Source organism: Shumkonia mesophila, assembly GCF_026163695.1.
In the GTDB taxonomy this organism is placed as follows: Bacteria; Pseudomonadota; Alphaproteobacteria; order Rhodospirillales; family Shumkoniaceae; genus Shumkonia; species Shumkonia mesophila.
The window spans coordinates 1-55,084 of record NZ_JAOTID010000008.1; the positions used below are offsets into that span (position 1 = coordinate 1).

The following is a 55,084-nucleotide window of genomic DNA, read 5'->3' on the forward strand; positions in this document are numbered from 1 at the left end:
GCTGATCCCCCGCAGGATCGCGATCAGCGGCATCTTCTCCAAACACGCATTCAAGGTCGGGCCTTGCGACATTCTCAGACTCCTGGTTGCAACGGTTTCCTGCATAAGGCTGTTTTTGTAACCGCGAGCGCCGCCGGTTTCCCAACGGGCCCGTCCCATCGGGCCCGCCTCGATCAAAGTCGGTTTGGAACGGCTTGGCCGGCGACGGAAAGCGCATCACCTCTCTTGCGGCGGCATGTTCGAACGACCTTTTGGAGGAGGACTACCACTCGGCTACGGAGCCGTCCGCGTGACGCCAGACCGGATTGCGCCAGCGGTGCCCTTCTTCCGAACGCTCGCGAACGTACGCCTCGTTGATCTCGATGCCGAGTCCTGGCCCCTTCGGCAAGGTAACGAAACCGTCGCGATACTCGAAAACCGACGGATCGCTGAGATAGTCGAGAACGTCATTGGTTCTGTTGTAGTGGATGCCGAGGCTCTGTTCCTGGATGAAAGCGTTGTGGCAGGTGGCATCCACCTGCAGGCATGCCGCCAGCGCGATCGGCCCCAGGGGACAGTGGGGTGCGAGGGCCACGTCGTAGGCTTCGGCCATCGACGCGATCTTCTTGCATTCCGTGATGCCCCCAGCGTGCGAGAGGTCCGGCTGAATGATGTCGGCGGCACGCTTCTCGAACAGATGCTTGAAGTCCCACCGCGAGAACATGCGCTCGCCCGTGGCAATGGGGACGTTTGAGTGCCGGGTCAGATCACCGAGAACATCCATATGCTCGGACAGAACCGGCTCCTCGATAAACAAGGGCCGAAACGGCTCCAATTCCCGGATCAGGACTTTGGCCATAGGCTTGTGGACCCGGCCATGGAAGTCGATCGCGATGTCCATGTCCATGCCCAGCGCGTCACGGATGGCCCCGACACGCGCCACCACGTCATCGATTTTGCGTGAGGAATCGACGATTTGCAGTTCTTCGGTACCATTCATCTTGATCGCGGTGAACCCATGTGCCGCCGCGTCCTTGGCGGCGTTTGCCACGTCATCGGGGCGATCTCCGCCGATCCAGGAATAGATCCGCATCCGGTCCCGACAGGCGCCGCCCATCAATTCATGGACGGGACAACCAAAGACCTTGCCCTTGATGTCCCACAGGGCTTGGTCGATTCCCGAAATGGCGCTCATCATCACCGGGCCACCGCGATAAAACCCGCCCCGGTACATAATCTGCCAATGATCCTCGATCCTCGCAGGGTCCTGCCCGAGGAGATAGTCGGACAGTTCGCCGACGGCAGCGCGGACCGTTTCCGCCCGACCTTCAAGGACCGGTTCACCCCATCCCCAAACCCCCTCGTCCGTTTCGATCTTGAGAAACAACCAACGCGGCGGAACAATCCAGGTTTTCAGTGCCGTGATCTTCATGATTTTTTCGCTCAGGCCATCATAATCCCGCCGGTCACATCGATGACCTGGCCGGTGATGTAGGACGAGCAAGCGTTCGAGGCCAAAAACAGATAGACCGGCGCCACCTCCTTCGCCGTTCCCGGACGCCCCAGCGGAATGGCGGCGGACATCGCCTGCTTGCGTTCGATCGGAGTTTTGGAATGGAAATCGGTATCGATGAAGCCCGGAGAAACCGCGTTCACGCGAATGCCGTAGGCGGCGAATTCACGCGCCATATTTCGAGTGATGCTATGGGTCCACGCCTTCGCCGCGCCGTAAAGTCCGGCGCCAATCCCGCCGCCATCGCGGCCAGCGACCGATCCCGTGTTGATGATCGCCCCACCATTCTTTTTCATATGGGGAACCGCAGAGCGTGTCATGGCGAGGATCGAGCGGACATTGACATCCAACACCTCGTCATAGAGTTCGTCCGTGGCGTCGACGATGTTCGAGCGCCGCACCATGGCTCCGGCGTTGTTGATCAGGACGTCGATGCCGCCCATTTCCGCGACAAACGCCGTCACGAGGGCCTCGCACGCACCGGGCGTACGCAGGTCCGCGACAAACGCCTTCGCTTCCCCTCCCGCCTTGCGGAGATCGTTGGCGAGGGCTTCACCCTTTCCGGCGGAACCGCTTCCGACGATCCCAACACGGGCGCCACTCCCGGCAAACGCGCGCGCAACTTCGGCCCCGATACCGCGGCTCGATCCCGTTACCAAGACCCGCTTTCCGCGCAGATCATCAAACATGCTGGTTCTCCAATATCTTTATATGTCTGATCTAAGAAAGATTATTGTGGCTATGATGTATGATCATATTGGCATAAACAAGCGCAAAAATATGATTAACTATGTTGACTTTTATGCCATATGTATGATTTTTTAGCAAATCGCATTAGGTGATGTCTCTGCCGACCTCGGAAGAGCGGATTGCCGTTGCGGTGCAGGGACAAGCATTCACGATCTGAACAGACAGACGAGGAAAACCATGCGTATTCATAAATTATTCCCCCCCTTGATGGCGGCCATGGTGGCTGTCGTCGTCGCAACCGCCCCGGCGAGCGCCGAAAAGACGGTTATCCGGATTTCCCACGCGGCAGCCAACGATGTCGGAACCGATCAGCAGATGATGGCGTGGATTTTCGCGAACTACGTCAATACCTACTCGGATTCGCTTGACGCGCGCATCTTCCCCAACAACCAGCTTGGCGAGTCGCGCGCGGTCATCGAAGCCATGCAACTCGGTTCCGGTTCAAGCCTGCATATCGGCGGCATGGCCGAGTTCGCCAACTTCTGCAAGAAGTGCGGGGTCCTTGGACTGCCGTTGATCTGGAAGAACTACGAGCACATCCACAAGACGCTCGACGGCGAGGTCGGCGACGTGCTCAAGGGTGAAATGGAAAAGGTCGGCTTCAAGGTGTTGGCCTACGGAGATAGCTGGGGTTATCGAAACGTCGTAACGGCGAAGAAGCAGGTCACGAAGGCCGAAGACCTCAAGGGACTGAAGATCCGCACAATTCCGACTCCCATCTTTGTCGGGGCCATAAATGCGATGGGCGCGAGTGCGGCGCCGATGAATTTCGGTGAGATTTACACCTCTCTTCAGACCGGCGTCCTCGACGGCTTCGAACACACCGCCGCCACCGTGATGACCAATAAATTCTATGAGATTGCCAAGTATGTCGCCCTGACTCGTCATCTGTTCGATCCGACAGTGATGGCGTTCTCCCGCGCCAGGTGGGAAGAACTGGACGACAAACAGAAGGAGACCGTTCTCAAAGCCGCCAAGGTTGCTTCCGATGTCGTTCGCGCTCTCGCGCCAATCCGCGAAGCCGAGTCCCTTGCTCAGTTAACCGAAAAGGGCATGACCGTCTCGGAAATCGATATGGCCCCCATCCGCAAGAATGCCCGAGCCGCTCAACAGGAGTTGGCGGAAAAAATTGGCGCGGCGGATCTGCTGCAAAAAATTCTCGCTGAATAAGCCAAGATTGACCGATGAGGAAGAGGCGCGCCTGCCTCTTCCTCATCTCTCAGCGCAGAGATGTTGGATCCGGAGCGATCGCCATGCTCTCCAGGCTCTTCAGGTACATCGACCGTGTCATTGAGCTCGCCATTTCCGGCATGTTTATGGCCATTCTCGTGGTTGGCGGGCTGCAGATTTTTTATCGGTTCGTCTTGAACAATCCTTTGACCTGGAGCGAGGAGTTCCAGAAGTTTGGCCATATTTGGATCGTCTTCTTGGCCATCCCCGTGGCGTACAATCGCGGTTCCCACATTTTCATGAACGTCATCAGAGACCGCCTGCCGGGGTCTCTGCAATTCGCCATCGGCTTGATCGTCGATCTGATGTGGGTGGTGTTGGCCGGATCGCTGGGCTTTCTGACGGAAAGAATCATGAAGGTGGCCCGATTCCAGGTCAGTCCCGCGCTCGAAATCCCGATGAATTACGTATACGTGGGCCTCGTCATTGGCGGTTCCTACATGCTCTTCGTCGCATTGCGCAAATGCGCGGGCCATTTCGGCTGGCGCGAAGTCCCTGAAAAGGACGCATGACATGGCATTGCTCAGCCTGTTCGCGGCGTTGCTGGCACTGATCCTGATCGGCGTTCCCGTCATCCTGTCCCTCGGGGCGGTCGGTTTGGCGGGCATGCTGATGGATCCGGAAATCAATCCGGCGCTCTTCCCGCAGAAAATGTTCGGGATCCTCGACTCTTTTTCGTTGCTTGCGCTTCCCTATTTTATCCTGGCCGGCGTACTGATGTCCGAGGGCGGGATTAGCCGGCAGTTGGTCCGCTTCGCCGAGACCTTGGTGGGTCACCTGCGTGGTGGCCTCGGTCATGCTTCGGTTGTCTCCAGCATGGTGTTCGCGGGTGTTTCCGGGTCGTCCACGGCGGACGCATCCGCCATCAGTTCGATCATCATCCCAACCATGAAGGGGGCGGGATATAGACCCGGATTCGCCGCCGGCCTTATCGCGTGCGCGGGCACGATCGGTGCGATCATCCCCCCAAGCATGGTCATGGTTGTTTATGGCTCCATGGCTCAGGTTTCGATTGGCGGGCTGTTCCTGGGCGGGATTATTCCGGGCGTCCTTGTCGGGTTGGCATTGATGCTGACGATAAAGATCCACACGTTCATTCCGGCCTTTACCGAACTACGCGTCACGACGGGCCGTTTCCGGCTAAGTGAAGTGTTCCGCGCGACCGCGGAAGTGTGGCCGGCCTTGCTGGCGCCGTTGATCATCGTTGGCGGCATTCTTTCTGGGATGTTCACGGCGACCGAGGCGGGTATTGTTGCTTGCTTCTATGCCTTTCTCGTCAGCAAATTTGTTTACAAGCGATTAAATCTTCGCGACCTTCCCAAAATACTTCTCGATGCGGCCGTTACCACGGCGATGGTGTCCGGAATCATAGGCGTTGCCGGAGGATTTGGATGGTTGCTGACTTATATGCAATTCAACGAACTGGCTCTTGCCGCCTTGACTGCGGCGGCTTCCGGCAAGACGGGCATTTTGTTTCTTTTGGCGATAACGATGCTGGTGCTGACGATGTTCGTCGAGGCGACCGCCATCCTGATCATTTTTGTCCCGGTGGCCGTCTATATTGGCAATATGTTCAGTGTCGATCCCTTCCAAATGGGACTTATCATGGTGATGTCCAACCAGATCGGTTCGACGACACCGCCGGTCGCCGTGCTCCTCTTTGTTACAACCAGCATTGCGGAAACCACCTTCGATCAGACCGTGAAGTATGTTTGGCCTTTCATATTGGCTGAGATCGCCATATTGGTTGTGGTGATTTTATTCCAGCCGATCTCTTCGGCAATTCCGCACTTTTTCCTTGGTTAGCGGATGATACGGCAAAGTGATCTTCCAAGATCCCATAGTAAAAAGGACGTGATTTCCGCAATGGCCCGATCTCCTCTTCCCATCCACGTTGGCTCGCGTACGTTTGCCGAGGAAAAGAAACAGCGTTCTCAATCCCTTCACACCCGTATTGCCGAGGATCTTGGTCTTCGGATTATGGGCGGGAAAATAAAACCTGGGGAGATTCTTCCCCGCGAGGCCGAACTTTGTGAGGAGTTGGGGGTCAGTCGAACGGTGCTTCGCGAGGCGATAAAGACCCTGTCGGCAAAAGGCATGATAACGGCCAAGTCCAAGGTTGGAACCGTCGTCAACGACCGGCATCAATGGAACTTTTTCGACCCCGACCTTTTGGTCTGGTTGCTATCGACGGAAAACATCTCCGAATTCTTGGGCAAGCTGTTCGAATTGCGAAGGGCAATAGAGCCCGTGGCGGCGTCCCTGGCGGCACAGAACGCGACCTTCGAGAACTTCAACGATCTTCATCAAGCATTCGAGGAAATGTGTGCCGCGACCGAAGATCTCGAATGGTGGGTACATGCAGACCTGCGATTTCATCAGGCCATCTATTTTTCCACCGGCAGCGAGTTTTATTGGCCGATCGGGCAACTTCTTCGCCCCGCGTTCGAAGCCAGTTTCCGGATATCCAGTTCTGCCGAGCACCATCAACACTGTTTGGCCGAGCATCGTGAAATACGCGATGCAATCCTGGCCCGGGATCCGTCGCGCGCCAGCGCCGCCGTCATAACCCTCTTGGCCGTCAGTGATTATGACGTTGCTCGGGCCTTGGGTCAGAACGGATCGCAAAGTGGTGCACGAAAGGCCATATAGCGGATCAATTGCAATATCCTTCCTTTCTCACTCGAAAACCCTCACTGCCTGATGGAGTTCCTTTCATGGAATCGTTCCGGTCCCCGCGCGTAATGCCGCCAGTTGGCGCCATCGACACGCACATCCATATTGTTGGTGACTATGACGCCTATCCTCTGGCTCCGACGGCAGCAATCAAACCCAAAGTGGCGACGGTGTCTGATTACCGAACTGTGATCGGCAACAACCTGGGGGTCCGTCGCGCGGTTGTCGTGCAGGCTTCAATCTATGGTTTCGACAACACATGCGTTTTGGACGCTGTCGCTGAATTGGGTGACAATGGTTGGGGCGTCGCTGTCGTTCCGACGGACATCAGCGAGCGTGACCTCAAAACCCTGCATGAACGCCGCATCCGTGGGGTCCGTTTCCACATGCTTCCCGGCGGCATGTATTCGTGGGATGACGTCAGTACTCTTTGTGCCAAGATTGCCCCGCTGGGATGGTTTGCGCAAATTCAATTCGACGGCCGGACTTTTGCCGACCATGCCGCCTTGCTGGGTCGATTGAAACTTCCTGTCGTTATTGATCATCAGGGCAAGTTCCTCGAGCCTGTTCTCGCCGACCACAAGGCGGTGTTGGAAATGGCCCGATTCCTGGAGCGGGAAAACGGCTGGCTGAAAATCGCGGGAGCGTACGAGACATCCCTTGCCGGTGCGCCGTTTTATGAGGACGTTCGCCGATCGGCGCAAGTTCTCCTGGAGGCGGCGCCAGATCGAACGATTTGGGCCAGCAATTGGCCTCATTTTGCCAAGGATAAGGCACCTTCGGACAACGTCATCCTCCTCGATCTTCTTCTTGACTGGGTTAAGGAGGATGTTACCGCATATGAGCGGATTCTCGCCGACAATCCTCGTCGCCTGCTTCAACGACGATAAGCTCGAAGATGTGTTTGTGAATATGCATCCAACAGCTTTGGGTGCCGATTGACAATATCGTCGATCCGCGGAGAAAACTCAGTTGGGCACCACTCGTCAGCCACCGTTGTCCCGCATCGCTATTGCAGCGACGTCGCGCGAAATACTCACGAATTCGCGGATGAACGGCGAAGGATTGTGCGCCGGCCAGGCGATGGCCAGATCGACGACCTTCGGCAACTCGGGAAGCGGGCGATAGACGACCCTGGAATAGGGCAGTTGGGAAACCCACGCCGGAATGACCCCCACGCCGACGCCGGCCGCCACCATGGCGACGATCGCGATGGCGTGACTGACCTCTTGGACGATCCTCGGGCTGAACCCGGCGCGCCGGCAATGCTGGAACATCACGTTCTGGAAGCTGACGCCGACGACCGACGTGTACACCAGGAACGGCTCGTCACGCAGATCCGCCAATTTCAGCTTCGGCTTTGCGGCGAGCGGATTGTCCTCGGCCAGAACCGCGACGAACCCTTCCGACGCCAGCTTGACGACAGAGAACCCCCCCGGATTGCGCGGGGGACGCACAAAGCCTACGTGGATCTTGTCTTGCTCCATCGCCTCGATCTGTTCCTCGGTCGTCATGATGCGGATGTCGATCGACACATTCGGATAGCGGCGCAGGAACTGCCGGACGGCCTCGGGGAGGAACTGGTGGCCGCTCAGGTACATGGCGCCGATGACCAGCCGCCCGGTGTTCTTGCCTATGGCGTTCTGCACCTCCATGAGGCCGTCGTCGATGTTGGCCAGGGCCGCCTGGGCACGGACCAGGAAGGTCTTGCCGGCGGCGGTCAGGCTGACGCTCCGCGTGGTCCGATCGAACAGTCGGACACCGATCATATCCTCCAGATGACGAATCTGCTGGCTGAGGGGGGCTTGGCAGATGCCGAGACGCTCGGCCGCGCGTCCGAAGTGCAACTCGCCGGCCACCCGCACGAAATAGCGAAGATGGCGCAATTCGATCGGGCTCTTTACATCCATCCGATATGAATAACAGGAATAAATATATTGGACAACAACGATACAAAAGCCTCAATGTCGGCGTTGTGCATAGCGAAGCGGCATTCGTCGAAAATCGTCGCCGACTGCCCAGCACAACAGCATTTTTCGTCGTCGGCGTGGCGAAGCGGCGTCTGAACAGCAAAGACGCGGGGAGGGCACCAGCGATGACCGAGGGCTCGGGACAGCAACCCTGGGAATGGCCCGAAAGCCATTGGCGCCAATTGGTGGCGCAGATACGTGCCGGGACCCCTCTCCGCCCCAAGCAATGGAAAGATGGGGCGCGCTGTGCCATTACCCTCTCGTTCGACTCCGATCACGAAACCAGCGAATTGCGCGACGGCGGCACCTCCATCGGCCGGCTGTCGGCCGGCGAGCGGGCCAGCCGCGTCGGCGTTCCCCGGATCCTCTCTATTCTCGCCAAATATGGTGTGAGGGCGACGTTTTTCGTTCCGGCGGTGGTTGCGCTCCTCCACGAGGACGAGCAGCGCCGCATCATCGCCGAGGGTCATGAGATCGGCATCCACGGATGGATTCACGAACGCAATTCGCTGCTGCCTTTCGAGGTCGAGCGCGACCTTATGCTCCGTTCCGCGGATACCCTTGAACAGGTGACCGGGGTTCGTCCAGTGGGCTTGCGCACGCCCTCGTGGGATTTCAGCCCGTCCACGCTGCGGATCGAGCAGGAAATGGGCCTCACCTACGATTCGTCGCTGATGGCCGACGAGGACTGTTACGAACTTCTTGCCGAAGAGAAACCTACGGGCATCGTCGAGGTGCCGGTCGAGTGGGTGCGCGACGACGCCGTGTATTTTGCCATGCATCGACAGCAGTCGCTGCGCCCCTATACGCCGCCGGCCGACGTGTTCGATGTTTTCCGCCGGGAGTTTGAAGTCGCCTACGAGGAGGGGGGGCTCTTCCAGTTGACCATGCATCCGCACATGACCGGCTACCGGTCGCGGATCTGGATCCTCGAAGAAATCATCCGCCTCGCGCGATCGAAGGGCGACGTCTGGTTCGCCCCGCATTGCGAAATCGCCCGGTGGGTCCATCCGACACGCCGCGTTGATGCCGGACCAATAGAAAACACGTCACCCGGAAGGGTGGCCAGCCGATAGGGAGTCAACCATGAATCGATCATGGAATTTCAATCGTCGATCGGTATTGAAGGGTTTGGGAACATCTGGCGCTTTAGTCGCCTTCGCGAATGTCATGAACCCGACGCTCGCCTTCGCTAGGCAGTCGGGCGTGCTTCATGTCGGCCTGGACGGACGCGACATGGGCACGCTGCATCCCCATGTGGCAACCGCCGCCCAGGATACCGCTGTCATCAGTTCCATTTTTAACGGCTTGGTCCGCTACGTGCCGGGTAAGGTCAGTGTCGAGGCCATCGAGCCGGACCTCGCCGAGAGCTGGACGGTTTCGGGCGATTTCAAGCAGTACTCGTTCAAGCTGCGTCACGGCGTGAGGTGGCACAAAGGCTACGGCGAATGCACATCGGAGGACGTGAAGTTTTCCCTATTGAATGTGCGGGACAGCGTCCAGTCCACATTCCGTCCCATCTTTTCGAACATCGAACGTATTGACACTCCTGACAAGTACGAAGTCGTCATCGCGCTCAAGACCCCCGATCCGGTATTCATTGCCGTGCTCTCCGGATGGCAGGGAGGCTATGTGATCTGCAAAAAGGCGGTCGAGGCCCTGGGCGACACCTACAAGAATCAGCCGGTCGGCACCGGACCTTTCCAGTTCGAGGAATTTCGGCCCAAGGAGCGGGTGTCCCTGATCGCCAATCCGGACTTTTATCGCGGCACGCCAAAACTGAAGCGGATCATCTATTCCTACATTCCGGACCAGACAGCCCGGCGGTACGCGTTCGTACAGCAGGAAGTCGACATCATAAAAGGCGCCGCAAACGAGGATTGGCTGTCCGAGGTGATAAATGCGAGCAAGGACAAGCCGCTGGTCGACCTCCTCGGCCCCGGCCGGAATGTCGTCATCCATATGAAGCGGAGCGTACCGCCCCTGGACAACCTGAAGATCCGGCTGGCAATCGCCCACGCCATCAACCGCGAGGACTACCAACGGTTCTTCGGTCGGGTGTTCGAACCGAATTTCGGACCGATCCCCCTCGAATACTTTGGCGCGATCGAACCCAACGAGATTCCGCAGAACCTCCTTTACAAACATGACCCGGACCGCGCGCGTCAGTTATTGGCCGAAGCCGGTTTCAAGGATGGGCTCAAGCTCGAAACCGTGGTGAGCGAACGCGGTGACTATCTGGGATTGGCCCAGATAGGCAAGCAGCAACTCTCCAAGGTCGGAATCGATCTGAAGCTGAACGTCCTCGACAACGCCTCCTGGGTGGCGGCCATCATCAAGGAGAAGAAGGGTTCCCTCGTGTGGTCCACCGCCGCCCGTTATCCGAGTGCCGAAACCCTGATCCGGGAATTCTGGATCTGCGCGGCCGACGTCACAAAACCGACGGGCGTCCAGGGATTCGCCGAGTACTGCAACGCGAAGCTGGACACCGCCTACCAGACGGCGATCGCCGCGGCCGACCCCAAGGAACGGTCCAAATATTTCAAGCAGGTCCAGACCATCCTGCTCGAAGACATGCCGTCCGTTACGCTGGGTTCGTTGGCGACGCCAGTCCTGCGCCAGAGCTACGTCGATCTGGGCTACCAGGTCAAGGAGGGGACGAAGGTCCTCAGCCTGCCCTACATGTACTATTTCACCGAGAAGACGAACGTTTGAGCCGCCTCGCCCGCGGACGCCCGGGGTGCGGCGACACAATTCGCATCCCGGGTCACACCACGGTTCCGCCCGCAACACATAGCCCGATGCCATGTCCAGAGTGATCGTTACCCGAATTGTCTTCATGCTGGCCGCCATCTTCGTGGTGTTGACCGCTCTGTTCTTCGGCATACGCTTGGGCGTGGGCGACCCCACGATCGCCATCCAGGGCACCTATGCCACCGCCGAAAGCTTGCAGGCCCTGCGTGAGGCGCTGGGCTTGGACAAGCCACTGTGGGAGCAATACCTGATTTACATGGCGGGCCTGCTGCGGGGCGATTTCGGCGTTTCCCTCCAGAACGGCCAGCCCGTCCTGACCCAGATCCTGGCCGTGGTGCCCTACACCTTCGACCTCACCATTATAGGCCTTCTCATTGGCGTGGTGCTCGGCGTGCCCTTGGGTTTCGTCGCCGCGGTCCGGCGCAACTCCAAGCTGGATCACGTCATCCGGGTGATGACCCTGAGCGGGGTTTCCGTTCCACCCTTTATCATGGGCTATTTCCTGATCATCATCTTCGTCATCGGGTTGGGCCTTTTTCCGGTGGCGGGCGGCGGCGAGCTTGGCGAACCCCTCAGCCGGATGCGCTACCTGTTCCTGCCGGGCCTGTCCCTTGGGCTGATCATGACGTCCTACGTCACCCGTTTGGCCCGGACCACCGTTCTCGAGATTCTGTCCAAGGACTTCATCCGGACCGCCAAGGCTAAGGGTCTCGATCAGCGCACCATCCTCGTCCGCCATGTTCTGCGGTTGTCGCTCGTGACCATCGTCACCCTGGTCGGGCTTTACGCGACCATCACCATCGGCAGCTCGGTCGTCATCGAGACGGTGTTCAGCCGCCCCGGAGTAGGGCGCCTCATCGTCGGCGCGGTGGCGCAAAGCGACTACATGGTGGTGCAGGGAACAATCATCTTCTACGCAGCCTTCGTCGGCATCGTCAATCTGCTCGTCGACCTCACGTACACCATCATCGACCCCCGGATCCGCTACGAATGAGAGCCCCCGACATCGCGTCCGACGTCCCCGAACCGGTGACCAGCCCGCGCCGTCGCAGGCTGTCGTCGATCATCGCATTCCTTCACGCCCTGCCCGCCATGGCCAAGATCGGGGCGGCCATCGTCGCGGTTGTCTTTGCCGTCTCCGTCTTTTCCCCGACCCTCATTACCCATGACCCGACCGAGCAATCGCTGATCGAGCGCAATCAAAGCTTTTCGACCGAACACTGGTTCGGCACCGACCGCTTCGGCCGCGACGTTTACAGCCGTCTCGTCATGGGGGCGCGGTACACCCTGGGTCTGACGGTCACGTCGCTACTTATCGCCGCCTCGATAGGCACGTTGATTGGCCTCGGTGCCGCCTACAACAGGGGAGGAGCCTTCGACTCGCTCGTCGTCTGGTTCGTCGACATCTTCATGACATTTCCAACCCTGATCCTGGGTGTCATCATCGTGGCCATCTTCGGCCAAGGGTTGTTCAATGTCGGCCTTGCCATCACCATCGCCTTCCTGCCGCGCATAGTCCGTATGGCGCGCGGCGTCGGTATGAACGTCGTCGGCAACGAATACGTTGAAGCGGCGCGGGCGATCGGCGCATCGACTCCGCGCATCATTGTCATCCACTTGCTCCCCAACATCCTGAGCGAGATGGCCGTGATTTCGACGCTGTGGCTGGGAACCGCGATCCAGGTCGAAACCAACCTCAGTTTCCTGGGCCTGGGGGTGCAGCCGCCGATGCCGAGCTGGGGACTGATGATCCGGGAAGGACTTGAAGAGCTTTACATCAATCCATGGCCATCGCTGTTGCCGGTATTGGCGATCCTGATCACCGTCATCGGCCTCAACATGCTGGCTGACGGAACCCAGGACGTTATCAACCCGACCACCCGGGAGCGCTGACGGTCTCGGCCGGCAGCATGCACGCGGGAAGAGAAGATGGCTGACGATCACGTACGATTTGGACTGGAGGAAGTTGATGCTCAAATTCGGTAATGTTTCGGTCAAGCCCGGCGAAAAGAAAAAGTTTCTGCTGCCCGTGACCAAGACACCAGGCGGCCATGACTTGGGTTTCCCCATGATGGTCGTCCACGGTTCGCATGATGGCCCTATCCTCCTGGTCGAAGGGGCGATCCACGGAGACGAATACGAGAGCGGCGAAGCGATCCGGGCCATCTGGCGCGACCTCGATCCGGCGAAGCTGCACGGCGTGTTTGTCGGTGTCCCCGTCGTCAACGTGCCCGCCTTCGAAGCCGGGCGTCGCGGTTCGATCATTGATGGGATCAACATGAACCGCATTCTGCCGGGCCGGAAAGACGGCTTCCTGACCGAACAGTTAGCATACCACTACATGCGCGAAGTCGTCGCCAAGTGCGACATGGGCGTCGACCTGCACGGCGGCGGCACGGTGCTGGCGATCTCCCCCGTCGTCATCTATCGCGAGAGGGAAGACAAGGCGATGGAGCAGAAGTTGCGGGACCTCGCCTACGCCACCGGCATCGACCTGATTTGGAAGGGCGGCGGCGCCTGGGGCGGGTGCATGAACATCGAGGGTCCTAACGCCGGCGTTCCGGTCATCACCGCCGAGGTAGGCGGCGAAGGCCGTTGCCTGGAGGAGTTCGTTCAGGCCCAGCGCAAGCTCATCGAAAACCTGATGATGACCTACAAGATGATTCCGGGTACCCCGGAAACGCCGCGCAAGCGCATTAACGTCACGGGTTCGTTCCAGTCCTGTTCGACCGGCGGCCTCTACCGCACGAAGAAGCAACTGCGCGACCGGGTGAAGAAGGGCGAAGTGGTGGGTACGATCTGCGACCTCTTCGGCGATATCCTGGAGGAAATCAAGGCCCCCGCCGATGGGCTGATCGTTTCGCAACGCACGTTCGGAACCATCCACTGCGGTGACTGGACCATCTTCGTCGGCGCGTTTGCAGACGAATAGCAACGGAAGAAGCCCTTTGACGGGGCGGTCGGCATGGCAAATGAACTGACTGAAAATCCGATCGCCCCGACTCGCCAACGTCGGCGGAAACGGCAAAAGGTCATGGCCTTCGAGATTCCAACACGCGGTGTCCTCCTAAACCGGGAGATCATTCAGGGCCGCTCATGAGCGACATATCGGCAGACCCGATCCTGGAGGTCGAGAACCTCCGCACCCATTTCACGACGCGCGCCGGCCTCGTGCCGGCCGTGGACGGGGTGTCTTGCACGCTCCGTCGCGGCGAGGTGCTCGGCGTGGTCGGCGAGTCCGGGTGCGGCAAGAGCGTGACCGCCCTTTCCATTCTTCGCCTCATCCCCGACCCGCCGGGGCGGATCGTCGGCGGCGAAATCCGCTTCCGCGGCACCAATCTGCTCGATCTCACGGAGGAGCAGATGCGCTCCATCCGCGGCAACGAGATCTCGATGATCTTCCAGGAGCCGATGACGTCGCTGCATCCGATCATGACCATCGGCAACCAGTTGACCGAAACCCTCATGCTGCATCGCGGATTGTCGGCGTCGGGTGCCTGGGACAAGGCGGTGGAAATGTTGCGGCTGGTCCGCATCCCCGAACCGGAAAGGCGGGTGAGCGAATATCCCCACCAGATGTCGGGCGGCATGCGTCAGCGCGTGATGATCGCGATGGCACTATCCTGCGACCCCAAGATCCTGATCGCGGACGAACCCACGACCGCACTCGACGTAACGATCCAGGCGCAGATCCTGACCCTGATGCGCGAATTGCAGGAAAAGCTGGGGACGGCCACCATGCTGATCACCCACGACATGGGGGTTGTCGCCGAGACCGCGCACCGGGTGGCCGTCATGTATGCCGGTAAGATCGTCGAGGAGGCCTCGGTGCAGGATCTCTTCGCGGCCCCCTGTCATCCCTATACGCAGGGACTACTGGCCTCCATCCCGCGCCTCGAAGCGTCTTCAGTGGTGGCGAGCGCGGAGCGGACCCGCCTCATGGAGATCCCAGGACTTGTGCCATCCCTGGTCAATCTTCCGAGGGGCTGCGCCTTTGCGCCACGCTGCACCTATGCGTCGGAACGCTGCCGGCGTGAACAGCCGGCGCTGGAAGAAATACGTCCCGATCATCGAGCGGCATGTTGGGAAGCCAGCCAGCTTGCGACGGAGGCGGCATGATGGCCCCGACCCAGACTCCCGCAGTCGCGGAAACTCCATTTCTTCTCGATGTCCGCGATCTCAAAAAGCACTTCGCCATCCGCAAGGGCCTTCTGCGGCGCGTTGTCGGTTACGTCTACGCCGTGGACGGCATTTCACTGACGCTTCGCCATGGCGAGACCCTGGGCGTCGTAGGAGAGAGCGGCTGCGGTAAGTCGACGGCGGGAAAGACCATTATGAAGCTGATGGAACCCACCTCCGGCAGCATCCGGATACGGGGTCAGGACATTACACACCTCGATCGAAAATCCATGCGGCCATTCCGCCGTGAAATGCAGATGATCTTCCAGGATCCCTATTCGTCGCTCAACCCGCGCCTCACTGCCGGTTCCATCGTCGGCGAGCCGCTGACCGTACATCGCGTTGTTGCGGGACGGGAGAAGGAGGACCGGGTCGCGGCGCTCTTCAAGCGCGTTGGCCTGCGGCCCGACGACATGAGAAAATATCCGAACGAGTTTTCGGGAGGGCAGCGCCAACGTATCGGCATCGCCCGCTCGCTCGCCTTGAATCCGCAATTGATCATCGGCGACGAGCCGGTTTCGGCGCTCGACGTGTCGATCCAGGCACAGGTAATCAACCTGCTCATCGACCTGCAGCAGGAGTTCAATCTTTCCTACCTATTCATCGCCCACGATCTGGCCGTGGTGCAGCACATCAGTCACCGGATCGCGGTAATGTACCTGGGGCGAGTGGTCGAACTCGCAGACAAACGTACGCTTTTCACTTCGCCTCTCCACCCGTACACCCAGGCGCTTCTGTCGGCCGTTCCGATTCCGAATCCCACCGCCAACAGAACCGGCCGGATCGTGCTCACTGGTGACGTGCCGAGCCCAATTAGGCGACCGTCCGGCTGCCACTTCCACACTCGCTGCCCCTACGCCATGGACCACTGTCGCGTGGCGGCTCCGGCCTATGGCGAAGTGCGGCCGGGGCATTGGGTGGCCTGTCACCTGCACGCCATCGAACCCGCCAAAGCTGCGGACGTAGCTTGCGGCTGATCCCTGCCCACCGAACTACCGCTGCTCGTTGATCATCCTCTGCAAACGATCGAGCCCCATGCGCACGTTGTCCTCGGGCGGCCCAAACGAGAAGCGAAGCCAGGACGCGTAGGGCGACGGCTCTTTGCGATCTCCGCCGGGGTTGACGTCAAAGAAATGGCCGGGAACTGTCATCACTTTGTGTTGCAGTGCGGCACGGAAGAAACCCTCCGCGTCATTCAACGGCGGCGGCAGGTTCTCGACCGAAGCCCAGACGTAGAAGGTCCCTTGTGGCGGGCATGGACAGACGAGGCCCATCTCCTTCAGCCGCGCCACCATCAGGTTGCGCTTTTTCGCAAAAGCCGTCCGCAGCGCGGTCGTTTCCTGATCGGCTCGCGCCGGCTCCAGCACCGTGAGCGCCGCGTGCTGCTGCATCGGCTGGCAGGGGCCGCCGTCAACGGCACTGGCAACGCGGTTTAGGATCTCGATCATGTCGGCGGGACCCACCGCCCAACCTACCCGCCAACCCGGGTAGCGAAAGCTCTTGGTCAAACCGTCGATGAGAATGACTGGATCGCTGTTCACGTCCTCCACATAGGCCGCCGCCGACACCGGTCCGTCGCTTGGCGTGCCGTCGTCGGTATAAATGAAGTGGGAATAGAATTCGTCGCAGACGAGCGTGCAGTCGTGGTCACACGCGACCCTCACGTAGCCCCGCAGTTCGTCGTCACGGACTACTTGGCCGGTGGGATTGCACGGATTCGAAAAAATGAACGCCTGGATACCCTGGCCGACCACTTCCCTTTCCAGGCGCGCCGCCGTAATTGAAAAGCGCTCATCCACCTCGGCGCGCAGCATCACCGGCGACAGTCGGGCCAGATGGAGGCCAATCATATCCTCGTAAGCGGTATAGTCCGGGACCTTGTATGCCAACTTCACCGAGGACAGGGCGGCAAACACGCGCGACAAAACGAGGCGCCCGCCATCGGCAACGGCGACGTTCTCCTTCCCGTACTGCGATGCCTTTCCTCGTCGGTAGAGGCGGTTGTAATGCTCGGCGATCGCCTGGCGCAGGGCCTCGGTCCCTCCCACCGGCCCGTAGGCATGATCGGCAGGGTCGAATTTGATTTCACTCACGCGCGTCGGCGCGCCCGGAATATCCCCAACCTCCGGCTGTCCCTGACCGAGATTGCACCAGTCCGGGTGACCATTCCAGAAGCCCAGCTTGGATGCCTCGTGGACCACGAAAATGACGCCCATGTACGGGACATAACGAAAGGCCCCCAAATGCTGCGGCTTCTCGTCTAGCACTTGATTCTCTCCCAAATCTTGTTTCCGGCTGGCCACGCCCTGGATGCACGCCCGGCGCTTTTGCGTTGCCACAAAAGATATCAGGGATTGCGGTGCTGTCACGGGAATATGCGAAGCAAACCAAGTCACGCGTAATCAATTTTTTTGTTCACGCAATTTCCGCCCCGGACCCGTGAATCCAGTAGCCGGTTCAGCCGACGCCGTGAGGGCTTGTTCGAACGCAGCACCTAGAGCGGGATGAAGATAGGCTGAATCGATTTGGGATTGAACTAACCCGCTGGCGCGGGAGGTAGGGGTCGGCACCGGACGGAAGGTTTCCGGTTTGAGAGGATATCGGGTGTTGAAGCCCGACCTATCAGACAGGAGAAGCCCGATGGTGGAGATGAGCCCTCTGCGCCGGCGGATGATCGAGGACATGACGGTCCGCAATCTGTCGCCGGCGACGCAACGGTCCTATGTTCACGCGATCTCGAAGTTCAGCCGCCATTTCAAGCGCTCGCCGGACCGGCTCGGCCTGGAGGACGTTCGCGCTTACCAGGTGCATCTTGTTTCGAAGGGCATCTCATGGCCGGGGCTGAACCAGACGGTATGTGCGCTGCGGTTCTTCTACGGCGTGACGCTGGGCCATGGGGAGATCCCGGAGCGGATCCCCTATGCGCGCGAGCCGCGTACGCTGCCGGTGGTGCTGAGCGCCGACGAGGTGGTCCGGTTTCTCGAAGCGGTACCGAGCCTGAAGACCCGCACCGCCTTGACGGCCGCCTATGCGGCGAGGCTGCGTGCATCGGAGGCGGTCGGTCTCAGGATCGGCGACATCGACAGCCGGCGGATGGTGATCCGGGTCGAGCATGGCAAGGGCGGCAAGGACCGCTATGTCATGCTGTCGGCGCAACTGCTGCGGATTTTGCGTACCTACTGGCGACTGGCGCGGCCCAAGGAGTGGCTGTTTCCCGGTCGCGACGATAGCGGCCCGATCGACGTGCAGGTGCTCTATTCGGCCTGCCGCTCCGCCGCCGCGGCGGCGGGTCTCGGCAAGCGGGTGACGGTGCACACCCTGCGCCACAGCTTCGCTACCCATCTGTTGGAGAACGGCACCGACATCCGCATCATCCAGGTGCTGCTCGGCCACAACAACCTGTCGAGCACGGCGCGATACACCCGGGTCTCGGCGGGCCTGATCCGGAAGACCGAGAGCCCACTCGACCGGTTGCCGTTGGAGGTGGTTCCGCCCGGCTGAGGATCGGACGGTGTCGGTCGGACTGGAGGTGGCGGACATCTTCCGCCGCCACGGCGACGCCTATCGGCAGGCTCGGGCCGGCCACCTTGGCCGCGTCGAGCGGCGCATCATGAGCGCGGTTGAGCTGTGCCGGACGGCGGCGCTGGGCGGCCATACCGAGCAGTGCTCGGAATGCGGCCTGGTCCGGATTGCCTACAATTCCTGCCGCAACCGCCATTGCCCGAAGTGCCAGGGGACGGCGCGGGCGGAATGGCTGGCGGATCGCCAGGCCGAACTGCTGCCGGTGCCATACTTCCATCTTGTCTTCACCCTGCCGGCGCCGGCGGCCGAGATCGCCTTCCAGAACAAGAAGACGGTCTACGGGATCCTGTTCAAGGCGGCGGCCGAGACATTGCGCACGATCGCGGCCGACCCGAGGCATCTGGGGGCCGAGATCGGCGTTGTCGCCGTGCTTCACACCTGGGGCCAGAACCTGCATCACCATCCGCACCTCCATTGCGTCGTGCCGGGCGGCGGCCTGTCGCCCGAGCCTGCCCCCGCGCAGGCGGGGGGTACGCGCTGGGTCGCCTGCCGGCCCGGCTTCTTCGTGCCCGTCCGCGTGCTCTCCCGGCTGTTCCGTCGCTTGTTCCTCGACCAGCTGCAAGGCGCCTTCGAGCGCGGCTCCCTCGGCTTCTTTGGAGACCTCGCCGCCCTCGCCGACCCCGCGGCCTTCGCCGCCCGGATCGATGCCTTGCGCCGGGTCGAATGGGTCGTCTATGCCAAACCGCCGTTCGGCGGCCCCGAGCAGGTGCTGGCCTACCTCGGCCGCTACACCCATCGCGTCGCCATCGCCAACTCCCGTCTCGTCGGCGTCACCGATACCGACGTGGCGTTCCGCTGGAAGGACTATCGCCATCACGGCAAGGCGAAGGTGATGACCCTCGCCGCCCACGAGTTCATCCGCCGCTTCCTGCTGCACGCCCTGCCGGACGGCTTTCACCGCATCCGTCACTTCGGCTTCCTCGCCAACGGTCACCGCGCCGACAAGCTCGCGCTCTGCCGCAGGCTGCTGGCCGCAACTGCACCGGTCGAGCCCATCGTATCCGTCCGGGCATGCCGTCAGTCCACCACCCGCGCGCACGATGTCTGCCCTTGCTGCGGAGCACCGATGATCAAGCTCGGCAGGCTGCCGCAAGCCGCGATGCCGACCACCGCGTTCTGGAGCGATACATCATGAGCAGGCGCCCCCTCTTCTGTCCCGAGCCCGGACAGCGGCGCCCCGCGGCGGCGTCCCGGATCGTTGTTGCCGAACGCCCACCAGAACCCTCATTCCGCGTTCCAATAGCGAGCCGGCGCTTCCTCTCTTCGGTTCCGGCCGTCGGCACGAGGCCCTTCACCGCGTCGCCGATCCCATCGCGCCTGATCTCCGTGTCGCCGCACGCCCCGCTGCCAGCATCTCGGACCAAGCGCCACAGCTAAAATCCCCATAGCGCGCCCGCCATCCCGCGGGTCAGTTCAATCCGGCTTCAATGAGGTCGCGACCACGCACCGCAGCCGCTTCCTCGCCGCGCGACCTCACAGAACCCTCCAGATTCCCATTGGGTTCTAAATCTGATTCAACATGTTGGCTGGGGAAGGAGGCCAGCATGGATGGCGAAACCCTATTCGATAGATCTTCGGGAACGGGTAGTTGCGGCGGTTGAGCGAGGCGGCCTTTCGCGTCATCGGGCTGCGGCGCGCTTTGATCTCGGGGTCAGTACGGTGATCAGGTGGGTTCGGCATTTCCGAGAGACGGGCAGTGTGGCGCCGGGCCAGATGGGAGGGCACCGGCCGAAGACGATCCGGGGCGAGCACCGCGACTGGCTGCTTCGGCGGTGCAAGGAGGGGGAATTCACCTTGCGCGGCTTGGTCGCTGAGCTGGCGGACCGCGGCGTCAAGGTCGACTACCGCAGCGTTTGGGAATTCGTCCATGCCGAGAAGCTGAGCTTCAGAAAAAACCGTGCTTCCCAGCGAGCAGGATCGGCCTGACATCGCCCGAAGGCGCGAGCAGTGGGCCAAATATCAGGACCGGATCGCCCTTGAGCGCCTCGTCTTCATCGATGAGACGTGGACCAAGACCAACATGGCGCCGCTCAGGGGATGGGCGCCGCGCGGCCACCGGCTCAATGCCAAAGTCCCGCACGGCCATTGGAAGACCATGACCTTTCTGGCCGCCCTGCGCCACGACCGCATCGACGCCCCCTGGGTCCTCGACGGCCCGATCAACGGCGAGCGCTTCCAGGTCTACGTCGATAAGGTCCTCGTCCCCACACTCCGCCCCGGAGACATCGTCATCATGGACAATCTCGGCAGCCACAAGGGCAACATTATCCGCCTGCTCATCCGCGCCGCCGGCGCCAAGCTGTTCTTCCTGCCGAAATACTCGCCCGACCTGAACCCCATCGAACAGGTGTTCACCAAGCTCAAGCACCTGTTGCGCAAGGCCGCCGCCCGCTCCGTCGAGGCCCTCTGCAACGCCATCGGCAGCCTTCTCAATGCTTTCCGTCCCGAGGAGTGTGCAAACCTCCTCAGAAACGCCGGATATGGGTCAGCCTAAACCCATCATGATCTAGAAGATCGGATAAGCCCTCACAGGATCGGCTGAATCGGCTATTGGGTTCACGGGGCCGGGTCATGACGCAACCGGCCATTCAGACCACGGGGCACAAAGTTCGGAAAGGTTATTGGGCGACGGCGCCACTTGCCGCGCGCAGTCAATTCTTTCTCAGGTTTTCCAGGGCATCTGCGGTGACTTGGCGCACGGCATTCGGCTCGTGACCAAGGACCGTCTGAAGACCGCCGCCGATCAGCGCGTCGCCCAGCGCCGGGACGACGACGGCCGACACCATCCGGCTGATGGCTTTGGCGCCGCCCGCCCGCAAGCCGGCGTCACCTTCGGCCAGGTCGCCGACCAGATCGGCGACAGCGGCATAAAGGGGCGCCAGGCGATGGCCGGCGCCGGTCGCCGCCAGCCAGGCGACGAGCCGGCCGGCGCCATCGGCGGCAAACGCATCGAAGACGACGTCGACCACTTCGCGCGCGCTTATCTCGCCTCGCCTCAGGTGGGCCACCGCGGTGGCCGCGGCGGCGGCCAGATCCTCGGTGATGGAGGTGATCAACGCCACATGGAGCGCATCGACCGTTCCGAAATGGTAGGTGACGTTACCGTGCGTCACGCCGGCCCTGACCGCCACCGCCTTCAGCGTGATCGCCTGCGGCCCCGAGTCGCGCAGTAGGTGGCGGGCCGCCCGGATGGCCTGGGCGCGCATCTCTTGCGGGGCGCGACGTTGACGGGTGGGCTTAACAAACACTTCGCGAATGCTTATTGTCATAGGTGACAATAATACCGGCACGCCGGTCGAGGTACAAGCCATGTCCCAGCACGCCCCGCAGACCTACGAATACGATCTCGATGTCGCCGCCACCGACATCGATGAAATGGGTCACGTCAACAACGCCGTCTATCTGACGTGGGTGCAGGTGGCGGTTCTCCGCCATTGGAACCGCATCGCGCCCAAGGAGGCGGTGGCCGGGCATCTGTGGGTGGCCTTGAAGCACGAGATCCGCTATCGGCACCCGGCGTTCCTCCACGATCATGTCATCGTCAAGGTCGTGCTGGAAAAGCTGCTCGGCGCGCGCGCCTTCTACAAGACGATGATCCGCCACGGTGACGACGTGCTGGCGGAAGTCAACAGTTGTTGGTGCTGCCTGGATGCGGTGACCCGCAAACCGGTCCGGCTGGCCCGTGACATCGTGGCCCGTTTCCTGCCGGCGGAAGTCCCCACCCACTGACGGTGCCGGCGATACTGGTCCTCCCGATTGCCCGGTGCGGCCCGACGCCGAGGGCCCATTCGTCCTGCTGATCGAGCCCTCCGCCGATGGTCTCTCGGTGCTGGGCATGGTCAGCGAACAGCAAATCATCTCGAGCGCGATCCGGCATGCCTTGCCCATGAGCGCAAAGACTTGAGCCTCCTGGGTGCCAAGCCCATCGGCCAGAGGCGTCGAATCGTAGGATTAGGGGCGCCGGCCGCCGCACGATCGGCACCGAGGATGATATAGCAACCGGGAAACCCATGCCGATCCCCGGCCGTTTTTCGCCGAACCGGCGGGGTCCGAAACCCAGGCCTTGCCTGGTACACAGACATGGGGCACATTGACGATCTGAACTGTCTCGCCGCGGCGGATTTCTGCGGTTTTCAGGGTGTTTGAAATGTGGCGGAGAGGGGGGGATTCGAACCCCCGGTGCCCCGTTAAGAGCACGACGGTTTAGCAAACCGCTGGTTTAAGCCACTCACCCACCTCTCCAGAAGGGCCCCAACGAATATGCTGGACGCGATGCCGCGTCCAGCCGCTCCGCCGGGGAAAGCCGTCTTGTCGTCGCCGCCCGCGGGGGCGGAGGCCCCGCTCGAGCGTCCCGTTCTACAAAAGGCCGTCCACCCTGTCAAACGGCCTTTGCATCGGACGCGCCGGATGATGGGGCTCGCCGTCGGTGACGGCGTAGCTGACGATGCCGCCGGTGAGCCGCTTGAGTTCGTCGGCCGTGACGGCGAAAACGTGACGGCCATCGCCGGCCGGAACGTAGAGGGTGGCGAAACGCTTGAGGCTGACGTCGATGGCGATCGGCAGGCCTTGGGCGAGCGCGATGGGGGCGACGCCGCCGGCGGCGAACCCCGTCGCCCGTTCCGTTTCGGAGGCTTCCGCCGGCCGCACTTCGCCTTCGAGGTTGAGCGTGCGGGGCAACGCCTCGGCCCGGCACACCCTGTCTCCCGCCACCAGGACCACGCCCGGCCGCTCGCCGACGATGAAGACGAGCGATTGCACGATGGCCCCGCGGGACGCGCCCAGCGCCGCCGCCCTGTCCTCCGGCGTCGCCGCCCAGCGCGGCAGGCGCACCACCTGGGCCGCCGAGCCGGCCGCGACCAGCGCCCGGCGTACCGCCTTGACGCCACCGCCGCCAAACAGGCTCACGCCGGCACCTCCAGGCCCTTCTTCACGGCCGGGCGGGCGGCGATGGCCTGAAACCAGCGCTTCACGTGCGGGAAGTCGGCAAAGTCGATGTCCTGCCATTCATAGCGCACCGTCCACGGAAAGGTGGCGATGTCGGCGATGGAATAGTCGTGCCCGCCCAGAAACTCCGCCTCGGCCAACCGGCGGTCCATGACGCCGTAAAGGCGCCGGGTTTCGTCCGTATAGCGCTTCTTGGCGTAGGGCACGTCCTCGGGGGCGAAGCGGTTGAAGTGGTGGGTCTGGCCGAACATCGGGCCGACGCCGCCCATCTGCCACATCAGCCATTGAATGACGGTTATGCGGGCGCGCGGGTCGGCGGGCAAAAGCGGGCTTTCGTACTTCTCGGCGAGATAGATGAGGATGGCGCCGGACTCGAAGACCGAGAGCGGCCGGCCTCCCGGCCCGTTGGGATCGACGATGGCGGGGATGCGGTTGTTGGGGCTGATCTTCAGGAACTCGGGCTCGAACTGGGCACCGGCGTTGATATCGATGGGATGCACCTCGTAGGGCACGCCCAGCTCTTCGAGCATGATCGAGGCCTTGCGGCCGTTCGAGGTCTTCCAGGTGTAAAGGTGGATCATCGCGGCCATCCCTCTCCATCGCCCGTCGCGTCCCCACGATGGCATCTGCGATGCGTCCCGGCAAGGGGCGGAAGGGCGATGATCGCGACACCCCCTCCTTGCCCTCCCCCACAAGAGAGGAGGGAAGTGCCGCGCCGCTCCACCTTCTTCCCCCTCCCCCTCGACGAGGAAGTGCCGGGGAGGGAGTGAGCCGCTACCCCTTGAGCTTGTCCTTCAGGAGCTGGTTCACCACCCCGGGGTTGGCCTTGCCCTGGGTGGCGCGCATCACCTGGCCGACGAACCAGCCGATGACCTTTTCGTTGCCGGCGCGGAACTGCTCGACCTGGCCCAAGTTCTTGGCGATCAGGTCATCGATCACCGCCTCGATGGCCCCGGTGTCGCTGATCTGTTTGAGGCCCTTTTCCTCGACGATGGCCTCGGCGTCCTTGCCGGTCTCGGCCATCAGTTCGAAAACCTCCTTGGCCAGCCGGCCCGAGAGCGTGCCGGCGGTGATGAGGTCGATCAATTTGCCCAGGTTCTCCGCCGTGATCGGGCAGGCCGCGATGTCCAGGCCCTTGGCGTTGAGCAGGCCGGCGAGATTGGAGATCACCCAGTTGGCCGCCGTCTTGGCGTCACGCCCCTTGGCCACCGTCTCGAAGTATTCGGCCATGCGCCGCGACGCCACCAGGGCTCCGGCGTCATAGGGGGTAAGCCCGAAGTCCCTGATGAACCGTTCCTTTTTGTCGTCCGGCAGTTCCGGCAGCGTCGCCTTGATGCGATCGACGAAGTCCTGGGTCAGCTTGAGCGGCAGCAGGTCGGGATCGGGGAAATAGCGGTAGTCGTGGGCGAACTCCTTGGTCCGCATGGGCCGCGTCTCGCCCTTGGCCGAATCGAAGAGCCGCGTTTCCTGGATGATTTCCTCACCTGCCTCATAGGCCTCGACCTGGCGGGCCGCCTCGTACTCCATGGCCTGCATGACGAAGCGCACGGAATTCAGGTTCTTGCACTCGGTGCGGGTGCGAAGCCCGGTCTCGCCCACTTTGCGCACCGACACGTTGATGTCGCAGCGCATGGAGCCTTCCTCCATGTTGCCGTCGCAGGTGCCAAGGTAGCGCATGATCGAGCGCAGCTTGCGCAGGTAGGCGCCGGCTTCTTCCGGCGCGCGGATGTCGGGCTTCGACACGATCTCCATCAGGCAGACGCCGGAACGGTTGAGATCGATGAACGATCGCTTGGGGTCCTGGTCGTGCATCGACTTGCCGGCGTCCTGCTCCATGTGCAGGCGCTCGATGCCGATCTCGCGCGTGGTGCCGTCGGGCATGTCGAGGATGACGACGCCCTCGCCCACCACCGGGTGCTTGAACTGCGAGATCTGATAGCCCTGCGGCAGGTCGGCGTAGAAGTAGTTCTTGCGCTCGAACACGCTGAAGAGGTTGATCTCAGCCTTCAAGCCCAGCCCGGTGCGCACCGCCTGCTCGATGCAGTATTCGTTGATGACCGGCAGCATGCCCGGCATGGCGGCGTCGATCAGCGAAACCTGGGTGTTGGGCTCCGCCCCGAAGGCGGTGGCCGAGCCGGAAAAGAGCTTGGCGTTGGACACCACCTGCCCATGCACCTCGAGCCCGCACACCAGCTCCCAATCCCCAGTCTCGCCCGTGATGATCCAGTCCGCCATGGCTCAGGCCTCCCTCAGGAACGACGGCTTGGCGGTGAAGGCTGCCGATTTTTCCATCACGCCGCCGACCTTCAGCACGGTTTCCTCATCGAACGGCTTGCCGACGATCTGCAAACCCAGCGGCAGGCCCTGGGCGTCGAGCCCGGCCGGCACCACCATGGCCGGCAGGCCGGCCAGGCTGATCGGCACCGTGAAGACGTCATTGAGATACATCGCCACCGGATCGTCTGTCTTTTCATCAAGCGCGAAGGCCGCCGAAGGGGCGGTCGGCATCAGGAGCGCGTCGACGGTCTCGAAGGCGTTGCGGAAGTCCCTGGCGATCAGGGTGCGCACCCGTTGCGCCTTCAGGTAGTAGGCGTCGTAATAGCCGGCGCTGAGAACATAGGTGCCCATCAGCACGCGCAGCCGCGTCTCGGCCCCGAAGCCGGCGCCGCGCGTCGCCTCGTACATCTCGTCCAAGCTGTCGCCGGGCACCCGCAGGCCATAGCGCACACCATCGTAGCGGGCGAGGTTGGAGGAGGCTTCCGCCGAGGCGATGATGTAGTAGGTGGCGAGCGCGTATTTCGTATGCGGCAGCGATACGGGCACCGCCTCGGCACCGGCCTCCTTGAGCCAAGCCATGCCCTGCTGCCACAGGGCCTCGATCTCACCCGGCATGCCCTCGACACGGTATTCGTCAGGGATGCCGATCCTGAGGCCCCGGATGTCGCCCGTCAGCGCAGCGGCAAAATCGGGCACCGCGATGGGGGCCGAGGTCGAATCCTTGGGGTCGTGGCCGGCCATCGCGCGCAACAGCAGGGCGACGTCTTCCACCGTGCGGGCCATCGGCCCGGCCTGATCGAGGCTGGAGGCGTAGGCGACGATACCCCAGCGCGAGCAGCGCCCGTAGGTCGGCTTCAAGCCCACGATGCCGCAGTAGGAGGCCGGCTGGCGGATCGAGCCGCCGGTATCGGTACCCGTCGCCCCCAACGCCAGGTGGGCGGCCACCGCCGCCGCCGAGCCGCCCGACGAGCCGCCGGGCACGCGATCCTTGCCGTCGGCAGCCTTCCACGGACTGATCACCGGCCCATAGTGGCTGGTCAGGTTGCCCGATCCCATGGCGAATTCGTCGAGATTGGTCTTGCCCAGCATGACCGTACCGGCGTCCTTGAGCTGGCGGGTCACGGTGGATTCATAGGCCGGCTTGAAGCCGTCGAGGATATGCGAAGCCGCCGTGGTCAGCACACCCTCGGTGCAGAACAGATCCTTGACGCCGACCGGGATGCCGTCGAGCGGGCCTTTCGCCTGCCCCCTGGCGCGTCGCGCATCCGATTCCTTGGCCTGCGCGCGGGCGATGTCGGGAGTCTCGGTGATGAAGGCATTGAGCGCCTGCCCCGCCTCCATGGCCGCGATGTGGGCCTCCGTCAGCTCGGCCGCCGTGAACTCTTTGGCCTTAAGCCCCGCCGCCGCCTGGGCTATGGTCAGATCGGTGAGCGTGCCCATCACTCGACCACCTTCGGCACCGCGAAACAACCCGCCGCAACCTCGGGGGCATTGAGCAGCACCCGCTCGCGGCAATTGCCGTCGGTTACCTCGTCCTTGCGCCTGAAAAGCGACATCTCGGCGACGCTGGTCATCGGCTCGACGCCTTGGGTGTCGACCTCGTTCAGTTGCTCGGCCCAGCCGATGATGCGCGACAACTCGTTGGCCAAGCCGGCCCGCGCTTCGGGCGGAACCTTGATGCGGGCCAAAAAGGCGATGGTCTTGACGGTCTCTTGATCCAGGGGCATGGGAAAAGCGTCTCCGCTCAGGAGGAGACCCCGAAGACGGGGAATTCCGGGATTTTCGGCGCGTGCGCGGCGCGGAAAGTACCACCCGGCCGTCGCCCGCGCAACCCGGCCATGACGGGAAATAGGCCCGCTACCGTGTTCTCGCCGGCCAGGATCTTCCCACCGCCCCGGCGCCCGATCGACCGTTCAGCCGTCAGGGAACGTCCTGGCCGGCGGCGAGTTTACGGCCCGGGGCGGCACGGCGGCCGCCGGCCGTCCCGTTTGCGTGCGGCAGGAAGCGAGGTGAGCGCCATGGGCAGATTTTCGGACAAGCGGATTCTCATTACCGGAGGCAGCAGCGGGATTGGGTTGGCCGGCGCGCTGCGCATCGCCGAGGAGGGCGGCGCGGTCGGCGTCACGGGCCGGAACGAGGAACACCTGGCGGAGGCCCGCCGCCTCCTTCCCCCGGGCTCGCCGGTCCTTGCCAACGATGCCGCCGACCCCGCGGCCGCCGACGAGTTGGCCGCCGAAGTCCGGCGCACCGGCCTTCTCGACGGGCTTTGGCTCAATGCCGGGATCGCCGCGGTCGCCGCCATCGACGAGGTCGACGCCACCTTCTTCGACCGCATGATGAACGTCAATGTCCGGGGGCCGATCCTTCAGATCGCCAAGCTGGCTGAGTACCTCAAGCCCGGGGCCTCGGTCGTCCTGACGTCGTCCACCTCGGCCTACGAGCGGGCGCCGGCGGCCAGCGTCTATGCCGCCACCAAGGGCGCGATCCTTTCCGCCGCCCGCTGTTGGGCCGCCGCCCTGTCGGGCCGGCACATCCGGGTGAACGTGTTGGTCCCCGGCGCCATCGACACCAACTTCCGGGACTTCATGTCGACCGATTTTCGAAAGCAGTTCGAGGACGACGTCGTGAGCCGCGTGCCGCTCAGCCGAATCGGCTCGCCGGAGGAGGCGGCCGCCGTCGCCCTGTTCCTGCTTTCCGACGAAGCCTCGTACGTCACCGGAAGCCAGTATCCCGTCGATGGCGGCCTGACCATGCGTTAGGGGTTATTGCACCGGCTCGGCCAACATCTTCCACACGTCGCCGCCCCAGGCGGTGGGGGCCAAGGCGGCGGCAGCGGCCAGGGCCTCGGCCACCGAAGTGGCGGGCGCCTCGCGGTTCGTCGGCGTCGCCCCCAGATCCTTGACCGAGACGCCGTCGAAGACGATTTTCGACTCGGCCCGGCGATAGAGGAAGACCGTCGAGAAAATCTCGTCGTAGTCGCGCGCCACGTCCAGCAGGTCGACGCTGATCTGGTAGACTTGGTTGTCGGAAAGCTGGAACGGCGCCTCGGTGATGAACATGAAGCCGGGGAAGTTGAGCTTGCGGCCCTCGACCTCGCAGCGCCAGTCCATGTCGTAGTCGGCGGTTTCGATGATGTCGTCCTCGACCGGCGTCTTGCCGGTAAAGCGGATGGAAAAGCCGCAGGTGCCGCCGCCCGCCAGCGCCGCCTTGCCGTTGACCGGCATCAAGAGGTTGCCGTCGATCAAGGGCAGCAGGGCCTCGCGCGGCACGAAACCCATTTCGCGGCCGCTCCAGCGCACCGCCAGCCATTTGCCGTCGCCGCTGGCCCCCATGGCCTCGACCCGGGTGCCGCGCTCGATCTGGCCGTTCTTGGTGGCGTTGGCCGCCGGTTTGGCGCGCACCACGGTTTCGGCCACCGCCAGAAAGCGCCCGGAGGCCGGCGCCACCGGCTTGCCCCCGGCGCCCACGATGCGCCCGGCCTTGTCGCGCTCCAGCGGCGCCTGCTTGACCGCCTTGAGGTAGGATTCGAAGACGAAGCCGAGGTCGCGCCCGCCGCGCCTGACCGCCACCCAGCCGCCCTTGACCTTGCCCGCGGCCTCCAGCTCGGTGCCGACGCCCGCCTGCGCCACCTTGTCGGCGTCGCTGGCCGGCGCCGAGCGCACGTTGACGTCCTTCACCACCACGTAGATGCCGCTCAGGGGTTCGACAGCGACGCCCATGAATTCGATGTTGGCCGCCACCGCGTCGAGGGCCGGCGCGAAAGCCGCCATCGCCAGACCCAGCACCAAACCGCGCCACGCCCGCCCCCGGGCACCGCCCCACCGCCGCCGTCCGCCGGCGCCAAGCGCCGCTGGAAGCGAACCGGCCATTTCCCCCATGATCTTCCCGCACCCCACCCGAAACTAGAAATTACAATGCTCTAGACGATATGATATCGGAGCGAAGTCACCGTCTCCACAGTCTTTTTTCAGAGGAAATCCCAGCCACCCATGGCCATCGTCGACATCCGAGAGTTGCGGGCCCTGGTCCCGCGAGGGCGGCGCATCATTGGCCTCGACCCCGGCACCAAGACCGTCGGCGTCGCCGTCTCCGACGTCAGCGGCCGGCTGGCGACCCCTCTCGAAACCCTCCGGCGCACCAAGTTTCGGGCCGACGCCCTGCGCCTCGCCCACCTCATCTCCGAGCACGAGGTGGGCGGCATGGTGATCGGGCTGCCCATCAGCATGGACGGGGCCGAGGGGCCGCGCTGCCAGTCGGTGCGCCAGTTCGCCGAGAACCTGCTGGAGGTCATCGACCTGCCGACGGCGTTCTGGGACGAGCGGCTGTCCACCGCGGCGGTCGAACGCTTTCTGATCGGCGAGGCCGACATGACGCGTGCGCGCCGCGCCCAGGTCATCGACCGCGCGGCCGCCGCCTACATCCTGCAAGGCGCGCTCGACCGCATGGGCACGGCGGAAAGGTGAGGGCCGCCCGGATGCATAATTCCTTCCGTCATGCCACGGCGTCAGCCCGGGGCATCCAGCCTGCGGAGGGGCCTGGATTGCCCGGGCGAAGCCGGGAAATGATGGGAATGGAGGACGGCGGTCAGGCCTGTTTCGCCTGTGAAATCAAGGCTCCACCTCGGCGAAGGCAGAAAGGTTCTTCGCCATGACAACCATCGTCCTCAGCCTGGCCCCGGTGTTCCTGCTGATCGTCGCCGGCTACGTCATGAAGCGGGCCGAATGGCTGCCCGAGGCCTTCTGGCCGGGGGCCGAGAAACTCACCTATTACGTGCTGTTCCCGGCGCTGCTTGTCGAAAACACGGCGAAGGCCGCGCTGGGCGATATCGCCGTCGGGCCGGTCGCCGGGGCGTTGATCGTCCCCATCCTGGCCGTCGGCGGATTGGTCCTGCTGGCCCGCCCGCTCATGGGGACCGACGGGCCGTCGTTTACCTCGGTCTTCCAGGGGGCCATGCGGCCCAACACCTACGTCGGCATCGCCGGCGCCTTTGCCCTCTTCGGCGGGCCCGGCCTGACGCTGACGGCGCTGGCCATCGTCTGCTGCGTGCCCACCGTGAATGTGCTCGGCGTTGCCGCGCTGCTGCGCTTCGCGCCGCCGGCCGGCGGCCGCCGCCTCGGTTGGCGGGCGCTGATCCTTCCGGTGCTCAGCAATCCGCTGATCGTCGCCCCCTTCATTGGCGTGGTCCTGAATGCCGGCGGCATCGGCTCGCCGCCGGTGATCGGGCCGTTCCTCGACATCCTCGGGAAAGCCGCGCTTCCGGTCGGCCTGATGGCGGTGGGGGCCGGTCTCGACTTCGCCGCGGTCCGCCCGGCCGGCCGCCTGGTCGCCGCCTCCTCGGCGATCAAGCTTCTGGTGCTGCCGGCGCTGACATACGCGGCCGGGCGCCTGCTCGGGCTCGATGCGCTGGCCCTCTCGGTGGTGGTGCTCTATGCCACCCTGCCGGTTTCGGCCTCTTCTTATGTCCTGGCCCGCCAGATGGGCGGCAACGCACCCCTCATGGCCGGCATCATCACGGCGACCACCATCGGAGCCGCGCTGACCATGCCAGCGATCCTGGCACTGCTCGCCTAGGTCCGAGGTTTCGTTGTCCGCGCGACCGCGCCTACCGCCGGGCCGGAGTCATGACCAGGCCGGCGGTGCGCAGGGCCAGGCCCATCAGGGGGGGCGACAGCAGGCGGATGGCACCGACATAGATCAGTGCGCCCACCGGCACCAGCAGAGCGAGTTCGGCCGCCGACGCGAGGTCGGCCGGCAGGGCGAGGCGCAGCAGGACCAGCCCCCCCGCCATGGCGACGGAAGCGCCGGCCGGGGCGGCGAGCGGCGCCAGCAGCCGATCGGCCGGTACCGCCAGCAGACGGACCGCCAGGAAGGCATGCTGTAGCGGCACCAGCAGGGAGGTGCGCGCCACCCACACACTGGTGACGGCATAAAGCCCGAACGGCGCCGCGGCCAGGGCGCCGCCCAGCCCGACGGCGACGAAGATCACCGTCGTCGCCAACCCCCAGCCGGCGTGGTCGGTCGCCCGGTAGAGCGCGGCCAGGAACATGCCGTAGAAGGCCGGGATGAGTTCGAGCGCCAGCACGGCGAGCAGCGGGATGCTGGTCTGCCATTTGTCGTCGAAGGCAGCCAGCACGAGCGGCCGGTCGATCATCACGATGCCGACGGCGACCGGAAAGCCGACCAGGCAGGCAAGCCGAGTCGCATTGACGAAGGCGTCGGCCATGGCGGCCCGGTCGTGCTGGAGCTTCGAAAAGGCGCTGAGCCCGACCTGATAGACGGCGCTGGAGATCAGCGAGCGGATGAGTTGCACGGCGCGCCAGGCCAGCGTGAAGTAGCCGAGCGCGGTGGTCCCGAAGACCGTGCCCACCAGCAAAATCAGCGTCTGTTCGCCAGCGCCGCCGAGGACCTGGCAGAGCGACACCTGGGCGCCGAAGGCCCACATCTCGCGAAACCGCCGGCCGGAAAAGCGGAGCCGGGGCCGCCACGGGCCGACGGCGAACGCCGCCGTCGTCGCCACCTGGCCGACCAGCTGCTGGCCGACCAGGGCCCAATAGCCGTAGCCGGCGAACGCCATGCCGATGCCCACCGCGGCGCCGAGGCCGCGCCCCAGGAGCGAACGCCGGGCGACGGCATCGAAGCGCATCTCGCGGCGGAAGAGCGCGATCTGCACGCTGCTCAGCGCACCCAGCGGCAGCACCGGCGACAGCCAGCGGAGCACGTCGGCCAGCGGCGGCGCGTCGAGCGCGGCGGCGGCCATGTCGGCGCCGGCCAGGCAGGCCGCCATCAGGGCCAGCGCGATGGCGAGCGTGCTCCAAAACGCGGTGTCCAGGTGGTCGGCTTCGAGGGCCGGACGCTGCACCACGGCGTCGGCGAAGCTGTGGGCGGTCAAAAGAAGGCTGAAGGTGATGAAGACGGTGGCCAGCGCCATGATGCCGAAATCTTCGGGCGACAGCAGCCGGGCGAGGATGACAAAGCTGACCAACGAGATCAGCGCGACGCCGACGCTCTCGCCGGTCGCCCACACCAGTCCCTTGAGACTGCGGGTCTTGAGGTCGTGCAGCATTCCGGGCCCGTATCCGATTCCGGCGTCGGCCTTGATAGCAAACCGCGGGCGGCTGCCCGTGTGAACAAACGGTGACTTGCGCGCTTCCCACGGTATTGACGAGTGGGGGATGCTCACAGCCTGGGCGCGAACAGCGCGAACGCCTTCTCGGCGATGGCCATGCCGTAGGTGGTCGGTCCCGGCACCCGGCCCAGGTCACGCAGCGCCGCCATGTGCTGGCGCCGCAGCAAAGCGCCGCCCGGAGTGAGATAGGTGCGCAGCAGCATCCGGCAGTAGCGCCGCACATGGCGCCCCTCGGTGGCGCGCAGTTCGGCGGCATCGAAATAATCGGGGCCATATTCGATGAGCATGCCGAGATAGTCGCGTATCGTCGTGGTACCTGACTCCTCGTCCAGGCGCGAGAAAGCCAGTACCTCGTGCACGAATCCGAAATCGCAGGTGGGCAGCACCTCAAGGAAGACGGCGATGTCTTCGTGCAGGCGCTGGGAGCGATAGAACGGGCGGCGGGCCCGCACCAGGTCGGCCCGTATCAGGTTGGTGGTGGGGGCGATGGCAAAAACCCGCCCGGCCAGGAACAGCCGGCCGATCTCACGGCCGGAAAACACCTCGCTCTCCTTCGGCAGCCCGCCGCATTCGATGGCCTCGCCGCGGCGCCGCAACGAGCCGACGATGCCGACGGCGGGATGGCGAAGCCCGACGTCGACCATCCGTTCGATGGCCCGCGGATACATCATGTCGTCGGCCGGCAACAACCAGCAGTAGCGGGCCTCGGGCGACATCAGTTCGATGGCGCGGTTCCAGTTGTCGAGCATGGAGAGCGTCGCCTCGTTGCGGTACATCCGGACCCGCCGGTCGCGCCCGGCGTGGCGGGCCGCGATGGTTGCGGTGTCGTCGGTGCTGGCGTTGTCGAGAATGACGTGCTCAAGCTCCGCGTGGCTCTGGGCGCGCACGCTGTCGATGCAGACGTCAAGATACCGGCCGCCGTTGTAGACGGGCGTCACCACACTGACGAGGGCTGAATCGGCCACTGCGTTCGGCTCTCCGCTCCAGGGATGGCCATCGCCCAAAGTATCGCCCATCCGTCCCCCCCGGCGAAATCGGCGCAAAGGAGGATCACCGATTGTTCACATGCCGCCGCGCACCGGACATCCTTCGGCTGGGCCGCTTCGCCGACCGTGCTCGGGATGAGGACCTAAAGCCACGACCTCATGCCGAAAAGGCCCGAAGAGTCGTCTCGAAGCATGGCCTCTGGATTCAGAAGTTTTCCACAACATCTGGTCTTGCACGCCCGTCGGGGCCGGTCTTATAGTGGCGGCTCATGAGCAACCCCCATATCAACGCCCTCTTCCCGCATCGCCATTTGTTGGCCATCGAAGGGCTTTCATCCCAGGAAATCACGCTTCTGCTCGACATCGCCGAAGGCTACGTCGAGCAGAACCGCCAGGCAGACAAGAAGAAGTCGCTGCTGCGCGGGCGTACCATCATCAACCTCTTTTTCGAGGCGTCCACCCGCACGCGGACGTCCTTCGAACTGGCCGGCAAGCGACTGGGCGGCGACGTCATCAACATGACAGTGGCCACCAGCTCGGTGAAGAAGGGCGAAACGCTCATCGACACCGCGATGACGCTGAATGCCATGCACCCCGACGTGCTGATCGTCAGGCACCAGGATTCGGGCGCCGTCAAGCTGCTCTCCGAAAAGGTCAACTGCGCGGTCATCAACGCCGGCGACGGAACGCACGCCCATCCCACCCAGGCGCTGCTGGATGCGTTGACCATCCGCCGGCGCAAGGGCAAGCTGGCCGGACTCAAGGTCGCCATCTGCGGCGACATCCTGCATTCCCGGGTGGCGCGTTCCAACATCGAGCTCCTGACCACCATGGGGGCCGAGGTGCGCCTCGTCGCCCCGAAGACGCTGATCCCCACCGCGGTCGAGCGGATGGGCGCCAAGGTCTTCCACTCCATGAAGGACGGCATCGCGGATTGCGACATCGTCATGATGCTGCGCCTGCAGACCGAGCGCATGCAGGGCGGCTTCTTCCCGTCGGTCCGCGAATACTTCCACTTCTTCGGGCTGGATTACGAGAAGCTGGCCGCCGCCAAGCCCGACGCGCTGATCATGCATCCGGGCCCAATGAACCGCGGCGTCGAGATCGATTCCCTGGTCGCCGACGACTACGGCCGCAGCGTCATTCGCGAACAGGTGGAAATGGGGGTCGCGGTGCGCATGGCCTGCCTGGACCTGCTGACCCGCAACCTCCCCAACTCTGATTTGAAGAACCTGTGATGGCCACCCGCTGGAAACACACGGAAAACCTCGTCGCCTACGTCAACGCCCGCCTGCTTGACCCGGCCTCGGGCCTGGACGCCAAGGGCGCGCTCCTGAGCGAGGGCGAGACCATCGCCGACTTCGGGCCCAAGCTCTTCGCCGATGGCGTGCCCGAGGGCGTGCCGGTGATCGACTGCAAGGGCATGTGCCTGGCCCCCGGGCTGGTCGACATGCGCGTGCAGGTGCGCGAGCCCGGCGAGGAGCACAAGGGCACGCTGGCGTCCTCGGGACGCGCCGCCACCGCCGGCGGCGTCACCAGCATGGTCTGCCTGCCCAACACCCATCCCGCCATCGACGACATGTCGGTGGTGGAATTCATCGCCAGGCGGGCCCGCCTGCTGGGCCTGGCCAAGGTCTACTGCTACGGGGCCATCACCAAGGGCCTCGCCGGCAAGGAACTGGCCGAGATCGGGCTTCTGGCCGAATCGGGCGCCGTCGGCTTCACCGACGGCGAGAAGTCGGTGGTGGACGCCCAGGTGATGCGCCGGGCGCTGCTTTACTCCAGCACCTTCCCGCTTCTCCTCATCCAGCACCCCGAGGAGCCGAGTCTCGCCGGCAGCGGGGTGATGAACGCGGGTGAGATGGCGACGCGCTTGGGGCTTAGCGGCATCCCGCGCGAGGCCGAGATCATCATGATCGAGCGCGACATCCGGCTGGTCGAGATGACCGGCGGACGGCTGCACTTCGCCCACGTCTCGACCGGCGAAAGCGTCGCCGTAATCGCGCGCGCCAAGGAACGCGGCCTCGCCATCACCTGCGACACCGCGCCGCCCTACTTCGCGCTGAACGAGGTGGAGGTGGGGGACTACCGCACCTTCGCCAAACTGTCGCCGCCGCTGCGCTCGGAAGCTGATCGGGCGGCCATCGTCGAGGGGCTGAAGTCCGGCGTCATCGACGTTATCGCGTCGGATCACGCGCCGCAGGACGAGGATTCCAAGCGCCTGCCCTTCTCGCAGGCGGCCTGCGGCGGCATCGGGCTCGAAACCCTGCTGGCGGTGACGCTGGGCCTCGTCCATAACGGCGACCTCAAGCTGCTCGACGCGCTCAAGCTCATCACCGTGGCCCCGGCCGACGTGCTGGGCCTGCCGGCCGGGCGCCTGAAGAAGGGCGCGGCGGCCGACCTCGTCATCTTCGATCCCGACCGGGTGTGGAAGGTCGAGGCGGCGACGCTGCTCAGCAAGTCCAAGAACTCGCCCTTCGACGAGCGGCCGGTCCAGGGGCGCGTGTTGCGCACCATCGTCGACGGCCGGACGGTCTTCGAACTCGACAGTTGACCCCATGGACGCGCTGATCGGCACCCTGGGTTACCCGCTGCCGATCGCCTTAGGTCTCGGCTATCTGCTGGGATCCATCCCGTTTGGCCTCATCCTGACGCGCTTGGCCGGCCAGGGCGACATCCGCCAGATCGGTTCGGGCAACATCGGCGCCACCAACGTGCTGCGCACCGGCAAGAAGGGTCTGGCAGCGGCCACGCTGCTGCTGGACGGCGCCAAGGGGGCGGCGGCCGTGCTGCTGATGGCCGGCATCTCGGGCGACGCCGCGCTGGCGGCGGGCTTGGCCTCGGTGCTCGGCCATGTATTCCCGGTCTGGCTCAGGTTCAACGGCGGGAAGGGGGTGGCGACCACGCTGGGCGTGCTGCTGGCCGCCGCCTGGCCGGTCGGCGTCATGGCCTGCCTCACCTGGCTGGCGGTGGCAGTGATCTTTCGCATCTCCTCTCTGGCCGCCCTGATCGGGCTCGCCGCGTCGCCGCTTTTCGCTCTCTGGCTGGCCGACCCCCGCACGGCGGCGATGGCCGCCCTCCTCGCCGCCTTGAGCGTTGCCCGCCACCACGAAAATATCCGCCGCCTGCTCAAGGGCGAGGAACCGCGCATCGGCAAGAAATAACGGAATTTCGCACAAAATTTCGGTGACAGATCCCATGGGATCTGTCACCGAAATTAGTTCAGCCGAAATTACCCCTTCCGCTTCGCGAACGGGCCGTCGCCGACCGGGCCATGGTCGGTGTCGAGCGCGCTGGGGTATTCCTTGGCGATCTGGCGGCGGGCTTCCTCGCCAAGGCGTGGCAACTCGGCGGCGATTGCGGCCTCGCCGATGGCTCCGCCGAGCGCGGCGATACGCTCGGCCAGCGCCGCCGCGAAGTCGGCATCGCCGCGAGCGTCGAAACCGATGATCACCGCCTCGCCGGCCAGTTCCTGGGTGGCGGCGCCGTCCAGGCCGAGGCGGCCGGCCGCCCACATCCCGGCCAGCTTGTCGCGCCGGGAGCGCACCTTGAAGCGGCGCTCCTCCTCCATCTTGTACCTGGCTTCCTGGCTTTTCTTGCGGTCTTCGAAGGCGTCGTCTTCAGGGGTCATGGCCGCTCCCGCTTTCGCCCGAGGCTTCGCGGCGATTTTACCATAAGTCCGGCTCGGGGCGACCCTTCCCTTGCGCCGCGCGCCCCGGACCGTTACATCCAAGGAGTGTGCACCGTCGTCCTCCTGCGCCGACCGACCCATGCTTGGCCCCTCATCCTCGGCGCCAACCGCGACGAGATGGGCGACCGGCCGTGGCTGCCGCCGGCCCGCCATTGGCCCGACCGGCCGCGCGTGGTGGCCGGGCTCGACCGTCTGGCCGGCGGCACCTGGCTCGGCGTCAACACCCACGGCGTCGTCGCCATGGTGCTCAACCGGCGCGGCTCCCTGGGCCCCCGCCCCGGCGTCAGGAGCCGCGGCGAACTGCCGCTGTTGGCGCTCGAACACGCCGACGCGCGCACGGCGGCCCAGGCGATGGCCGACCTCAACCCCGCCGCCTATCGCTCCTTCAACCTGATCGTCGCCGATCATCACGAGGCTTTCTGGCTGTGCTCGCGCTACGACCAGGTGACCCGCGGCCACGAACCGCCGGTCGAGGTCCATGCGCTTCCCTCCGGCATCTCGATGATCACGGCCTCGGACCGCAACGACCCCACGTCGCCGCGCGTCCGCGCCTTCCTGCCGCGCTTCGAGGCGACGACGCCGCCCGATCCCGAGGCCGATGACTGGCGGTCGTGGAGTTCTCTGCTGGAAAGCCGGGTCCATGACGTGGAAGCCGGCCCGGAGGGCGCCATGACCATCGTCACCGACCACGGATTCGGCACGCTTTGTTCGTCGCTGATCGCCATCGGCCAGCCGGCCGGCGGCAAGGCCCGCGTGGTGTGGCGGTTTGCGCCGGGCCGGCCCGGCAAAGTGCCATTCAAGCCGGTGATGATTTGAGAGCGCAATCGTTGTTTTGAACCCCACCACCTGCTATATGAGGCGCGACTCTTGTCCGCGTCCCCGCGGCACCAACGAATTCGAGTACCTCCCATGGCTAGACGCAGGCAGATCTACGAGGGCCGGGCCAAGATCCTTTTCGAGGGCCCCGAGGCGGGCACGCTTGTCCAGCACTTCAAGGACGACGCGTCCAGTTCGGATTCCCCGAAGAAGGGTGTGATCACCGGCAAGGGCGTGCTGAACAACCGCATCTCCGAATACCTGATGCTGCGCATCAACGAGATCGGCATCCCCACCCATTTCGTGCGCCGGCTCAACATGCGCGAGCAACTGGTCCGCGAGGTCGAGATGATCCCGGTGCAGGTGATCGTGCGTAACCTCGCCGCCGGCTCGTTCTCGGAACGCTTCGGCATCCCCGAGGGCACCGCCCTGCCGCGCTCTATCATCGAGTACTGCTACAAGTCCGACGAACTGGGCGATCCGCACGTCAGCGAGGAGCATATCACCGCCTTCGAATGGGCGACCTCCCAGGACATGGACGACATCGTTTCCATGAGCCTGCGGATCAACGACTTCCTGACCGGCCTGTTCCTCGGCATCGGCATTCGTCTCGTCGACCTGCGCCTGGAATACGGACGGTTGTGGGAAGGCGAGCAGATGCGCATCGTGCTGGCCGACGAGATCAGCCCCGACAGCTGCCGGCTGTGGGACATCAAGACCAACGAGAAGATGGACAAGGACCGCTTCCGCCGCGACCTCGGCAACGTCGAGGACGGCTACCAGGAAGTGGCCCGGCGCCTGGGCATCCTGCCGGAAGGAGGCCCGCGCGACATGAAGGGTCCGGAAGTGATGCAATAAGGGGCGAGGGAAACGTGAAGGCAAAAGTCCACGTCATGTTCAAGGAAGGGGTCTTGGACCCCCAGGGCAAGGCCGTCAGCCACGCGCTGGCCGCCCTCGGGTTCAAGGGCGTCAACGAGGTCCGGCAAGGCAAGTACATCGAGCTCGACCTCGACGAGAAGAACCCCGACAAGGCGCGCCAGAGCGCCGAGGCCATGTGCAAGCAGCTCCTGGCCAACACCGTCATCGAAACCTACGCCATCGAAATCACCGAGTGATGACCCGCCCCGCGCGCATCCCGGCGTCCCATCCAGCGCCCGGGAGCGGTGTGGTTATCGCCAGGCTTCATCGCGACGATTGACGAGAGCATCACCCATGAAAGCCGCAGTCATCGTGTTTCCCGGTTCCAACTGCGATCGCGACATCCAGGTCGCCATCGAGCAGAGCACCGGCCAGCCTTGCGCCATGATCTGGCACAAGGAGACCTCCCTTCCCCGCCTCGACCTCATCGTCGTGCCCGGCGGCTTCTCCTACGGGGACTACCTGCGCTCGGGCGCCATGGCGGCCCATTCGCCGATCATGCGGGCCGTCAAGGCCGAGGCCGACAGGGGCGTCGCCGTCCTGGGCATCTGCAACGGCTTTCAGGTCTTGACCGAGGCGCAACTGCTGCCGGGCGTGCTGATGAAGAACCGCGATCTTCGCTTCATTTGCCGGGACGTCGATCTTAGGGTGGAAGCTACCGACACGGTGTTCACCCGGCGCTACAGGAAAAGCCAGGTAGTGCGCTTCCCGATCGCGCACAACGATGGCAACTACTTCGCTGACGCCGAGACCCTCAAGGCGCTGGAGGGCGAGGGCCGCGTGGCGTTCCGCTATTGCGATCCCCAGGGGAACATCACCGAGGCGGCCAACCCCAATGGCTCTCTCAACAACATCGCCGGCATTCTCAACGCGAAGCGCAACGTGCTTGGCATGATGCCGCACCCCGAGCGGCTGGCCGACATGCTGCTGGGCGGCATCGATGGCCGGCCGATGTTCGACGGACTGGTGGAGGCCCTGGCGGCATGAGCGCGATCACCCCCGAAATCGTCAAACGGCACGGCCTGACGCCCGAGGAGTACCAGAAGGTCCTCGACATCATGGGCCGCGAGCCGAACCTGACCGAGCTCGGCATCTTCTCGGTCATGTGGTCCGAGCACTGCTCGTACAAATCCTCGAAGAAGTGGCTCAAGACGCTGCCTACCAAGGCGCCGTGGGTCATCTGCGGGCCGGGCGAGAACGCCGGCGTCATCGACATCGGCGACGGCCAGGCCTGCATCTTCAAGATGGAAAGCCACAACCACCCCAGCTTCATCGAACCCTACCAGGGCGCCGCCACCGGGGTCGGGGGCATTTTGCGCGACGTCTTCACCATGGGCGCGCGCCCCGTGGCCAACCTCAACGCGCTGCGCTTCGGCGACCCCGGCCATGCCAAGACGCGGCACCTGGTGTCGGGCGTGGTCGCCGGCATCGGCGGCTACGGCAACTGCATGGGCATCCCGACGGTGGGCGGCGAGTGCGAGTTCCACCCCTGCTACAACGGCAACATCCTGGTCAACGCCATGACCGTCGGCGTCGCCGATACCGACAAGATCTTCTATTCGGCCGCCGCCGGCCTCGGCAACCCGCTGGTCTACGTGGGCTCGCGCACCGGGCGGGACGGCATTCACGGCGCCACCATGGCGTCCGCCGAATTCGACGAGGATTCCGAGGAAAAGCGCCCGACGGTCCAGGTCGGCGACCCCTTCACCGAGAAGCGGGTGCTCGAAGCCTGCCTGGAACTGATGGCCACCGATGCCATCGTCGCCATCCAGGACATGGGCGCCGCCGGGTTGACCTGCTCGACCTTCGAGATGGCCTCGAAGGGCGGCATGGGCGTGGAACTCAACCTCGACCTGGTACCCAAGCGCGCCGCCGACATGACCGCCTATGAACTCATGCTCTCGGAAAGCCAGGAGCGCATGGTCATGGTCCTGAAGCCCGGCCGCGAGGACGAGGCCCGGGCCATCTTCGAGAAGTGGGAGCTGGAATTCGCCGTCGTCGGGCACCTGACCGACACCGGCCGCCTGACGCTGACCATGGACGGCAAGGTGGTGGGGGATCTTCCCATCGATCCCCTGGCCGAGGCGTCCCCCGAGTACGATCGCCCGTGGGTGCCGACGCCGGCCCCCAAGGCGCTGTCCGTCGACGACGTGCCGGCCCCCAACGATCCGCTGGCTGCCTTGAAGCGCCTGATCGGCTCGCCCGACCTCTGCGAGAAGCGCTGGATCTGGGAGCAGTACGACCACATGGTGATGGGCGACACCGTTGGGCGCCCGGGAGGCGACGCCGCCGTCGTGCGCGTGCATGGCACGAAGAAGGCGCTGGCCATCACCACCGACTGCACGCCCCGCTATTGCCTGGCCGACCCCAAGGAGGGCGGCAAGCAGGCGGTGGCCGAGGCTTGGCGTAACATCACCGCGGTGGGGGCGACTCCGCTCGCTATCACCGACTGCCTCAACTTCGGCAACCCCGAAAAGCCCAAGATCATGGGCCAGCTCGTGGCCTGCATCAAAGGCATGAGCGAGGCCTGCACGGCCTTGGACTTCCCGGTCGTTTCCGGCAACGTCTCGCTTTACAACGAGACCAGCGGCGAAGGCATCCGCCCGACCCCCGCCATCGGCGGCGTCGGCCTGATCAAGGACGTCACCAAGGCGGTCGGCCTGGCGCTCGGCGCCGGCCAGACGCTCCTCGTCATCGGCGAGACCAAGGGCCACCTCGGCCAGTCGCTCTACCTGCGCGAGATCGCCGGGCGCGAGGAAGGGGCGCCGCCGCCGGTCGACCTCGCTTCCGAGCGGCGCAACGGCGACTTCGTGCGCGGCCTCATCGATGCCAAACGGGTTGCCGCCTGCCACGACCTCTCGGGCGGTGGGCTTTTGGTCGGCGTCGCCGAGATGGCGATGGCCGGAGGCGTCGGCGCCGTCCTCGAGGCGCCGCAAGGCTCCGTCCCTCCGCACGCCTGGCTGTTCGGCGAAGACCAGGGCCGCTATCTCCTGGCCGTCAAGGACGCCGCCGCCATCCTCGCCGACGCCGCCAAGGCAAAGGTGCCGGCCGCCGTCATCGGGCGCACCGGGGGCGACACATTGACGGTGAACGGCGGGCACGCCATATCCCTAGCGGAACTGAAAAGCGCGCATCAGGGCTGGCTGCCGGAGTACATGTCGGCCCCCTGACGCCGCCTTGGCGGATGGAGGGTGTCATGGCAATGGATTCCGGCGAGATCGAACGCTTGATCAGGGAAGCGATTCCCGACGCCAAGGTGACTATCGAGGATCTGGCCGGCGACGGCGACCACTATGCCGCCCACGTCGTTTCGGGGGCGTTCAAGGGCCGCAGCCGGGTCCAGCAGCACCAGATGGTCTACGACGCCTTGAAGGGCCGCATGGGCGGTACGCTGCACGCACTCGCCTTGCAGACCAACGTGCCGGCCGACGCCTGAACGCAGCGGAGGAAAGACGGGAAAGATGAACGACAACGCGGTCTTCAAGCGCATTCAGCAGGAAATCGACGAGAACCCGGTGGTGGTCTTCATGAAGGGCACCCCGATGTTCCCGCAGTGCGGCTTCTCGGCCGCCGTGGTGCAGGCGCTTTCGCTGCTGGGCGTCAAGTTCAAGGGCATCGATGTGCTCACCGACCCGCCGATCCGCGAAGCCATCAAGTCCTTCAGCAACTGGCCGACCCTGCCGCAGCTCTACGTGAAGGGCGAATTCGTCGGCGGCGCCGACATCGTGCGCGAGATGTACGAATCGGGCGAACTGGCGGAATTCCTGAAAACCAAGGAAATCGCGCTCGCCGACTGAGCGCGGGGTTGTGCCCCCATCTTCCTCCCTCTCCGCCCCTTTGGGGGGGAGAGGGTTGGGGTGAGGTGGGGGAATCCCAGGCGACGGCGGCAACCCACCTCACCCTCCCGCGCCTCGGGCGCGGGCCCCTCCCTCTCCCCCCTGAAGGGCGGAGAGGGGCCGCTTCCCCCCAAAGCGAAAGGCCGCGCCCTTGCGGGTGCGGCCTTTGCCGAATTCTCTTTAACCGTCGGTCAGCGCGAGTAGTACTCGATCACCATGTTCGGTTCCATCTGGATCGGGTAGGGAATGTCGGCCAGCTTGGGAACGCGGGTGAACTTGCCGGTCATCTTGTTGAAGTCGACCTCGACGTAGTCGGGCACGTCGCGCTCGCCCGACTCGGCGGCTTCCAGCACCATCGCCATGGCGCGCGACTTCTCCTTGACCTCGATGACGTCGCCTTCCTTGACCAGGTAGGACGGAATGTTGACCCGCTTGCCATTGACCTTGACGTGGCCGTGGCTGACGAACTGGCGGGCGGCGAAAACGGTGGGCACGAACTTCATGCGGTAGACCACGGCGTCGAGCCGGCGCTCCAGGATGCCGACCAGATGTTCGGAGGTGTCACCGCGGCGCCGCGCCGCTTCCTGGTAATAGCGGCGGAACTGGCGTTCGCTGATGTTGCCGTAGTAGCCCTTGAGCTTCTGCTTGGCCGCCAACTGGAGCCCGAAATCCGAAGGCTTGCGCCCGCGCCGCTGGCCGTGCTGGCCGGGACGGTATTCGCGCTTGTTGAGCGAGCTTTTGGGGCGGCCCCACAGATTGACGCCGAATCGGCGGTTGATCTTGTACTTCGACTGCAAGCGTTTGGTCATGTATCAAAACCCATTTTTTCTGTTGTTTTATGTCCCAATAGTCCCTTGCGGGCGGGGCAATAAGCCCACGTTCTTGGGAATGAAGGGGGCGGAGTATACTCATGGCGGGCCGGATGTCAAACCCGGCCCGTTTTGGCCTGCTAATAATTGTCTTTCCAGGCTCATGCGCGTATCATGGCCTCTGGGGCAAACGAATGGGGGCAGCCATCGGGAGAGGATGACCGCCATGTCTACCGACGACGCGCAGACGACCGATCGGCCCAATCAAGCCCAACACCAAGAAAAACCAGCCATTTCCGATCCTCGCGACGACCTGCGCGGCCAAGTTGCCACGCATCGCCGCGAATTGCAGGATTTCTTCGCCCGCCGCCAAGTGTCGCCGTACGCCAAACGCGGGGTCAAGCGCATCTTCACGCACTGACCCTTCGAGACGAACCTGTCGGCTCTCCTCAGGGTGAGGTTCCACCAGGGTCCTCATCCTGGGCAGCCGGCGGAGATGGCCTGTCGAAGGACCCGCCCTCACGCCGATTCGAGTTCGGTATCCCAGTAGAGGAAGTCCCGCCAGCTTTCGTGCAGGAAGTTGGGCGGGAAGGCGCGGCCGTTCTGCTGCAACTCGTAGGCAGCCGGTTCGGCCGGCTTGCGCAGCGGGTAGACGCCGGTGGACCTCGGCAGCCGGTTGCCCTTCTTCAGGTTGCACGGCTCGCAGGCCGTGACCACGTTGTCCCACCGCGTGCGTCCGCCGCGCGAGCGCGGGATGACGTGATCGAAGGTCAGGCTCTCGGTCGGGAAGCGCTGGCCGCAGTACTGGCACGAGAACTTGTCGCGCAGGAACACGTTGAACCGGGTGAACGCCGGGCGACGGGCCAGCGGCACGTAGTCCTTGAGCGAAATGACGCTGGGCAGGCGCATTTCCCAGCTTGGCGAATGGATGGAACAGTCGTATTCGGAAACCACGGTGACGCGCCCCATGAACACCGCCTTGACGGCGTTCTGCCACGACCACAGCGACAGCGGGAAGTAGCTCAACGGCCGAAAGTCGGTGTTGAGAACCAGGGCTGGAAAGCTGTCGAGCGCGAGAGACACCAAAAATCTCCTACGTGACCGGCCGAAGAATACAACATGTTGTTGCCGTTGCCAAATGGCGCAAATTTGACGGTTTGGTGACGGGAGAGGGGTCACCACAGAGGTACAGAGACACAGAGATTTCTAAATGCGCGGGCAAAGCCCGCGCAACAAACCCGTCCTCTGTGTCTCTGTGGTTTAAACCCCGGCGGCCGCGAACGCCCGCGTCAGGAAGTCCTGGCCCAGTTCGATGCATTCCCCGTCGATGCCGTGCGGCAGGCCGGGGCGCGGGTGCGCCTCCACCGTCAGGCCGAGGGACTTGAGCCCGGCCTCGGCCTCGGCCAGGAAGGCGAAGGGCAGCACAGGGTCGTCGGTACCGTGGGTGAGCAGAACGGGCGGGGTCGAGCGCATCTCGGCCTTGAGTTTGTCGAGGCCCACCAGCAGGCCCGAATAGCTGACGATGCCAGCCATCGCACGTGCCCGGCGCAGCCCGACGTGCAGCGACATCATGGCCCCCTGGGAAAAGCCGATCAGCGCCAGGTTTTCGTCCGCCAGCCCGTCACGCGCCAGTTCGGCGTCGATGAAGGCGTTGAGCACGGGCGCCGCCCGCTCGGCCCCCAACAGGCGCGCCTCCTCGGTGAAGTCCTGCAAACTGAACCACTGATAGCCATAGGGTGCCATGTCGAAGGCATAGGGCGCGTTGGGGGAGATGAACCGGGCATGGGGCAGCGCCTTCTGGAAATAGGGGGCAAGCCCGATGAGGTCGTTGCCGTCGGCGCCCACCCCGTGCAGGAAGATGACGAGTTGCTGGGGCGCGCCGCCAGCCGCCGGGGGAACACTGGGTCCCGAAAGGGAAATGAGATCCGCCATCGCCTGCCTGCCCGCCCTGCCGTTTCACCAAAGATGCCGGCGAGTCCTAGCCGATGGGGCGGGGCGTTGTCACGCCTGGAATGGAGGGGGGGGCGGCGCCGCGGTCGTTCAGGCCGGACCGGCGGCGGGATCGACGCTTGGCCATGACGCGGCCTCGGCGACGTCGAAAAATCGCAGCTGGCCGTCGTCCTGCACGGCGTGCAGCAGTTCATGGCGGCGCCATAGGCCGCCCAACGCCTGGCCGAGAGGGACCAGGTCCATCGGCGTGCCGTCGTCCTTAAGTTGGCACCAGACTTCGGAGACGCTGCGGGGCTGGCGGAAATAGCCGTTCGCCCGCATCCGTTCGAGGCGATCAGCCGCCGCGACAGAGCCGTCCATGGAGATCGTCATTGCCCTTTCCTCCCTTCCGGTGTTTGTGAAAGAGGCACCTTGGACATGGTACGGGGCGGCCGCCCCGCGCAACCCCGGAATGACGATATAGCCGCCCGTGCTTACGAATCGGCGGCCGCGGGCGATCCGTCGTCCCGGCCCATCGCCGCAAGGATCGCCGCCTGAACCGCCTTGTCCTGCGCTTTTACCGCCGCGGTCAGCGAAAGCAGCTTTTGGCGGGTGTCGTAAAGCTGATCGACCAGCGACAGCACGACCGGCAGCAGGGTGGTGTCGACCTCCAGCTCGTAGTGCAGCGTGCAGATCAGCCGGACGCGCGCGCATTCCATGTCGGAGAAATAGAGCGTCCCGGCCTCCTCGGCCGGCGCCACCAGCTCCTCGTCGATCCAGGCATCGAGGTCGCCACGTTCAAGCCCGGCGATCGCCGCGCACAGCTCTTCGATGGGCATCATGACAGCATCTCCTTGCGCGGGTCCTCGGCGTTCTTCGGCTGCCAGGCCTCCAGAAACGCCGCCAGCTCGGGCTCCTCGGCGGCGGGCAGAACGACCTTGAGCGTGATCAGCAGATGCCCGCTCTCCCCTGTCTTGCGGTTGCGGATGCCCTTGCCGCGCAGGCGCAGCGTGGTGCCGGTGTTCGACCCCTTGGGGATGGTCATCGCCACCGGACCCTTGAGCGTCGGCACCTGGACCTGGGCGCCCAGCACCGCCTCCTTCACGGTCACCGGAAGCTCGACATGGATGTTGTCGTCCTTGCGGCGAAAGAACGGATGCGGCTCGACATGCAGCTCGACATAGGCATCGCCCGCCGGCCCGCCGCCGAAGCCCGGCATCCCCTGCCCCTTCAGCCGCAGCATCTGCCGATCCTGGGCGCCCTCGGGGATCTTCACCTGCAGGGTCTTGCCTTCCATGAGCGTGATCGTGCGCGTGGCGCCGTTGGCGGCATCCAGGAAGGCGACCGGCAGCACGGCGCTCACGTCCTGGCCGGGGGCCCGGAAGGCGCCCCGCGGCCGCCGCCCGCCGCCGCCGAACGCCTGGGCCAGGAATTCCTCCAGGTCCTCGTTGCTGGAAAAACCGTCGCGCGCCGCGTGCGAGGCATAGGCGGGGCCGTCGGCGAATTCGCGATAGAACCGCTCCTGCGGCCGCTGGGCGCCGCTGGCGTCGATCTCGCCGGCATCGAAGCGGCGGCGCTTTTCCTTGTCCTTGAGCAGGTCGTGGGCGCCCGAGATTTCCTTGAACCGCGACTCGGCCTCCTTGTCGGCCGGATGCAGGTCCGGATGGAACTTGCGGGCCAGCGTCTTGAACGCCTCCTTGATCTCCTTGTCGGTCGCCGAGCGGGCGACGCCGAGGGTCTCGTAAGGGTCCTTCATGACCATGATGCCTTTCACGCAACGCCGCTGACGGGAGCCCGGAGGGCCCCGCGGTCATCGGCACCGCCGAGGGTATCCCCGGCGCCGCCATTGCGCCAGCCCGTCACCGAGGGGCGGCGGGCGGCGCCTTCTGGATATGGGGGGCGAGGCCGGAGAGGGCGACGCCGCCGGGGGGCGCGCGCCGCGCGGGAAAGACGCGTCATCACCCCCTGAAAGCGGAACGGAACGGTGGTATGATCGCCGGCGACCCCCGAGGACCAGGCCATGGCAAAGAAGAAAACCGCAACGCCCCCGATCCATCCGGGCGAGATTCTCAAGGAGGAGTTTCTCATCCCCCATGGCCTCAACGCCAACCGCCTGGCGGTGGCCATCGGCGTGGCGCCGAACCGCATCACCGGCATCCTCAACGGCAGGCGCGCCATCAGCGGCGAGACGGCGATCCTGCTGGCCCGCGCCTTCGGGACGACGCCGGAATTCTGGATCAACCTCCAGGCCCACTACGACCTGGAACTGGCCCGCCTCCAGGTGACCGAGGAACGCGTCCAGGGAGCCGCCTCGCTGGCCCGGGAACTGCGCGTGGCGTGAACCGGGGAGAGGCGCAGGCCCCCCGCGCGATGCAGAGGCCTTAGTTCTCCCTTGTTGACGATGTGCCAACCTTCACCGCGAGAGGTCTTAAGAAGCTTCGCCAATCCGTGCCACGTAATTTCGACTCGATTGAAGGAGTATTCGTGGATTTCGATCAGCTTCATAGCTTGCTCCAATGCGGTTTCCCGTGCATTTAATTAACTGCTCAAAAGAGTTGCAGAGAACCATGTTTACGGGAATCACCGCAAAAACGCTCTTGCCTGCACCCGACGGCAAAGGGATTCAGGTGGTCTCGCTTGGCGGATAGGGGGAACGCCGCCGGCCAAATATAGGGGGAGAGAGTGGCACCATCGCATGGGGATGATGCGGATGGCGGCAGGGGGATTCAGCCAAGGAACTTTTCTCCGGGGCGCGGAACACGGACGCTGTGGCTCATCATCGATCTGATGATGGCCATTCCCCAATATGCCTTCCACATGTTCTGGGGAGGGCTATTCGGCTTCGCGGTCGGCGGAACGGCCGGACTCGTCATAGGCAGCGTCATCGGGATCATCACCAGTTCCGGCGTGCTATGGGTGACGGTCTATTACGTTAGTCAGGCCCGTCGATTCATGGCCTCGGAGATGGAGCGGCTCCACCGTCGATGGGTATTGAAGGAGGAGAAGCCGCAACCTCCAAGGCCCGCGCATGTCAATCTCGTCGGAGCCGTGTACACGTTCTTCGCCGGGTGCGAGGCCTTACTGATGATGATCGTGATTGTCCCGGGCTACGAGATTCTCGCCGAAAGCCACTCCGCCGCTTACCCGTTCCTCCAATCGTTCCTAAGTCCCGCAATCGACCAGTTCTTCGCGACATTTCCGTATCTCGATCATTGCTTCGAGCGTCTGTGGGCCGCCGGGCGGGGCGAGAGGGCGCTATTCATTCGTCTGGGCGTGGCGAGCATCTGGATCATTGGCATCTATGGGGCTGCCAAAGGCTGCCACGGCATGATCCAAGGGTGGGTATATCATTTCCGCTACATGCGGCTTGCCCGCTTTGAAATCATAAGAAAACAAGAATTTGCTGTTCTCGCGCTTTCTGCTATATGCTTTATACTATTGGTGACATGTATTGGTACATTTACATGGAATGCTGAATTAACATTCTTGAATATTAAGTCTATTCCTAATGTTTCCTCATATAGCTATTATGGATTTCTACAATATTCCAAAAATTTAACTGCAACATTATTTGAAGTATCCGTAGGATTCGTGGCATTTCTGTCCTTTATGATCGCATCGCCGGCCGTGTTTTCAGAGGATTAACCATAGTCGCCCTGATTGATATCACTCAGCTTGACTCGGGTTGGAGCGCTCCTCGGCGCGAGCCCGGCCGAGGAATTACATGCCCTGTCGGTGGGAGGGAGGCTGCCGGTGGTCGGCAGCCTCCACACTACAAGCGTGGCGTCAGTGACGAACACAAATCTTGAACGCCTTCTTGCCAAAATCCTTGGCGTATATGCGCTTTCCGTTCCGGGTGATCCAGGCACGGAAGATGAATTTCTTACCGTCCGAGGGCCGCTCGTCGGGTGACTCTGATACGCGAAATTTGGACATAGGGAGAGTTCCTTTCCATCATTGGCCCACGATAGGGCCGGGATACGGCGTCTCACGACGCGGTGGCGCACCACTCAGAGTACGATAGTCACATTACCCGGAATTCGAGAACATTGCAAGAACAACGACGGACGGAACCACACCCAACCCGGCCGACCAGCCCCAGACAGTCGCGCACGCGCGGCAGCACCTGCTCCACAAGCTAGCCTTCTCCTTCTTCCAGCCCTCCCCCGGGAACACCCTGCCCCCTCCCGCACTTAATCCCCCGGCGGCCGGGTGGTCCGGCGGCCGTTTGCCGGCCGGCCGGGCCGGGCTTGCCTGCCCGGGAGTCGCCCTCCATGGACCCCTACATCGCCGTCCTCACCGGCTTCGGCCTGGTTGTGCTGCTGACCGCCTGGCTGCCGATGGTGCTGCGCGAACTGCCGCTGTCGCTGCCCATCGCCTGCCTCGCCATCGGCGCCGCCGTGTTCGCGCTGCCCGGCGTGCCCGGCGTGCCCGACACTCCGCCGCGCCCGGCCGACCACCTGGAGATCACCGAACGGGCCACCGAGATGGTCGTCATCGTCGCCCTGATGGGGGCCGGGCTCAAGCTCGACCGCGCGCTGGGATGGAAATCGGCGGCGCTGACCTGGCGGCTGCTGGCGCTCGCCATGCCGCTCACCATCCTGGCCCTGGCGCTCCTCGCCCACGCAACCCTGGGAGTCGACCTTGCCGCGGCGCTGCTGCTGGCGGCCGCCCTGGCGCCGACCGACCCGGTGCTGGCCAGCGACGTGCAGGTCGGTCCGCCGCACGAAGGCGAGGAGGACAAGGTGCGCTATGCGCTGACCTCGGAAGCCGGGCTCAACGACGGGCTGGCCTTTCCCTTCGTCAACCTGGCCCTGGCGTTGGCCATCGCCGCCGACACCGGCGAGCCGTGGCTGGCCGACTGGCTCCTGGTCGACGTTGCGTGGAAGCTGGCCTCCGGGCTGGTGGTCGGCGTGCTGATCGGGCGCGGGCTCGGCTGGCTGACCTTCAGGCTGCCCGACCGGGCCCGGCTTTCCAGCACCGGGGACGGCTTCGTCGCGCTCGGCATCACCGCCGTCGCCTATGGGCTCACCGAGGCCATCCACGGCTATGGCTTCATCGCCGTCTTCGTCGCCGCCGTCGCCTTCCGGGCGGTGGAGCGCCGCCACCGCTATCACGCCACGCTGCACGACTTCATCGAACAACTGGAGCGCCTGCTGATGATGGCGCTGCTGGTGCTGCTGGGCGGCGCCGTGTCGGCGGGCGGGCTGCTCACCGCGCTGGACTGGCGGGTGTGGCTGTTCGCGCTGGCGGCGATTTTCGTGGTGCGCCCGGCCACCGCCTGGATCAGCCTGCTGGGATGCCCCCGGCCGGCCCACGAGCGCGCCGTCGTCGCCTTCTTCGGGGTGCGCGGGCTGGGCTCCGTCTATTACCTGGCCTATGGCCTGGGTCACGCCGGCTTCGCGGTGGAGGCCCCGGCGCTGTGGGGCGCGGCGGCCCTGGTGATCGTGCTTTCCATCGTCGTCCACGGGATGACGGTGACCCCGGTGATGCGGGCGCTCTACCGGCGCGGCGGGGACAGCCGGCCGGGGCCGCCATGACGGCGGCCCCACTTTGCGCTATCGTCGCTTCCGGCTTGTTGTCGCAAGCCGGCAATCGCCCCCGCAGAGGGGTGAACCCAACGGGAGGAAAGCGCCTTGAAAAAAGCGGTGGTCGTCATCCTGCTGTCCGTGTTCCTGCCTTCCTGCGTCACGCCCCAGTCGCAGGGCCCCTTTATCGTGGGCAAGCCCTGGGGCGGCCCCGCCCCTTACGGCGAAAGGGTCCATCCGGGCATCGACTACGACATCCCCACCGGCGCGCCGGTCGTCGCCGTTTCCAACGGCAAGGTCGTTCACATCGGCGACCTGGGGGCCGACGGCCTTGAAATCGTCGTCATGCACGGCCCCCACTTCAAGTCGCTCTATGCCCATATGAGCACGGTCGCGGTCGCCACCGGGCAGATGGTGAAACGCGGGCAGTTCCTGGGGCTGTCGGGCGAATCAAACAGTTACGGCAAGCCGAAATATGCCCATCTCCACTTCGGGATCTGCAAGAACGGGCCGGGCCTCGACTGCCACAATGTCTCGGCCTCCTTCGACCCCAACCTGTTCTGGCTGGGCGGGCAACCCCGGTGCTTCGAGCCGCGGACGGACTATTCCATCTACCCCCAGAACGCCATCACCCTGCCGCTGGCCTGCGGGGAGCACGGAAAAGCCCTGCGGCCGGGAGCGTCCTGATGGAGCCCCCTTGAAGGGCCGTGTCGTTTGCTGTATATTACAGCAATGCTGTATATAGGGGGCCGATAGCCATGGGCAAGCGCACGTACTCGACGAGCGATCTCTCCCGCAAGTCCGGCAACATCATCGCCGATGCCCTGCGCTCGCCGGTTACCATCACCCAGCGCAACAAGCCGCGCCTCGTCATCCTGAACATCGAGGACTATCAGCGTCTCAAAGCGAAGGCGGACCCGCGCAAGGCCGGCACCCTCGGCACCATGCCCGAAGACCTGCTGCTTGAGATCGAGCACGCCGTTGAGACCTTTGCCAAGGACGACCGGGCGGACGGCTGATGGGCTTCGAGGAAATCCAGACGGCGTGCGTCATTCGCTACGCCTATGTGTGGTCGCACGAGGCGGCGCGGGGCGAGACCGAAGGGCGCAAGGCGCGGCCTGTCGCCGTCGGGGTCCGGCTTCCTCGTCCGGACGGCGACGGGCTGGTCCTTTTCCCCATCACCACCAAGGAACCGGACGCCGGGCGCTTCGCGGTCGAGATTCCCGACATCGAGAAACGTCGCGGCGGTTTGGAAACGGGCGTGCGCCTGTGGATCATCCTCGACGACTACAACGAGGATGTCATCGGACGTTCCTTCTATCTGGAGCCGGAGCCTCCGTTGGGCCAATTCAGCCGCGCGTTTTTCCTGCCCGTCATGCGCGCCTTCATCGCGCGTAAAAGGCAGGCCAAGGGGCTCAAGCGCCGCTGACGATGACCGCGCCCGCCCCATCCTCGTCCGCCTGCCCCGTCACCCGCTTCGCGCCGAGCCCGACCGGGCATCTGCACCTTGGGCACGCCGCCTCGGCGCTGCTGGCCTTCGGCGCCGCCCGCGAAGGCGGCGGGCGGTTCATCCTGCGCATCGAGGACATCGACGCCACCCGCTGCCGCCGCGAGTTCGAGGCCGCCATCCTCGAGGACCTGGCCTGGCTGGGGCTTTCGTGGGAAACACCGGTGCGCCGGCAATCCGCGCACATGGCCGATTACGGCGAGGCCCTGGCGGCACTTAAGGCCCGCGGGCTTCTCTATCCCTGCTTCTGCACGCGCGCCGGCATCGCGCGCGAAATCGCCGGCGCGGCAGGCGCCCCGCACGGCCCCGACGGGCCGGTCTATCCCGGCACCTGCCGGCACCTCCCGGTGGGCGAGCGGGCGCGGCGCATCGCGGCCGGCGAGCCTCACGCCTGGCGGCTCGACGTCGGGGCGGCCGTCGCCCAGACCGGGCCGCTGGAATGGGAGGACGAGGGGCGCGGGCGCGTCATCGCCGAGCCGGCGATGTTCGGCGACGTCGTGCTGGCCCGCAAGGAGACGCCGGCCAGCTACCACCTGGCGGTGACGGTCGACGACGCCTTGCAGGGGATCACCCTGGTGACGCGCGGCGTCGACCTCTTCGCCGCCACCCACGTGCACCGCCTCTTGCAGGCGCTATTGGGGCTCCCGACGCCCCATTACCACCATCACCCGCTGCTGTTGGACGAAACCGGCAAGCGCTTTGCCAAGCGCGACAAGTCCCTCACCCTGCGCGCGCTGCGCGAGGCGGGGCGGACGCCGGAGGATGTCAGGGAGATGATCGCCCGCTGCCGGACGGCGGCGAACCTTCCCGTCACCCCCGCGCAGGCGGGGGTCCAGAACGAGCGACGGAGCGGTGGCCCTGGATTCCCGCCTTCGCGGGAATGACGATTAAGGGTCGGCGGCGGGGTGAGGGGGAAGGGAAGGAAGTCGTGGATGGCCGGGTCAAGCCCGGCCATGACGGCACCTTTTAAGCGCCATGCCCGGACTTGACCCGGGCATCCACGTCTTTTTGACTCACCCCCCCGCGCAGGCCGCGGATGAGGGTTTCGTATTCGGGGTGGTCGGGCTCGATCAAGCCGTGGCGGATCAGGAAGTCGATGACCACCAGCGCGCAGTTGAACTTGAAGTCGTCGGTATCGCGCACCCGCTCCGCCACCTTCTCGATCGGCCACAGTTCGAAGGCCGCCACCTCGCCGTCGGCGTTGACCGGCGTGAAATCGGGCGGCAGTTCGAGGTCGTAGATGAACTCGACGTCGCGGCGCAGGCCCTCGGCCCGCTCGGTGCAATAGGCAATCGCCCCTACCCCCACCGCACCGGCCGCCAAGCCCGGCGGGATGGCGGCTTCCTCGCCACATTCCTTGATCAGGTTCTTCCTCAATGACAAGCCGGCCGGCTGGCCGCCGGCCACGATCTGGTCCAACTTGCCGGGCGCCATGGCCCGGTCCATGGCCCTTCTCGCCACCCACATCAAAAACTGGCCGCCGTCCCTGACATAGCCGTTGAGGTGCACGCCGTAGCCGCGCACGCCGAAACGGGGCACGGCGGCCCGCTCGATGGTGAAGGCCGCCGGCGAGGAAAAGCCGGTACCGACAGGGAACGCCTCGCCCCGCCAGGCCGGGAACATCCCTTCGGCCTTGAGTTCGCGCAGGGCGCCGTCGACGGCCGCGGTGCGGGCGGCGAAGCCGCTCAGGCCCTCATGCAGATGGACGGCGCCGCCGCCGACCGTGAAGACCTGGGGGAAGCGCTTGAGCGTGTCGGCAAAGCCGCGCTCGATCAGCCCCATCTCGGTGCCGTCGACCCCGAGCGGCACATAGCGCGCGGGGTCGAACACCTGGCATTCGGCGATGCGCTCGGAAAAGCTCAAGGGCTAGGCCGCCTCGCCCGCCGCGGTGGCTCGGCGCTTTTCCGAGGTCAGCACGCAGGAAACCGAGACCAGTTGGCGCAGGCATTGGGCCAGGCGCTCGGCCATCGCCGGTTCGAGGTTGGCCACCTGGACGTCGATCTGCAGTTCGCTGGCGTCCTCGCCATAGAGCGTGCTGTACCACACGGCGGGGATCAGGCCGCGGCGGGTGAAAACCTCGAGCA

The 55,084-nt window shown here is 64.5% G+C and carries 59 protein-coding genes and 1 tRNA gene (1 of these 60 cut by a window edge); 37 read left to right on the forward strand and 23 right to left on the reverse strand.

Annotated elements, in window-relative coordinates; translation table 11 throughout:
* Positions 1 to 262: 262 nt before the first annotated feature.
* Together dgoD and ODR01_RS14005 are read right to left on the reverse strand one after the other, a co-directional pair.
* The gene (gene dgoD / locus ODR01_RS14000; protein WP_316978294.1) at positions 263 to 1,411 is read right to left on the reverse strand and encodes a galactonate dehydratase; all 1,149 of its coding nucleotides are present in this window, start codon (positions 1,409 to 1,411) and stop codon (positions 263 to 265) included.
* Between the two features lie 11 nt (positions 1,412 to 1,422).
* Positions 1,423 to 2,181 (reverse strand): SDR family NAD(P)-dependent oxidoreductase, encoded by a 759-nt coding sequence (locus tag ODR01_RS14005; RefSeq protein ID WP_316978295.1) that lies wholly within the window; start codon positions 2,179 to 2,181, stop codon positions 1,423 to 1,425.
* Positions 2,182 to 2,419: 238 nt separating this feature from the next.
* Here ODR01_RS14005 and ODR01_RS14010 point away from each other — a divergent pair, with 238 nt between their 5' ends.
* The 5 genes from ODR01_RS14010 (at position 2,420) to ODR01_RS14030 (ending at position 7,038) form a co-directional block, all read left to right on the forward strand.
* The gene (locus ODR01_RS14010; RefSeq protein ID WP_316978296.1) at positions 2,420 to 3,412 is read left to right on the forward strand and encodes a TRAP transporter substrate-binding protein; all 993 of its coding nucleotides are present in this window, start codon (positions 2,420 to 2,422) and stop codon (positions 3,410 to 3,412) included.
* Between the two features lie 83 nt (positions 3,413 to 3,495).
* The gene (locus ODR01_RS14015) at positions 3,496 to 3,984 is read left to right on the forward strand and encodes a TRAP transporter small permease (protein ID WP_316978297.1); all 489 of its coding nucleotides are present in this window, start codon (positions 3,496 to 3,498) and stop codon (positions 3,982 to 3,984) included.
* Position 3,985: 1 nt separating this feature from the next.
* Positions 3,986 to 5,278, forward strand: coding sequence for a TRAP transporter large permease (locus ODR01_RS14020; RefSeq protein WP_316978298.1), 1,293 nt, complete (start codon positions 3,986 to 3,988; stop codon positions 5,276 to 5,278).
* Between the two features lie 48 nt (positions 5,279 to 5,326).
* Positions 5,327 to 6,124, forward strand: coding sequence for a FadR/GntR family transcriptional regulator (locus tag ODR01_RS14025; RefSeq protein WP_316978299.1), 798 nt, complete (start codon positions 5,327 to 5,329; stop codon positions 6,122 to 6,124).
* A 65-nt stretch (positions 6,125 to 6,189) separates the two neighbouring features.
* Entirely contained in the window at positions 6,190 to 7,038 is an 849-nt protein-coding gene (locus tag ODR01_RS14030; RefSeq protein WP_316978300.1) for an amidohydrolase family protein, read from the forward strand.
* Positions 7,039 to 7,134: 96 nt separating this feature from the next.
* Here ODR01_RS14030 and ODR01_RS14035 read toward each other — a convergent pair whose 3' ends face one another.
* The gene (locus ODR01_RS14035; RefSeq protein ID WP_316978301.1) at positions 7,135 to 8,058 is read right to left on the reverse strand and encodes a LysR family transcriptional regulator; all 924 of its coding nucleotides are present in this window, start codon (positions 8,056 to 8,058) and stop codon (positions 7,135 to 7,137) included.
* A gap of 185 nt (positions 8,059 to 8,243) precedes the next feature.
* Between ODR01_RS14035 and ODR01_RS14040 the strand changes: the two genes are divergently transcribed.
* From ODR01_RS14040 to ODR01_RS14070, 7 genes are all read left to right on the forward strand, one after another.
* On the forward strand, positions 8,244 to 9,194 hold the full coding sequence (locus ODR01_RS14040; protein WP_316978302.1) for a polysaccharide deacetylase family protein: 951 nt from the start codon (positions 8,244 to 8,246) through the stop codon (positions 9,192 to 9,194).
* A gap of 10 nt (positions 9,195 to 9,204) precedes the next feature.
* Positions 9,205 to 10,833 (forward strand): ABC transporter substrate-binding protein, encoded by a 1,629-nt coding sequence (locus ODR01_RS14045; RefSeq protein WP_316978303.1) that lies wholly within the window; start codon positions 9,205 to 9,207, stop codon positions 10,831 to 10,833.
* Between the two features lie 91 nt (positions 10,834 to 10,924).
* Positions 10,925 to 11,866, forward strand: coding sequence for an ABC transporter permease (locus ODR01_RS14050; RefSeq protein ID WP_316978304.1), 942 nt, complete (start codon positions 10,925 to 10,927; stop codon positions 11,864 to 11,866).
* The gene (locus ODR01_RS14055) at positions 11,863 to 12,765 is read left to right on the forward strand and encodes an ABC transporter permease (protein ID WP_316978305.1); all 903 of its coding nucleotides are present in this window, start codon (positions 11,863 to 11,865) and stop codon (positions 12,763 to 12,765) included. Before ODR01_RS14050 ends, ODR01_RS14055 begins: the two co-directional genes overlap by 4 nt.
* Before the next feature lie 76 nt (positions 12,766 to 12,841).
* A complete protein-coding gene (locus tag ODR01_RS14060) occupies positions 12,842 to 13,804 on the forward strand; it encodes a succinylglutamate desuccinylase/aspartoacylase family protein (RefSeq protein WP_316978306.1) in 963 nt (320 codons plus the stop codon).
* A 164-nt stretch (positions 13,805 to 13,968) separates the two neighbouring features.
* On the forward strand, positions 13,969 to 14,991 hold the full coding sequence (locus ODR01_RS14065) for an ABC transporter ATP-binding protein (protein ID WP_316978307.1): 1,023 nt from the start codon (positions 13,969 to 13,971) through the stop codon (positions 14,989 to 14,991).
* Positions 14,988 to 16,028, forward strand: coding sequence for an ABC transporter ATP-binding protein (locus ODR01_RS14070; protein ID WP_316978308.1), 1,041 nt, complete (start codon positions 14,988 to 14,990; stop codon positions 16,026 to 16,028). Before ODR01_RS14065 ends, ODR01_RS14070 begins: the two co-directional genes overlap by 4 nt.
* A gap of 15 nt (positions 16,029 to 16,043) precedes the next feature.
* Here ODR01_RS14070 and ODR01_RS14075 read toward each other — a convergent pair whose 3' ends face one another.
* Positions 16,044 to 17,318, reverse strand: a complete 1,275-nt coding sequence (locus ODR01_RS14075) for a pyridoxal phosphate-dependent aminotransferase (RefSeq protein ID WP_316978309.1) — start codon at positions 17,316 to 17,318, stop codon at positions 16,044 to 16,046.
* A gap of 373 nt (positions 17,319 to 17,691) precedes the next feature.
* Here ODR01_RS14075 and ODR01_RS14080 point away from each other — a divergent pair, with 373 nt between their 5' ends.
* The 3 genes from ODR01_RS14080 to ODR01_RS14090 all read left to right on the forward strand — a co-directional run bounded on the left by ODR01_RS14080 (position 17,692) and on the right by ODR01_RS14090 (position 21,127).
* Entirely contained in the window at positions 17,692 to 18,552 is an 861-nt protein-coding gene (locus tag ODR01_RS14080) for a site-specific integrase (RefSeq protein ID WP_316978310.1), read from the forward strand.
* 10 nt (positions 18,553 to 18,562) lie between these two features.
* Positions 18,563 to 19,768, forward strand: coding sequence for an IS91 family transposase (locus ODR01_RS14085; RefSeq protein ID WP_316978311.1), 1,206 nt, complete (start codon positions 18,563 to 18,565; stop codon positions 19,766 to 19,768).
* Between the two features lie 413 nt (positions 19,769 to 20,181).
* A protein-coding gene (locus ODR01_RS14090; protein ID WP_316978312.1) for an IS630 family transposase occupies positions 20,182 to 21,127 on the forward strand; the annotation gives its coding sequence in 2 pieces (ribosomal slippage) (positions 20,182 to 20,525 and positions 20,524 to 21,127; 948 coding nt in all).
* A 157-nt stretch (positions 21,128 to 21,284) separates the two neighbouring features.
* Here the strand turns inward: ODR01_RS14090 and ODR01_RS14095 are convergent.
* Positions 21,285 to 21,839, reverse strand: coding sequence for a TetR/AcrR family transcriptional regulator (locus ODR01_RS14095; protein WP_316978313.1), 555 nt, complete (start codon positions 21,837 to 21,839; stop codon positions 21,285 to 21,287).
* Between the two features lie 103 nt (positions 21,840 to 21,942).
* Here ODR01_RS14095 and ODR01_RS14100 point away from each other — a divergent pair, with 103 nt between their 5' ends.
* Positions 21,943 to 22,362, forward strand: a complete 420-nt coding sequence (locus tag ODR01_RS14100; RefSeq protein ID WP_316978314.1) for an acyl-CoA thioesterase — start codon at positions 21,943 to 21,945, stop codon at positions 22,360 to 22,362.
* A 421-nt stretch (positions 22,363 to 22,783) separates the two neighbouring features.
* Here the strand turns inward: ODR01_RS14100 and ODR01_RS14105 are convergent.
* The 6 genes from ODR01_RS14105 to gatC form a co-directional block, all read right to left on the reverse strand.
* Positions 22,784 to 22,875 (reverse strand) — tRNA-Ser (locus ODR01_RS14105).
* Between the two features lie 114 nt (positions 22,876 to 22,989).
* The gene (locus ODR01_RS14110) at positions 22,990 to 23,538 is read right to left on the reverse strand and encodes a YbaK/EbsC family protein (protein ID WP_316978315.1); all 549 of its coding nucleotides are present in this window, start codon (positions 23,536 to 23,538) and stop codon (positions 22,990 to 22,992) included.
* Positions 23,535 to 24,167, reverse strand: coding sequence for a glutathione S-transferase family protein (locus ODR01_RS14115; RefSeq protein ID WP_394356834.1), 633 nt, complete (start codon positions 24,165 to 24,167; stop codon positions 23,535 to 23,537). The genes ODR01_RS14110 and ODR01_RS14115 overlap by 4 nt, the downstream gene beginning before the upstream one ends.
* 184 nt (positions 24,168 to 24,351) lie before the next feature.
* Positions 24,352 to 25,812, reverse strand: coding sequence for an Asp-tRNA(Asn)/Glu-tRNA(Gln) amidotransferase subunit GatB (gene gatB, locus ODR01_RS14120; protein WP_316978316.1), 1,461 nt, complete (start codon positions 25,810 to 25,812; stop codon positions 24,352 to 24,354).
* 3 nt (positions 25,813 to 25,815) lie between these two features.
* Complete coding sequence (gene gatA / locus ODR01_RS14125) at positions 25,816 to 27,294, reverse strand: Asp-tRNA(Asn)/Glu-tRNA(Gln) amidotransferase subunit GatA (protein ID WP_316978317.1); 1,479 nt, start codon at positions 27,292 to 27,294, stop codon at positions 25,816 to 25,818.
* Entirely contained in the window at positions 27,294 to 27,581 is a 288-nt protein-coding gene (gene gatC, locus ODR01_RS14130) for an Asp-tRNA(Asn)/Glu-tRNA(Gln) amidotransferase subunit GatC (RefSeq protein WP_316978318.1), read from the reverse strand. The genes gatA and gatC overlap by 1 nt, the downstream gene beginning before the upstream one ends.
* Before the next feature lie 291 nt (positions 27,582 to 27,872).
* Here gatC and ODR01_RS14135 point away from each other — a divergent pair, with 291 nt between their 5' ends.
* The gene (locus tag ODR01_RS14135) at positions 27,873 to 28,613 is read left to right on the forward strand and encodes an SDR family oxidoreductase (RefSeq protein WP_316978319.1); all 741 of its coding nucleotides are present in this window, start codon (positions 27,873 to 27,875) and stop codon (positions 28,611 to 28,613) included.
* A gap of 3 nt (positions 28,614 to 28,616) precedes the next feature.
* Here ODR01_RS14135 and ODR01_RS14140 read toward each other — a convergent pair whose 3' ends face one another.
* Positions 28,617 to 29,723, reverse strand: coding sequence for an SH3 domain-containing protein (locus tag ODR01_RS14140; protein ID WP_316978320.1), 1,107 nt, complete (start codon positions 29,721 to 29,723; stop codon positions 28,617 to 28,619).
* A 120-nt stretch (positions 29,724 to 29,843) separates the two neighbouring features.
* On the opposite strand from ODR01_RS14140, the gene ruvX reads away from it, so the two are divergent.
* Complete coding sequence (gene ruvX, locus ODR01_RS14145; protein ID WP_316978321.1) at positions 29,844 to 30,317, forward strand: Holliday junction resolvase RuvX; 474 nt, start codon at positions 29,844 to 29,846, stop codon at positions 30,315 to 30,317.
* 184 nt (positions 30,318 to 30,501) lie between these two features.
* Positions 30,502 to 31,425, forward strand: coding sequence for an AEC family transporter (locus ODR01_RS14150; protein WP_316978322.1), 924 nt, complete (start codon positions 30,502 to 30,504; stop codon positions 31,423 to 31,425).
* A gap of 31 nt (positions 31,426 to 31,456) precedes the next feature.
* Here ODR01_RS14150 and ODR01_RS14155 read toward each other — a convergent pair whose 3' ends face one another.
* Both ODR01_RS14155 and ODR01_RS14160 read right to left on the reverse strand, forming a co-directional pair.
* A complete protein-coding gene (locus tag ODR01_RS14155; RefSeq protein ID WP_316978323.1) occupies positions 31,457 to 32,917 on the reverse strand; it encodes a lipopolysaccharide biosynthesis protein in 1,461 nt (486 codons plus the stop codon).
* Positions 32,918 to 33,030: 113 nt separating this feature from the next.
* Positions 33,031 to 33,945, reverse strand: coding sequence for a glycosyltransferase family 2 protein (locus tag ODR01_RS14160; protein ID WP_316978324.1), 915 nt, complete (start codon positions 33,943 to 33,945; stop codon positions 33,031 to 33,033).
* Between the two features lie 290 nt (positions 33,946 to 34,235).
* Between ODR01_RS14160 and ODR01_RS14165 the strand changes: the two genes are divergently transcribed.
* From ODR01_RS14165 to plsY, 3 genes are read left to right on the forward strand one after another with little or no spacing between them, the layout of a single operon-like run.
* A complete protein-coding gene (locus ODR01_RS14165) occupies positions 34,236 to 35,204 on the forward strand; it encodes an aspartate carbamoyltransferase catalytic subunit (RefSeq protein WP_316978325.1) in 969 nt (322 codons plus the stop codon).
* Positions 35,204 to 36,520: a dihydroorotase gene (pyrC, locus tag ODR01_RS14170; protein ID WP_316978326.1), complete on the forward strand. Its 1,317-nt coding sequence runs from the start codon at positions 35,204 to 35,206 to the stop codon at positions 36,518 to 36,520. Before ODR01_RS14165 ends, pyrC begins: the two co-directional genes overlap by 1 nt.
* 4 nt (positions 36,521 to 36,524) lie before the next feature.
* Positions 36,525 to 37,130 (forward strand): glycerol-3-phosphate 1-O-acyltransferase PlsY, encoded by a 606-nt coding sequence (plsY, locus tag ODR01_RS14175; RefSeq protein WP_316978327.1) that lies wholly within the window; start codon positions 36,525 to 36,527, stop codon positions 37,128 to 37,130.
* A 68-nt stretch (positions 37,131 to 37,198) separates the two neighbouring features.
* Here plsY and ODR01_RS14180 read toward each other — a convergent pair whose 3' ends face one another.
* Positions 37,199 to 37,597 (reverse strand): ATPase inhibitor subunit zeta, encoded by a 399-nt coding sequence (locus ODR01_RS14180; protein ID WP_316978328.1) that lies wholly within the window; start codon positions 37,595 to 37,597, stop codon positions 37,199 to 37,201.
* 105 nt (positions 37,598 to 37,702) lie between these two features.
* Between ODR01_RS14180 and ODR01_RS14185 the strand changes: the two genes are divergently transcribed.
* From ODR01_RS14185 to grxD, 7 genes are all read left to right on the forward strand, one after another.
* Entirely contained in the window at positions 37,703 to 38,473 is a 771-nt protein-coding gene (locus ODR01_RS14185) for an NRDE family protein (RefSeq protein WP_316978329.1), read from the forward strand.
* 93 nt (positions 38,474 to 38,566) lie between these two features.
* On the forward strand, positions 38,567 to 39,331 hold the full coding sequence (locus tag ODR01_RS14190; RefSeq protein ID WP_316978330.1) for a phosphoribosylaminoimidazolesuccinocarboxamide synthase: 765 nt from the start codon (positions 38,567 to 38,569) through the stop codon (positions 39,329 to 39,331).
* A gap of 14 nt (positions 39,332 to 39,345) precedes the next feature.
* A complete protein-coding gene (gene purS / locus ODR01_RS14195; protein ID WP_316978331.1) occupies positions 39,346 to 39,588 on the forward strand; it encodes a phosphoribosylformylglycinamidine synthase subunit PurS in 243 nt (80 codons plus the stop codon).
* A 97-nt stretch (positions 39,589 to 39,685) separates the two neighbouring features.
* A complete protein-coding gene (gene purQ, locus ODR01_RS14200) occupies positions 39,686 to 40,378 on the forward strand; it encodes a phosphoribosylformylglycinamidine synthase subunit PurQ (protein WP_316978332.1) in 693 nt (230 codons plus the stop codon).
* A complete protein-coding gene (gene purL, locus ODR01_RS14205; protein ID WP_316978333.1) occupies positions 40,375 to 42,561 on the forward strand; it encodes a phosphoribosylformylglycinamidine synthase subunit PurL in 2,187 nt (728 codons plus the stop codon). Before purQ ends, purL begins: the two co-directional genes overlap by 4 nt.
* 26 nt (positions 42,562 to 42,587) lie before the next feature.
* On the forward strand, positions 42,588 to 42,827 hold the full coding sequence (locus ODR01_RS14210) for a BolA family protein (protein ID WP_316978334.1): 240 nt from the start codon (positions 42,588 to 42,590) through the stop codon (positions 42,825 to 42,827).
* Positions 42,828 to 42,852: 25 nt separating this feature from the next.
* Positions 42,853 to 43,188 carry a Grx4 family monothiol glutaredoxin gene (gene grxD, locus ODR01_RS14215; RefSeq protein ID WP_316978335.1) on the forward strand — a complete coding sequence of 112 codons (336 nt, stop codon included), beginning with the start codon at positions 42,853 to 42,855 and terminating at the stop codon, positions 43,186 to 43,188.
* A gap of 230 nt (positions 43,189 to 43,418) precedes the next feature.
* Here grxD and rpsD read toward each other — a convergent pair whose 3' ends face one another.
* Positions 43,419 to 44,036: a 30S ribosomal protein S4 gene (gene rpsD / locus ODR01_RS14220; protein WP_316978336.1), complete on the reverse strand. Its 618-nt coding sequence runs from the start codon at positions 44,034 to 44,036 to the stop codon at positions 43,419 to 43,421.
* A 226-nt stretch (positions 44,037 to 44,262) separates the two neighbouring features.
* On the opposite strand from rpsD, the gene ODR01_RS14225 reads away from it, so the two are divergent.
* A complete protein-coding gene (locus ODR01_RS14225) occupies positions 44,263 to 44,457 on the forward strand; it encodes a hypothetical protein (RefSeq protein WP_316978337.1) in 195 nt (64 codons plus the stop codon).
* A 98-nt stretch (positions 44,458 to 44,555) separates the two neighbouring features.
* Here the strand turns inward: ODR01_RS14225 and ODR01_RS14230 are convergent, their stop codons facing one another.
* From ODR01_RS14230 to ODR01_RS14250, 5 genes are all read right to left on the reverse strand, one after another.
* A complete protein-coding gene (locus ODR01_RS14230; protein ID WP_394356835.1) occupies positions 44,556 to 45,119 on the reverse strand; it encodes an HNH endonuclease in 564 nt (187 codons plus the stop codon).
* Between the two features lie 177 nt (positions 45,120 to 45,296).
* A complete protein-coding gene (locus tag ODR01_RS14235; protein WP_316978339.1) occupies positions 45,297 to 45,968 on the reverse strand; it encodes an alpha/beta hydrolase in 672 nt (223 codons plus the stop codon).
* 108 nt (positions 45,969 to 46,076) lie between these two features.
* Positions 46,077 to 46,358 carry a hypothetical protein gene (locus tag ODR01_RS14240; RefSeq protein WP_316978340.1) on the reverse strand — a complete coding sequence of 94 codons (282 nt, stop codon included), beginning with the start codon at positions 46,356 to 46,358 and terminating at the stop codon, positions 46,077 to 46,079.
* Positions 46,359 to 46,459: 101 nt separating this feature from the next.
* Positions 46,460 to 46,807, reverse strand: coding sequence for a MerR family transcriptional regulator (locus ODR01_RS14245; protein ID WP_316978341.1), 348 nt, complete (start codon positions 46,805 to 46,807; stop codon positions 46,460 to 46,462).
* Positions 46,804 to 47,727 (reverse strand): DnaJ C-terminal domain-containing protein, encoded by a 924-nt coding sequence (locus ODR01_RS14250; protein ID WP_316978342.1) that lies wholly within the window; start codon positions 47,725 to 47,727, stop codon positions 46,804 to 46,806. The genes ODR01_RS14245 and ODR01_RS14250 overlap by 4 nt, the downstream gene beginning before the upstream one ends.
* A gap of 258 nt (positions 47,728 to 47,985) precedes the next feature.
* Between ODR01_RS14250 and ODR01_RS14255 the strand changes: the two genes are divergently transcribed.
* The 7 genes from ODR01_RS14255 to gluQRS all read left to right on the forward strand — a co-directional run bounded on the left by ODR01_RS14255 (position 47,986) and on the right by gluQRS (position 53,884).
* Positions 47,986 to 48,306: a HigA family addiction module antitoxin gene (locus tag ODR01_RS14255; RefSeq protein WP_316978343.1), complete on the forward strand. Its 321-nt coding sequence runs from the start codon at positions 47,986 to 47,988 to the stop codon at positions 48,304 to 48,306.
* 341 nt (positions 48,307 to 48,647) lie between these two features.
* Positions 48,648 to 49,610, forward strand: a complete 963-nt coding sequence (locus ODR01_RS14260; protein WP_316978344.1) for a hypothetical protein — start codon at positions 48,648 to 48,650, stop codon at positions 49,608 to 49,610.
* Positions 49,611 to 50,239: 629 nt separating this feature from the next.
* The gene (locus tag ODR01_RS14265) at positions 50,240 to 51,505 is read left to right on the forward strand and encodes a cation:proton antiporter (RefSeq protein WP_316978345.1); all 1,266 of its coding nucleotides are present in this window, start codon (positions 50,240 to 50,242) and stop codon (positions 51,503 to 51,505) included.
* A 96-nt stretch (positions 51,506 to 51,601) separates the two neighbouring features.
* Positions 51,602 to 52,180, forward strand: coding sequence for a M23 family metallopeptidase (locus ODR01_RS14270; RefSeq protein ID WP_316978346.1), 579 nt, complete (start codon positions 51,602 to 51,604; stop codon positions 52,178 to 52,180).
* 71 nt (positions 52,181 to 52,251) lie between these two features.
* A complete protein-coding gene (locus tag ODR01_RS14275; protein ID WP_316978347.1) occupies positions 52,252 to 52,512 on the forward strand; it encodes a type II toxin-antitoxin system prevent-host-death family antitoxin in 261 nt (86 codons plus the stop codon).
* A complete protein-coding gene (locus ODR01_RS14280) occupies positions 52,512 to 52,922 on the forward strand; it encodes a hypothetical protein (RefSeq protein ID WP_316978348.1) in 411 nt (136 codons plus the stop codon). The genes ODR01_RS14275 and ODR01_RS14280 overlap by 1 nt, the downstream gene beginning before the upstream one ends.
* 2 nt (positions 52,923 to 52,924) lie before the next feature.
* Complete coding sequence (gluQRS, locus tag ODR01_RS14285; protein ID WP_316978349.1) at positions 52,925 to 53,884, forward strand: tRNA glutamyl-Q(34) synthetase GluQRS; 960 nt, start codon at positions 52,925 to 52,927, stop codon at positions 53,882 to 53,884.
* 82 nt (positions 53,885 to 53,966) lie between these two features.
* Here the strand turns inward: gluQRS and ODR01_RS14290 are convergent, their stop codons facing one another.
* Positions 53,967 to 54,863 carry a DUF4743 domain-containing protein gene (locus tag ODR01_RS14290; RefSeq protein WP_316978350.1) on the reverse strand — a complete coding sequence of 299 codons (897 nt, stop codon included), beginning with the start codon at positions 54,861 to 54,863 and terminating at the stop codon, positions 53,967 to 53,969.
* A 3-nt stretch (positions 54,864 to 54,866) separates the two neighbouring features.
* On the reverse strand, positions 54,867 to 55,084 hold the 3' portion of the coding sequence (locus ODR01_RS14295) for a hypothetical protein (RefSeq protein ID WP_316978351.1). Its footprint extends 94 nt past the window's final position; the window shows 218 of its 312 coding nt (coding positions 95-312); its start codon lies beyond the right edge, outside the window; the stop codon is at positions 54,867 to 54,869.

Excerpts from the sequence above, each read along its gene's own strand:
- ODR01_RS14005 (WP_316978295.1), bottom strand. The coding sequence starts at position 2,181 with ATGTTTGATGATCTGCGCGGAAAGCGGGTCTTGGTAACGGGATCGAGC.
- ODR01_RS14045 (WP_316978303.1), top strand. The coding sequence starts at position 9,205 with ATGAATCGATCATGGAATTTCAATCGTCGATCGGTATTGAAGGGTTTG.
- ODR01_RS14225 (WP_316978337.1), top strand. The coding sequence starts at position 44,263 with ATGTCTACCGACGACGCGCAGACGACCGATCGGCCCAATCAAGCCCAA.
- ODR01_RS14250 (WP_316978342.1), bottom strand. The coding sequence starts at position 47,727 with ATGGTCATGAAGGACCCTTACGAGACCCTCGGCGTCGCCCGCTCGGCG.
- ODR01_RS14265 (WP_316978345.1), top strand. The coding sequence starts at position 50,240 with ATGGACCCCTACATCGCCGTCCTCACCGGCTTCGGCCTGGTTGTGCTG.
- ODR01_RS14150 (WP_316978322.1), top strand. The coding sequence starts at position 30,502 with ATGACAACCATCGTCCTCAGCCTGGCCCCGGTGTTCCTGCTGATCGTC.
- ODR01_RS14070 (WP_316978308.1), top strand. The coding sequence starts at position 14,988 with ATGATGGCCCCGACCCAGACTCCCGCAGTCGCGGAAACTCCATTTCTT.
- ODR01_RS14035 (WP_316978301.1), bottom strand. The coding sequence starts at position 8,058 with ATGGATGTAAAGAGCCCGATCGAATTGCGCCATCTTCGCTATTTCGTG.
- ODR01_RS14060 (WP_316978306.1), top strand. The coding sequence starts at position 12,842 with ATGCTCAAATTCGGTAATGTTTCGGTCAAGCCCGGCGAAAAGAAAAAG.
- ODR01_RS14010 (WP_316978296.1), top strand. The coding sequence starts at position 2,420 with ATGCGTATTCATAAATTATTCCCCCCCTTGATGGCGGCCATGGTGGCT.
- purQ (WP_316978332.1), top strand. The coding sequence starts at position 39,686 with ATGAAAGCCGCAGTCATCGTGTTTCCCGGTTCCAACTGCGATCGCGAC.
- ODR01_RS14275 (WP_316978347.1), top strand. The coding sequence starts at position 52,252 with ATGGGCAAGCGCACGTACTCGACGAGCGATCTCTCCCGCAAGTCCGGC.
- pyrC (WP_316978326.1), top strand. The coding sequence starts at position 35,204 with ATGGCCACCCGCTGGAAACACACGGAAAACCTCGTCGCCTACGTCAAC.
- ODR01_RS14015 (WP_316978297.1), top strand. The coding sequence starts at position 3,496 with ATGCTCTCCAGGCTCTTCAGGTACATCGACCGTGTCATTGAGCTCGCC.
- gatB (WP_316978316.1), bottom strand. The coding sequence starts at position 25,812 with ATGGCGGACTGGATCATCACGGGCGAGACTGGGGATTGGGAGCTGGTG.
- ODR01_RS14190 (WP_316978330.1), top strand. The coding sequence starts at position 38,567 with ATGGCTAGACGCAGGCAGATCTACGAGGGCCGGGCCAAGATCCTTTTC.
- ODR01_RS14055 (WP_316978305.1), top strand. The coding sequence starts at position 11,863 with ATGAGAGCCCCCGACATCGCGTCCGACGTCCCCGAACCGGTGACCAGC.
- ODR01_RS14040 (WP_316978302.1), top strand. The coding sequence starts at position 8,244 with ATGACCGAGGGCTCGGGACAGCAACCCTGGGAATGGCCCGAAAGCCAT.
- ODR01_RS14240 (WP_316978340.1), bottom strand. The coding sequence starts at position 46,358 with ATGACGATCTCCATGGACGGCTCTGTCGCGGCGGCTGATCGCCTCGAA.
- ODR01_RS14095 (WP_316978313.1), bottom strand. The coding sequence starts at position 21,839 with ATGCGCGCCCAGGCCATCCGGGCGGCCCGCCACCTACTGCGCGACTCG.
- purL (WP_316978333.1), top strand. The coding sequence starts at position 40,375 with ATGAGCGCGATCACCCCCGAAATCGTCAAACGGCACGGCCTGACGCCC.
- ODR01_RS14210 (WP_316978334.1), top strand. The coding sequence starts at position 42,588 with ATGGCAATGGATTCCGGCGAGATCGAACGCTTGATCAGGGAAGCGATT.
- ODR01_RS14165 (WP_316978325.1), top strand. The coding sequence starts at position 34,236 with ATGAGCAACCCCCATATCAACGCCCTCTTCCCGCATCGCCATTTGTTG.
- ODR01_RS14155 (WP_316978323.1), bottom strand. The coding sequence starts at position 32,917 with ATGCTGCACGACCTCAAGACCCGCAGTCTCAAGGGACTGGTGTGGGCG.
- ODR01_RS14255 (WP_316978343.1), top strand. The coding sequence starts at position 47,986 with ATGGCAAAGAAGAAAACCGCAACGCCCCCGATCCATCCGGGCGAGATT.
- ODR01_RS14135 (WP_316978319.1), top strand. The coding sequence starts at position 27,873 with ATGGGCAGATTTTCGGACAAGCGGATTCTCATTACCGGAGGCAGCAGC.
- plsY (WP_316978327.1), top strand. The coding sequence starts at position 36,525 with ATGGACGCGCTGATCGGCACCCTGGGTTACCCGCTGCCGATCGCCTTA.
- grxD (WP_316978335.1), top strand. The coding sequence starts at position 42,853 with ATGAACGACAACGCGGTCTTCAAGCGCATTCAGCAGGAAATCGACGAG.
- ODR01_RS14100 (WP_316978314.1), top strand. The coding sequence starts at position 21,943 with ATGTCCCAGCACGCCCCGCAGACCTACGAATACGATCTCGATGTCGCC.
- rpsD (WP_316978336.1), bottom strand. The coding sequence starts at position 44,036 with ATGACCAAACGCTTGCAGTCGAAGTACAAGATCAACCGCCGATTCGGC.
- gatA (WP_316978317.1), bottom strand. The coding sequence starts at position 27,294 with ATGGGCACGCTCACCGATCTGACCATAGCCCAGGCGGCGGCGGGGCTT.
- ruvX (WP_316978321.1), top strand. The coding sequence starts at position 29,844 with ATGGCCATCGTCGACATCCGAGAGTTGCGGGCCCTGGTCCCGCGAGGG.
- gluQRS (WP_316978349.1), top strand. The coding sequence starts at position 52,925 with ATGACCGCGCCCGCCCCATCCTCGTCCGCCTGCCCCGTCACCCGCTTC.
- ODR01_RS14245 (WP_316978341.1), bottom strand. The coding sequence starts at position 46,807 with ATGATGCCCATCGAAGAGCTGTGCGCGGCGATCGCCGGGCTTGAACGT.
- ODR01_RS14030 (WP_316978300.1), top strand. The coding sequence starts at position 6,190 with ATGGAATCGTTCCGGTCCCCGCGCGTAATGCCGCCAGTTGGCGCCATC.
- ODR01_RS14115 (WP_394356834.1), bottom strand. The coding sequence starts at position 24,167 with ATGGCCGCGATGATCCACCTTTACACCTGGAAGACCTCGAACGGCCGC.
- ODR01_RS14180 (WP_316978328.1), bottom strand. The coding sequence starts at position 37,597 with ATGACCCCTGAAGACGACGCCTTCGAAGACCGCAAGAAAAGCCAGGAA.
- ODR01_RS14020 (WP_316978298.1), top strand. The coding sequence starts at position 3,986 with ATGGCATTGCTCAGCCTGTTCGCGGCGTTGCTGGCACTGATCCTGATC.
- ODR01_RS14065 (WP_316978307.1), top strand. The coding sequence starts at position 13,969 with ATGAGCGACATATCGGCAGACCCGATCCTGGAGGTCGAGAACCTCCGC.
- ODR01_RS14235 (WP_316978339.1), bottom strand. The coding sequence starts at position 45,968 with ATGGCGGATCTCATTTCCCTTTCGGGACCCAGTGTTCCCCCGGCGGCT.
- ODR01_RS14140 (WP_316978320.1), bottom strand. The coding sequence starts at position 29,723 with ATGGCCGGTTCGCTTCCAGCGGCGCTTGGCGCCGGCGGACGGCGGCGG.
- ODR01_RS14050 (WP_316978304.1), top strand. The coding sequence starts at position 10,925 with ATGTCCAGAGTGATCGTTACCCGAATTGTCTTCATGCTGGCCGCCATC.
- ODR01_RS14280 (WP_316978348.1), top strand. The coding sequence starts at position 52,512 with ATGGGCTTCGAGGAAATCCAGACGGCGTGCGTCATTCGCTACGCCTAT.
- ODR01_RS14080 (WP_316978310.1), top strand. The coding sequence starts at position 17,692 with ATGGTGGAGATGAGCCCTCTGCGCCGGCGGATGATCGAGGACATGACG.
- dgoD (WP_316978294.1), bottom strand. The coding sequence starts at position 1,411 with ATGAAGATCACGGCACTGAAAACCTGGATTGTTCCGCCGCGTTGGTTG.
- gatC (WP_316978318.1), bottom strand. The coding sequence starts at position 27,581 with ATGCCCCTGGATCAAGAGACCGTCAAGACCATCGCCTTTTTGGCCCGC.